52 protein-coding genes and 1 tRNA gene (1 of these 53 only partly in view) are annotated in these 55702 nt (G+C 68.5%); 24 read left to right on the top strand and 29 right to left on the bottom strand.

What is annotated here, in order from left to right; translation table 11 throughout:
- Positions 1-75: 75 nt before the first annotated feature.
- Positions 76-1590, bottom strand: a complete 1515-nt coding sequence (gene gatB / locus DDE23_RS06230) for an Asp-tRNA(Asn)/Glu-tRNA(Gln) amidotransferase subunit GatB (RefSeq protein WP_107750465.1) — start codon at positions 1588-1590, stop codon at positions 76-78.
- A gap of 188 nt (positions 1591-1778) precedes the next feature.
- On the opposite strand from gatB, the gene DDE23_RS06225 reads away from it, so the two are divergent.
- The gene (locus tag DDE23_RS06225) at positions 1779-2345 is read left to right on the top strand and encodes a transglycosylase SLT domain-containing protein (protein ID WP_107750466.1); all 567 of its coding nucleotides are present in this window, start codon (positions 1779-1781) and stop codon (positions 2343-2345) included.
- A 47-nt stretch (positions 2346-2392) separates the two neighbouring features.
- Here DDE23_RS06225 and DDE23_RS25015 read toward each other — a convergent pair whose 3' ends face one another.
- Entirely contained in the window at positions 2393-2950 is a 558-nt protein-coding gene (locus tag DDE23_RS25015; protein ID WP_157957980.1) for a YbjN domain-containing protein, read from the bottom strand.
- Positions 2951-3190: 240 nt separating this feature from the next.
- Here DDE23_RS25015 and DDE23_RS25010 point away from each other — a divergent pair, with 240 nt between their 5' ends.
- Together DDE23_RS25010 and DDE23_RS06215 are read left to right on the top strand one after the other, a co-directional pair.
- On the top strand, positions 3191-3667 hold the full coding sequence (locus DDE23_RS25010) for a hypothetical protein (protein WP_157957979.1): 477 nt from the start codon (positions 3191-3193) through the stop codon (positions 3665-3667).
- Positions 3668-3831: 164 nt separating this feature from the next.
- Positions 3832-4467, top strand: a complete 636-nt coding sequence (locus DDE23_RS06215; protein ID WP_107750468.1) for a DnaJ domain-containing protein — start codon at positions 3832-3834, stop codon at positions 4465-4467.
- 140 nt (positions 4468-4607) lie between these two features.
- Here DDE23_RS06215 and DDE23_RS06210 read toward each other — a convergent pair whose 3' ends face one another.
- From DDE23_RS06210 to DDE23_RS06200, 3 genes are all read right to left on the bottom strand, one after another.
- Positions 4608-5576, bottom strand: a complete 969-nt coding sequence (locus tag DDE23_RS06210; protein ID WP_107750469.1) for a DUF808 domain-containing protein — start codon at positions 5574-5576, stop codon at positions 4608-4610.
- Positions 5577-5654: 78 nt separating this feature from the next.
- Positions 5655-6578 carry an AEC family transporter gene (locus DDE23_RS06205; RefSeq protein WP_107750470.1) on the bottom strand — a complete coding sequence of 308 codons (924 nt, stop codon included), beginning with the start codon at positions 6576-6578 and terminating at the stop codon, positions 5655-5657.
- Between the two features lie 93 nt (positions 6579-6671).
- Positions 6672-7607: a M28 family metallopeptidase gene (locus DDE23_RS06200; RefSeq protein ID WP_107750471.1), complete on the bottom strand. Its 936-nt coding sequence runs from the start codon at positions 7605-7607 to the stop codon at positions 6672-6674.
- Between the two features lie 122 nt (positions 7608-7729).
- Here DDE23_RS06200 and DDE23_RS06195 point away from each other — a divergent pair, with 122 nt between their 5' ends.
- The 4 genes from DDE23_RS06195 (at position 7730) to DDE23_RS06180 (ending at position 10772) form a co-directional block, all read left to right on the top strand.
- Positions 7730-8467, top strand: a complete 738-nt coding sequence (locus DDE23_RS06195) for a sulfite exporter TauE/SafE family protein (protein ID WP_202863223.1) — start codon at positions 7730-7732, stop codon at positions 8465-8467.
- Between the two features lie 96 nt (positions 8468-8563).
- Positions 8564-9538, top strand: a complete 975-nt coding sequence (cobS, locus tag DDE23_RS06190) for a cobaltochelatase subunit CobS (protein WP_107750473.1) — start codon at positions 8564-8566, stop codon at positions 9536-9538.
- Between the two features lie 41 nt (positions 9539-9579).
- Complete coding sequence (locus tag DDE23_RS06185) at positions 9580-10110, top strand: REP-associated tyrosine transposase (RefSeq protein ID WP_107750474.1); 531 nt, start codon at positions 9580-9582, stop codon at positions 10108-10110.
- Positions 10083-10772 (top strand): aspartate/glutamate racemase family protein, encoded by a 690-nt coding sequence (locus DDE23_RS06180; protein WP_238149913.1) that lies wholly within the window; start codon positions 10083-10085, stop codon positions 10770-10772. Before DDE23_RS06185 ends, DDE23_RS06180 begins: the two co-directional genes overlap by 28 nt.
- A gap of 55 nt (positions 10773-10827) precedes the next feature.
- Here DDE23_RS06180 and DDE23_RS06175 read toward each other — a convergent pair whose 3' ends face one another.
- Positions 10828-11415, bottom strand: a complete 588-nt coding sequence (locus DDE23_RS06175) for an NADPH-dependent FMN reductase (RefSeq protein WP_107750475.1) — start codon at positions 11413-11415, stop codon at positions 10828-10830.
- A gap of 134 nt (positions 11416-11549) precedes the next feature.
- Between DDE23_RS06175 and DDE23_RS06170 the strand changes: the two genes are divergently transcribed.
- The 4 genes from DDE23_RS06170 (at position 11550) to DDE23_RS06155 (ending at position 16593) form a co-directional block, all read left to right on the top strand.
- Positions 11550-12155 carry a hypothetical protein gene (locus DDE23_RS06170; protein WP_107750476.1) on the top strand — a complete coding sequence of 202 codons (606 nt, stop codon included), beginning with the start codon at positions 11550-11552 and terminating at the stop codon, positions 12153-12155.
- Positions 12156-12294: 139 nt separating this feature from the next.
- Positions 12295-14169, top strand: a complete 1875-nt coding sequence (gene cobT, locus DDE23_RS06165; protein WP_107750477.1) for a cobaltochelatase subunit CobT — start codon at positions 12295-12297, stop codon at positions 14167-14169.
- The gene (locus DDE23_RS06160) at positions 14169-14789 is read left to right on the top strand and encodes a YdeI/OmpD-associated family protein (protein WP_107750478.1); all 621 of its coding nucleotides are present in this window, start codon (positions 14169-14171) and stop codon (positions 14787-14789) included. Before cobT ends, DDE23_RS06160 begins: the two co-directional genes overlap by 1 nt.
- A gap of 16 nt (positions 14790-14805) precedes the next feature.
- On the top strand, positions 14806-16593 hold the full coding sequence (locus DDE23_RS06155) for an aminopeptidase P family protein (RefSeq protein WP_107750479.1): 1788 nt from the start codon (positions 14806-14808) through the stop codon (positions 16591-16593).
- On the opposite strand, the gene DDE23_RS06150 is transcribed toward DDE23_RS06155, so the two are convergent.
- The 6 genes from DDE23_RS06150 to glpD form a co-directional block, all read right to left on the bottom strand.
- Positions 16580-16984, bottom strand: a complete 405-nt coding sequence (locus tag DDE23_RS06150) for a DUF2155 domain-containing protein (RefSeq protein WP_107750480.1) — start codon at positions 16982-16984, stop codon at positions 16580-16582. The two genes, DDE23_RS06155 and DDE23_RS06150, sit on opposite strands and share 14 nt — an antisense overlap.
- Positions 16981-17448: an outer membrane lipid asymmetry maintenance protein MlaD gene (mlaD, locus tag DDE23_RS06145; protein WP_107750481.1), complete on the bottom strand. Its 468-nt coding sequence runs from the start codon at positions 17446-17448 to the stop codon at positions 16981-16983. The genes DDE23_RS06150 and mlaD overlap by 4 nt, the downstream gene beginning before the upstream one ends.
- A complete protein-coding gene (locus tag DDE23_RS06140) occupies positions 17449-17823 on the bottom strand; it encodes an NADH:ubiquinone oxidoreductase subunit NDUFA12 (protein WP_107750482.1) in 375 nt (124 codons plus the stop codon).
- 115 nt (positions 17824-17938) lie between these two features.
- On the bottom strand, positions 17939-18517 hold the full coding sequence (locus DDE23_RS06135) for a peptidylprolyl isomerase (protein WP_192883710.1): 579 nt from the start codon (positions 18515-18517) through the stop codon (positions 17939-17941).
- The gene (locus DDE23_RS06130; RefSeq protein WP_107750483.1) at positions 18504-19019 is read right to left on the bottom strand and encodes a peptidylprolyl isomerase; all 516 of its coding nucleotides are present in this window, start codon (positions 19017-19019) and stop codon (positions 18504-18506) included. The genes DDE23_RS06135 and DDE23_RS06130 overlap by 14 nt, the downstream gene beginning before the upstream one ends.
- 93 nt (positions 19020-19112) lie before the next feature.
- Positions 19113-20663 carry a glycerol-3-phosphate dehydrogenase gene (glpD, locus tag DDE23_RS06125; RefSeq protein WP_107750484.1) on the bottom strand — a complete coding sequence of 517 codons (1551 nt, stop codon included), beginning with the start codon at positions 20661-20663 and terminating at the stop codon, positions 19113-19115.
- Positions 20664-20837: 174 nt separating this feature from the next.
- Here glpD and DDE23_RS06120 point away from each other — a divergent pair, with 174 nt between their 5' ends.
- On the top strand, positions 20838-21596 hold the full coding sequence (locus DDE23_RS06120; protein ID WP_107750485.1) for a DeoR/GlpR family DNA-binding transcription regulator: 759 nt from the start codon (positions 20838-20840) through the stop codon (positions 21594-21596).
- Between the two features lie 15 nt (positions 21597-21611).
- On the opposite strand, the gene DDE23_RS06115 is transcribed toward DDE23_RS06120, so the two are convergent.
- The 7 genes from DDE23_RS06115 to DDE23_RS06085 form a co-directional block, all read right to left on the bottom strand.
- Positions 21612-22133, bottom strand: a complete 522-nt coding sequence (locus DDE23_RS06115) for a sarcosine oxidase subunit gamma (protein ID WP_107750486.1) — start codon at positions 22131-22133, stop codon at positions 21612-21614.
- Positions 22126-25050, bottom strand: coding sequence for a sarcosine oxidase subunit alpha family protein (locus DDE23_RS06110; RefSeq protein WP_107750487.1), 2925 nt, complete (start codon positions 25048-25050; stop codon positions 22126-22128). The genes DDE23_RS06115 and DDE23_RS06110 overlap by 8 nt, the downstream gene beginning before the upstream one ends.
- Entirely contained in the window at positions 25047-25307 is a 261-nt protein-coding gene (locus tag DDE23_RS06105; protein WP_107750488.1) for a sarcosine oxidase subunit delta, read from the bottom strand. Before DDE23_RS06105 ends, DDE23_RS06110 begins: the two co-directional genes overlap by 4 nt.
- A 47-nt stretch (positions 25308-25354) precedes the next feature.
- Positions 25355-26263 carry a hypothetical protein gene (locus DDE23_RS06100; RefSeq protein ID WP_133239524.1) on the bottom strand — a complete coding sequence of 303 codons (909 nt, stop codon included), beginning with the start codon at positions 26261-26263 and terminating at the stop codon, positions 25355-25357.
- Positions 26264-26267: 4 nt separating this feature from the next.
- Positions 26268-26762: a hypothetical protein gene (locus tag DDE23_RS06095; RefSeq protein ID WP_107750490.1), complete on the bottom strand. Its 495-nt coding sequence runs from the start codon at positions 26760-26762 to the stop codon at positions 26268-26270.
- Positions 26725-27978, bottom strand: a complete 1254-nt coding sequence (locus DDE23_RS06090) for a sarcosine oxidase subunit beta family protein (protein WP_107750491.1) — start codon at positions 27976-27978, stop codon at positions 26725-26727. The genes DDE23_RS06095 and DDE23_RS06090 overlap by 38 nt, the downstream gene beginning before the upstream one ends.
- A gap of 79 nt (positions 27979-28057) precedes the next feature.
- Complete coding sequence (locus DDE23_RS06085; RefSeq protein ID WP_107750492.1) at positions 28058-28516, bottom strand: MerR family transcriptional regulator; 459 nt, start codon at positions 28514-28516, stop codon at positions 28058-28060.
- Between the two features lie 74 nt (positions 28517-28590).
- Between DDE23_RS06085 and DDE23_RS06080 the strand changes: the two genes are divergently transcribed.
- Positions 28591-29205, top strand: a complete 615-nt coding sequence (locus DDE23_RS06080) for a cation efflux transmembrane domain-containing protein (protein ID WP_107750493.1) — start codon at positions 28591-28593, stop codon at positions 29203-29205.
- Between the two features lie 99 nt (positions 29206-29304).
- On the opposite strand, the gene DDE23_RS06075 is transcribed toward DDE23_RS06080, so the two are convergent.
- The 5 genes from DDE23_RS06075 to DDE23_RS06055 all read right to left on the bottom strand — a co-directional run bounded on the left by DDE23_RS06075 (position 29305) and on the right by DDE23_RS06055 (position 36960).
- The gene (locus DDE23_RS06075) at positions 29305-31389 is read right to left on the bottom strand and encodes a dipeptide ABC transporter ATP-binding protein (protein ID WP_107750494.1); all 2085 of its coding nucleotides are present in this window, start codon (positions 31387-31389) and stop codon (positions 29305-29307) included.
- Positions 31390-31486: 97 nt separating this feature from the next.
- Complete coding sequence (locus DDE23_RS06070; RefSeq protein ID WP_107750495.1) at positions 31487-32647, bottom strand: ABC transporter permease; 1161 nt, start codon at positions 32645-32647, stop codon at positions 31487-31489.
- 14 nt (positions 32648-32661) lie between these two features.
- Entirely contained in the window at positions 32662-33747 is a 1086-nt protein-coding gene (locus tag DDE23_RS06065; protein WP_107750496.1) for an ABC transporter permease, read from the bottom strand.
- Positions 33748-33881: 134 nt separating this feature from the next.
- Entirely contained in the window at positions 33882-35525 is a 1644-nt protein-coding gene (locus DDE23_RS06060) for an ABC transporter substrate-binding protein (protein ID WP_107750497.1), read from the bottom strand.
- Between the two features lie 202 nt (positions 35526-35727).
- Positions 35728-36960: a mandelate racemase/muconate lactonizing enzyme family protein gene (locus DDE23_RS06055; RefSeq protein WP_107750498.1), complete on the bottom strand. Its 1233-nt coding sequence runs from the start codon at positions 36958-36960 to the stop codon at positions 35728-35730.
- Positions 36961-37082: 122 nt separating this feature from the next.
- Here DDE23_RS06055 and DDE23_RS06050 point away from each other — a divergent pair, with 122 nt between their 5' ends.
- Complete coding sequence (locus tag DDE23_RS06050) at positions 37083-37511, top strand: GNAT family N-acetyltransferase (protein WP_107750499.1); 429 nt, start codon at positions 37083-37085, stop codon at positions 37509-37511.
- Positions 37512-37513: 2 nt separating this feature from the next.
- Here the strand turns inward: DDE23_RS06050 and DDE23_RS06045 are convergent, their stop codons facing one another.
- On the bottom strand, positions 37514-38593 hold the full coding sequence (locus DDE23_RS06045; RefSeq protein WP_107750500.1) for a Zn-dependent alcohol dehydrogenase: 1080 nt from the start codon (positions 38591-38593) through the stop codon (positions 37514-37516).
- A gap of 387 nt (positions 38594-38980) precedes the next feature.
- On the opposite strand from DDE23_RS06045, the gene DDE23_RS06040 reads away from it, so the two are divergent.
- The 3 genes from DDE23_RS06040 to DDE23_RS06030 all read left to right on the top strand — a co-directional run bounded on the left by DDE23_RS06040 (position 38981) and on the right by DDE23_RS06030 (position 43070).
- The gene (locus tag DDE23_RS06040) at positions 38981-40357 is read left to right on the top strand and encodes an aspartate aminotransferase family protein (RefSeq protein ID WP_107750501.1); all 1377 of its coding nucleotides are present in this window, start codon (positions 38981-38983) and stop codon (positions 40355-40357) included.
- The gene (locus tag DDE23_RS06035) at positions 40354-41739 is read left to right on the top strand and encodes a glutamine synthetase family protein (protein ID WP_107750502.1); all 1386 of its coding nucleotides are present in this window, start codon (positions 40354-40356) and stop codon (positions 41737-41739) included. The genes DDE23_RS06040 and DDE23_RS06035 overlap by 4 nt, the downstream gene beginning before the upstream one ends.
- Positions 41740-41921: 182 nt before the next feature.
- Positions 41922-43070, top strand: coding sequence for a CapA family protein (locus tag DDE23_RS06030; RefSeq protein ID WP_107750503.1), 1149 nt, complete (start codon positions 41922-41924; stop codon positions 43068-43070).
- 5 nt (positions 43071-43075) lie between these two features.
- Here the strand turns inward: DDE23_RS06030 and DDE23_RS06025 are convergent, their stop codons facing one another.
- Entirely contained in the window at positions 43076-44257 is a 1182-nt protein-coding gene (locus DDE23_RS06025; protein ID WP_107750504.1) for a cytochrome P450, read from the bottom strand.
- A gap of 127 nt (positions 44258-44384) precedes the next feature.
- Between DDE23_RS06025 and DDE23_RS25700 the strand changes: the two genes are divergently transcribed.
- Positions 44385-44777, top strand: coding sequence for a hypothetical protein (locus tag DDE23_RS25700; protein ID WP_157957978.1), 393 nt, complete (start codon positions 44385-44387; stop codon positions 44775-44777).
- A gap of 18 nt (positions 44778-44795) precedes the next feature.
- Here the strand turns inward: DDE23_RS25700 and DDE23_RS06015 are convergent, their stop codons facing one another.
- Positions 44796-46193, bottom strand: a complete 1398-nt coding sequence (locus tag DDE23_RS06015) for a dipeptidase (protein WP_107750505.1) — start codon at positions 46191-46193, stop codon at positions 44796-44798.
- A gap of 187 nt (positions 46194-46380) precedes the next feature.
- On the opposite strand from DDE23_RS06015, the gene DDE23_RS06010 reads away from it, so the two are divergent.
- The 5 genes from DDE23_RS06010 (at position 46381) to DDE23_RS05990 (ending at position 52399) form a co-directional block, all read left to right on the top strand.
- Entirely contained in the window at positions 46381-46962 is a 582-nt protein-coding gene (locus tag DDE23_RS06010) for a 5-aminolevulic acid synthase (RefSeq protein WP_107750506.1), read from the top strand.
- A gap of 168 nt (positions 46963-47130) precedes the next feature.
- Positions 47131-48360, top strand: coding sequence for a 5-aminolevulinate synthase (gene hemA, locus DDE23_RS06005; RefSeq protein WP_107750507.1), 1230 nt, complete (start codon positions 47131-47133; stop codon positions 48358-48360).
- A gap of 151 nt (positions 48361-48511) precedes the next feature.
- Positions 48512-49759, top strand: coding sequence for a helix-turn-helix domain-containing protein (locus DDE23_RS06000; protein WP_107750508.1), 1248 nt, complete (start codon positions 48512-48514; stop codon positions 49757-49759).
- A gap of 118 nt (positions 49760-49877) precedes the next feature.
- Positions 49878-51011 (top strand): flavodoxin-dependent (E)-4-hydroxy-3-methylbut-2-enyl-diphosphate synthase, encoded by a 1134-nt coding sequence (gene ispG / locus DDE23_RS05995; RefSeq protein WP_107750509.1) that lies wholly within the window; start codon positions 49878-49880, stop codon positions 51009-51011.
- A gap of 287 nt (positions 51012-51298) precedes the next feature.
- On the top strand, positions 51299-52399 hold the full coding sequence (locus tag DDE23_RS05990) for a flagellar motor switch protein FliG (protein ID WP_107750510.1): 1101 nt from the start codon (positions 51299-51301) through the stop codon (positions 52397-52399).
- Positions 52400-52632: 233 nt separating this feature from the next.
- Here the strand turns inward: DDE23_RS05990 and DDE23_RS05985 are convergent, their stop codons facing one another.
- Complete coding sequence (locus tag DDE23_RS05985) at positions 52633-53796, bottom strand: BaiN/RdsA family NAD(P)/FAD-dependent oxidoreductase (RefSeq protein WP_107750511.1); 1164 nt, start codon at positions 53794-53796, stop codon at positions 52633-52635.
- A gap of 217 nt (positions 53797-54013) precedes the next feature.
- Between DDE23_RS05985 and DDE23_RS05980 the strand changes: the two genes are divergently transcribed.
- Positions 54014-54088: transfer RNA gene (locus DDE23_RS05980), tRNA-Gln, on the top strand.
- Between the two features lie 610 nt (positions 54089-54698).
- Here the strand turns inward: DDE23_RS05980 and DDE23_RS05975 are convergent.
- On the bottom strand, positions 54699-55702 hold the 3' portion of the coding sequence (locus DDE23_RS05975; RefSeq protein ID WP_107750512.1) for a methyl-accepting chemotaxis protein. The gene runs 781 nt beyond the window's last position; the window shows 1004 of its 1785 coding nt (coding positions 782-1785); the start codon falls outside the window, past its right edge; it ends in the stop codon at positions 54699-54701.

Raw genomic sequence — 55702 nt, 5'->3', positions numbered from 1 at the left:
CCGGGCGCGAGGCTGCCGCGGCCGGGGCACCCGGGGTGGGCGGGCGGGAGCGTGCCCCGGCCGCCCTGCCCCGTCTCAGAGGCCCAGCTTCGCCGTCACCAGATCGTTGACCGCGGCCGGGTTGGCCTTGCCGCCAGTGGCTTTCATCACCTGCCCCACGAACCAGCCGGCCAGCTTCGGATTGGCCTTGGCCTTTTCCACCTGCGCCGGGTTGGCGGCGATGATCTCGTCCACCGCCTTCTCGATGGCACCGGTATCCGTCACCTGCTTCATGCCGCGCGCCTCGACAATTCCAGCCGGATCGCCGCCCTCGGTCCACAGGATCTCGAACAGGTCCTTGGCGATCTTGCCCGAGATGTCGCCCGACTTGATGAGCCGGATCACCCCGCCCAGTTGCGCGGGCGAGACCGGGCTTTCGCCGATCTCCTGGCCTTCCTTCTTCAGGCGGCCGAACAGCTCGTTGATGACCCAGTTCGCGGCCAGCTTGCCGTCTTCGCCCACGGCCACCACCGATTCAAAGAAATCGGCGTTCTCGACATCGGCGGTCAGCACGGAGGCGTCGTAATCCGTCAGGCCGAAATCCCCCATGAAGCGGGCCTTCTTGGCGTCAGGCAGTTCCGGCATCGAGGCGGCGATGCCGTCGACCCAGGCCTGTTCGATCTCCAGGGGCAGCAGGTCGGGATCGGGGAAATAGCGGTAATCCTGCGCCTCTTCCTTCGAACGCATGGAGCGGGTCTCGCCCTTGTCCGGATCGTAGAGCCGGGTCTCCTGATCGACCTTGCCGCCATCCTCCAGAATGGCGATCTGGCGGCGGGCCTCATAGTCGATGGCCTGCTGGATGAAGCGCATCGAGTTCATGTTCTTGATCTCGCAGCGCGTGCCGAGATGGCTGAAATCCTGCGTCGCCTGATATTTCTCGTACTGGCCGGGCTTGCAGACGCTGACATTCACGTCGGCCCGCAGGTTGCCGTTCTGCATGTTGCCGTCGCAGGTGCCGAGATAGCGCAGGATCTGCCGCAGCTTGGCGACATAGGCCGCCGCTTCCTCGGGCCCGCGGATGTCGGGGCGGCTGACGATCTCCATCAGCGGCACGCCGGTCCGGTTGAAGTCGATGAAGGACATGGACGGGTCCATGTCGTGGATCGACTTGCCCGCGTCCTGCTCGACATGGATCCGCTCGATCCGCACCACGCGGGCGACGCCTGGGCCCATCTCGACGATGACCTCGCCCTCGCCGACGATGGGATGGTAAAGCTGGCTGATCTGATAGCCCTGCGGGTTGTCGGGGTAGAAATAGTTCTTCCGGTCGAAGGCCGACCACAGGTTGATCGCCGCCTTGAGGCCAAGGCCCGTGCGCACCGCCTGCTCGATGCAATACTCGTTCACCACCGGCAGCATGCCGGGCATCGCCGCATCGACGAAGGCCACGTTCGAATTCGGCTCGGCCCCGAAGGTTGTGCTGGCGCCCGAGAAGAGCTTGCCCTGGGTCGAGATCTGGGCGTGGATTTCCATGCCAATGACCAGTTCCCAATCGCCCTTGGCACCGGCGATGACCTTGGGTTTGGGGGCGTCAAAGCTGAGATCGAGCATGTCACAATCCTTATCCGGCGGGGCCGCGGTTCTTGGTCGCGGTTCTAGAACGCCCGCAGGATAAGGAAAAGCGCTTTTCCGCCCCGGCGCCTTTCCGCGCATGTCTGCCGAGGCCGCCAGACTCCGTCTTGCGCAAATTCCGGCACGGAGTCAGGAAAACGACATCGTCAACAACCCTGGCTCCCCCGATGCGCTCCGCCCTGTTTCTTCTGCCGCTGCTTGCAGCCTGCGCCGCCACCCCGCACGAGGACAATACCCCCGAGGTCGCTGCGCGCTGGAACTTCCGACCCGAGGCGGCGGAATGGAACACGGCGATGATCGAGGCGCTGCTGACCCATGGCACGGACATGGTCGAGGCGGTGCCCGCCGATGTGGAGACCTTCTGCCCCGATTACGCCGAGGCCTCGCCCAGCCAGCGCGCGGCCTTCTATGTCGCCTTCTTCTCGGGGCTCGCGCGGTTCGAAAGCACCTGGAACCCGCGGGCGGCGGGCGGCGGCGGCGCCTATCAGGGGCTGTTGCAGATCTCGCCCGCGACGGCGCGCCATCATGGCTGCGACCTGGGCGCGGACGGGCTCTACGACGGCGCCGACAATCTGACCTGCGCGGTGCGCATCGCCTCGGCCGCGGTGGCGCGGGACGGGGTGCTGGTGCAGGGCGCGGGCGGCGTGGCCGCCGACTGGCCACCGATGCGCAATGCCGACCACCGCCGCGAGATCGCGGAATTCACCGCCGCCCTGCCGCAATGCGCCAGCTGAGCGGCGCGGGGCTGAGGGCGGCGGCCTAGGGGCCCGTCAGGCCCGGATCACTTGCCGCGCGCGGCGGGCGGGGCCGAGGGCGTGCTGGGCGCCGTGGTCGACATGCCCGCGGCGGCAAAGCCCGGATCGACCACCTGCTCGCGGAACTGGCGCACCACGGCCTGCCACCACTGGATGGAATCGTCGAAATTGGTCGCCGTGACCCCACCCGCCAGGTTCACGTCCCATTCGATCGTGGCGTTGTTGTTGGAGTCGAGATAAGCGGCCGAGAAGCGGCGGTCGCGGTTCCACTGGTTCATGCGGTCCATGGAATGGGCGCCGTTCGATTCCCACCAGGCGCGGAACTGGACCGAGGTGCAGTCCTGATGCGCGTCGTTGCAGTTGAGGAACGAAATCGTGTAGACGATGCCGTCCATCTCGCCGCGCAGCCAGACGCCGTCCTCGTCCTCGCGCCGCTCGATCGTGCCATAGGCGCGGGCAAGTTCGGCGATGCGATCGACATCATTTCCGGTAATCGTCCCGTTCAGCGATTGCTGCGCCAGGACCGGGCCCGTCCCCAGAAGCGCGACCAGCGCAGGGACGGCGAAAAGGCGTACTGAAATCATGGTAATCCCTCCGAGAAAACGTCTCAGGACGCTATCACCGCGGCTTTTCACCTGACAATCAAAAGCCTGTTGATCGGGTGAAATATCCTGTGGTCCGGCTGGCTTCGGCCCGGGCGACCGGCAAGGCCCGGCCGATCCCGGGCGGGCGGCCGCCTCAGCCGCTTGCAATGCGGGGCCGATTGCCGCAAAAGGCGCGGAAGCCGGCCGGAGCGATCCGGCACGCAAAAGCCGGAAACCCCGATGCACGAATACAAGGTCGTCCCCGCCCCTCAGCGCGCGGCAAAATCCAAAGGTCTGAAGACCATTGCCGACCGCTTCGCCCATACGCTGGCCGAACGGATCAACGCCGAGGCGGCGGGCGGCTGGCACTTCGTCCGGACCGAAACCCTGCCCTGCGAGGAACGCTCGCGGTTGGGCTCGGTCCGGGTCTCGCAACAGGTGGTGATGATCTTCGCCCGTGAACTGGGTGCCACGCGGCCCGACGCGGGTGCGGCCCTGGCCGCAGCGCAGGGCCATGCGGCACCGGTCCCGGAGGCGCCCGAACCCGCCGCGCCCGCCGTCAGCGCGGCGCCGGTCGCCACCCCCCTCGCCACGCCGGTGCGCCGGCAGGAGCCGCTCTTCCGCTCGGGCGCCATGCTGCGGGCCGAGGGTTCGGCGCGCGCCGAACCCGTGCTGCGCCCCCGCGGCAGCGGGGCCGAGGACGACGCGCAGGGCTGATCCGCCGCCAGCCGCCGGGTTGCGCGCCGGTGCGCTGCGCAACCCTTTCCTTTCCCCCGCAAAAAACGATAGACTTGCGCCTCCGACTCGCGGCCCCGGATGTCCGGCAGCTCCGGGCCGGTCCGCCATGACCGAAGGCCGAGCAGCAGGCAGACAGCAGAGCCATGACCCGCGACCCGTTCAATTTCGATATCCGCGCCTCGACCGACAAGAAGAAGAAGGCGCGAGGGCGGCGCGGCATGTCCGGCGCCGTCGAGACATCGGCGCGCCAGTGCCAGCATCCCGGCTGCACCGAGGCCGGGCAATACCGTGCCCCGCGCTCGCCCGATGCGCTGGACGATTACCTGTGGTTCTGCAAGGAACACGCGCGCGAATATAACCTGAAGTGGAATTTCTTCTCGGGCCAGACCGAGGCCGAGATGCAGGATTCCATGGAGCGCGACCGCGTCTGGGGCCGGGCGACCAGCGCCTTCGGCAAGGGCGAGAACCGCGACTGGTCGCGCCACGGCATCGACGACCCCTATCAGGTGCTGGGCGAGAACGCGACGCGCCGGCGGCCGGAAACCGGCCATGCCCGCGCCCATCACACCCGCAAGCTGCCCGCCACCGAGCGCCGCGCGCTGGAGATCCTCGACGCGCGCGACACCTGGAGCCGGGCCGAGATCCGCAAGCAATACAAGAGCCTGGTCAAGGATCTGCACCCCGACCTCAACGGCGGCAACCGCGCCGACGAGGAGCGCCTGCAGGAGGTGGTCTGGGCCTGGGACCAGATCAAGGAAAGCCGCAGCTTCCGCGACTGAGAGGGGCCGGGTCATACCGGGCGTCCAGCCCCCCGGAGACGGAAAGGGCGGGGGGCCAGCCCCCCGCGCCCCCCGCCAAAGGGGACCCTCGGGCCCCCTTTGGAAACCCCCGAGGATATTTTCAGAACAAAGATGAAGGCTTAGTGGGCGGCTTTGGCGCCAGTCAGTTTGCCGAGCACCGGGTTGATGACCCAGGTGGCGACCGGGATCAGCGCCAGGCCATAGGCGAGCCCGGCGATGCCGTCAAAGAACGCCGTGACCGCCCAGGCGACGAAGCCCTGAGCCTGACCCACGAGATGCGCGGCCTCCTCGGCCCGGTGGTGGATCCAGTCATAGGGCACTGACCAGCCCAGTTCCGCCAGCCCGTGCAGCAGGATCGAGCCGCCGACCCAGATCATCGCCGCGGTGCCGACGATCATCAGCACCTTCATGAACCACGGCATGAAGCGCACGATGCCGCGCCCCAGCGCCCGGGTGCCCGACCAGCGGCCGACCCGCGCCAGCCACAGGCCCACGTCATCGGCCTTCACGATCAGCGCCACGCCGCCATAGACCGCGACGGTGATGCCGATCCCGGCGATGGCCAGCGCCGCGGCCTCGACCCAGATGCCCTGATCGGCGTCGAGGTTCGACAGGATGATGGTCATGATCTCGGCCGAGAGGATGAAATCGGTCTTGATCGCGCCCGCCACCTTCTGCTGTTCCAGATGCGTGGGATCGCCGTTCAGCACCTGCCCGTCGGCATGGGGCGTATGCGGGCGGAACAGGTGCCAGATCTTCTCGGCCCCCTCGAAACACAGATAGGAGCCGCCCAGCATCAGCAGCGGCGTGATCGCCCAGGGCGCGAAGGCCGAGAGGATCAGCGCCGCGGGGAGGAGGATCAGCAGCTTGTTGCGGATCGAGCCGAGGGCGATCTTGCCGACGATGGGCAATTCGCGGGCGGGGGCAAAGCCGTGCAGGTATTTCGGCGTGACCGCGGCATCGTCGATCACCGCGCCCGCGGCCTTGGCCCCGGCCTTGGCCGCCTGTCCGGCGATATCGTCGATCTGCGCCGCCGCCACCTTGGCGATCCCTGCGACGTCGTCGAGAAGCGCCAGAAGTCCGCTCATGAAAAACCTGCTGGAATGCCTTGAAAACCTTGGACCATAGGTAAAGGTGGCGGGGCCTGTGTCAAGCGAAAGGCGCCCTCAGAGCACCAGCGCGGCCAGAAGCGGCAAGAGCGGCAGGCACAGCAGCGTCTGCCAGGTCAGGATCGCGGCATAGAGTTCCGCGTCGCCGCCCATCTGCCGCGCGACGATATAGCCATTGGCCGCGGCCGGGACCAGGAACACCAGCGCGCCGGCCAGCATCGCAGCGGGCGCCAGCCCGAAGCCCCAGCCAATCGCCAGGAACAGCGAGGGCGCCAGCACCGGCCTGAGGAAGAGCCCGGCCCACATCGGCGCCGAGGCGCTGAAGAGCCTGCGCGGCATGAGCCCGGCGCCGACACAGAGGAGCCCGACGCTCAGCGCCGCGCGCCCGGCCAGATCCAGCGTCACCGCCAGGAAATCGGGCAGGCCCCACCCGGTGAGGTTCAGCACGAGGCCGATGACCGAGGCCTGCACCAGCGGGTTGGTCAGCACCACCCTGACCATGCCCGCAGCACCCCGCGGCGCGCCCTCGGGCGGGCGGCCCCACAGGCCCAGCACGGCGATATTGGCCAGGTTGATGACGACGATGGTCACCGCCATGGCCACCGCCAGCCAGGTCAGCGCCTCGGGCCCGGCGAATTGCTGGGCGGCGGTCAGGGCGATGAAGGCGTTCCAGCGCGTGCCGATCTGGAAGAGCGTGGTGAAGCTGGGGTCGGGCAGCCCGGGCCAGAGCGCCTTCAGCGCGAAGGCGGCGAGCGCCATCAGCGCCAGCACCAGCAGCAGCGCGGGCACGAAGGGACCGGCGGCGACCTCGGCCAGATTGGCCTCGGTGATGGCGCCGACCAGCATCGCCGGGATCAGCAGCCGGAAGGCCAGCGTGTCGATGCCCGCCCATTGCGCCTGCGGAATGGTGCCGGAGACGCGCAGCACATAGCCCGCGAGGACCAGAAGCAGCATCGGCAGGGTGGCAAGGATCAGGGACATCGGAAGGGCTTTCGGCCAGGCGGTTCGCCGCGGACCCTAGGGGGGGTCCCTGCCCTTGGCAATCCGGCCCGCTGCTGGAACCTTCAGGCTTTTTCAGCCCCCCAGCCCCGCCACCGCCGCGAGGGTCGCGACCAGGAGGCGCGTCGCCTGTTCCAGCCGGTCGAGGTCAACCGCCTCGGGCACGTCCGAGGTGGAATGGTATTCCGGCGCCTCGGCCCCGCCGTCGTAGAAGCCGATGCAGGGATAGCCCTGCGCCTCGAACGGCATGTAATCGCTGTCCCAGATATCGGTATGCTCGGTCCGCAGCGTGGTGAAAGCGGCGGCCAGACGCGCGGCCATCAGGCCATAGCGGCGGGCCGGGGCGTCATTGGCGGCGACCGCGTTGCCCTGGTCGTACTCGAGATAGAGGGGCGCGTCGGGCCGGGCGGGATGGTGGCCCAGCATGTCGAGGTTGATCATCAGCTCGATCGGCCAGCCCTGCCGCCGAGCGATCTGGGCGCAGGCGGTCGAGCCCTGGAGATCCTGCTCCTCGCCAGAAAAGGCCACGAAGACCAGCCCCTTGCGCAGCGGCACCCGGCTCAGGACCCGGCAGGCCTCGATCATCGCGGCGACGCCGGTGGCGTTGTCATTGGCGCCGGGCGCATAGGTCGCGGGCATTTCCGACATGCTGTCGACATGGGCGCCGACCAGCACCACGCCGCGCGGATCCATCGGGTCGCCGCTGACGATGTTGTGCCGCGCGCCGGCCTCGCGGTGGGCATAGCCCTGGGTGAAGATCCGCGCGCCGCCGCCCGAGCGGTTGAAGGCCTCATGCACCCAGGCCTCGACCGCGGGAAAATCCGGGCCGGGAGTCCAGCGGGTCGGAAAGGCGGCCAGCCCGGTGACGGTGTCGAACAGCCGCTGACGCTCGATCCGGGCCAGCAGCTCGGGGATCGGGGGCGGCTTGGGATCGGTCTGGGCCGCGGCCGGAAGCGCGAGGGCGGCGGCGGCACAGGTCAGCAGATGGCGGCGGGTCAGGGACGGGCGCATCGGGAACCTCCTGAGGGGCCGGATCACGCTAGAACCGCGCCGCACACCGCGCAATGCACGTCCTTGACAGCGGCCGCGGGCGGGCGCAGAGCCGCGGCCATCATGATCCCCGGATGCCTGTCATGATTACCCTGTCGCAGACGCTGCTGATTGCCGCCGTGGCCTTTCTGGCCTCGGTCCTGGGGGGTGTCACCGGCTATGGCACCGGGCTCCTGCTGCCGCCGGTGCTGATCCCGCTGATCGGCGCCGAGGCGGTGGTGCCGGTGATCGGCCTGTCGGCGCTGCTGACCAATGCCGGGCGGGTCGCCGCCTGGTGGCCCCGGCTCGACCGGCCGCTGGCGCTGCGGGTGGTGCTGGCCGCCGCGCCCGGCGTGGGGGTCGGCGCCGCGCTCTATTCCCTGCTGTCGGGCCCCAAGGTCATGGTGCTGATCGGCGCCACGCTGGTGGCGCTGGTGCCGCTCCGGCGCTGGCTGATGCGGCGGCATGGCGCCCTGGGTCCGGGCGGCGTGACGCTGGCGGCGGCGGGCTACGGGCTGCTGAACGGCGGAACCTCGGGCTCGGGCGTGCTGCTGCTGTCGATCCTGCTGGCCGCGGGGCTGGGCGGGCCGGGCGTGATCGCCACAGATGCCGCGGTGTCGTTCCTGCTGGGGCTGGCGAAAAGCGCGGTTTTCACCGGCACCGGGGCGCTGACATGGCCGCTGGCCGGGGTGGCGATGGTGATTGGCCTTGCCGCCCTGCCCGGCGCATTCCTGGCCAAGCGGCTGGCGTCGCGGCTGGGTCCGGCCTCGCATGTGGCATTTCTGGACGCGGTGGTGGTGCTGGGCGGCGCGCTGCTGATCGTGCAGGGGCTGCGCGCCTGAGGAACCGGCCCGCCCCCTTGCGCAGGCCGCCGGAATGATCCACAAACCCTGAAACGGGGCGGTTTTGGCCCCGCCAAGCACCAAAGGCGACCGTCCATGCTCGATACTGCTGTCAAACCGACCGAAGAAATCTCTGTCCGGGAGGTGTTCGGCGTCGAGACCGACATGAAGGTCAAGGCCTTCGCCGAGGCGACGGACCGGGTGCCGGAACTGGACCCGACCTACAAATTCGACCCCGATACGACGCTGGCGATCCTGGCGGGCTTTGCCTACAACCGCCGCGTCATGATCCAGGGCTATCACGGCACCGGCAAATCGACCCATATCGAACAGGTCGCGGCGCGGCTGAACTGGCCGACGGTGCGCGTCAACCTCGACAGCCACATCTCCCGGATCGACCTGATCGGCAAGGATGCGATCAAGCTGCGCGACGGCAAGCAGGTGACCGAGTTCCACGAGGGCATCCTGCCCTGGGCGCTGCGCAACCCCTGCGCCATCGTCTTCGACGAATACGACGCGGGCCGCGCCGACGTGATGTTCGTGATCCAGCGCGTGCTGGAGCATGACGGCAAGCTCACGCTGCTCGATCAGAACGAGATCATCACCCCCCACCCGGCCTTCCGTCTGTTTGCGACGGCGAACACCGTGGGTCTGGGGGATACCACCGGCCTTTACCATGGCACGCAGCAGATCAACCAGGCCCAGATGGACCGCTGGTCGCTGGTCGCGACGCTGAACTACCTGTCGCATGACGCCGAAAGCGCCATCGTGCTGGCCAAGAACCCCCATTACAACACCCAGAAGGGGCGGCAGGAAATCAGCCAGATGGTGACGGTCGCGGATCTGACCCGCACCGCCTTCATGAAGGGGCAGCTGTCGACGGTGATGTCGCCCCGGACGGTCATCAACTGGGCCGAGAATGCGCGGATCTTCCGCAACATCGGCTATGCCTTCCGGCTGACCTTCCTGAACAAATGCGACGAGCTGGAACGGCAGACGGTGGCCGAGTTCTATCAGCGCTGCTTTGGCGAGGAACTGCCCGAAAGCGCCGCCTCGGCGGCGATGGCCTGAGGCACACGTTTTCTTAACCGGACGGGGGCGAGACTGGCGGCATGACCGCCTATCGCCGCCTGCGCCTGAACGGCGCCACCTATCAATTCACGCTCTGTCTGGAGGAGCCCGCGCGCGGGCTGCTGATCGCCGAGGTCGCGCTCTTGCGGCAGGCCTGGGCGCGGACGCTGGCGGAATTGCCGGTGCGGCGACAGGCTGTGGTGGTGCTGCCCGACCGGCTGCACGCGATCTGGACCGAACCCGAGGATGCGGCGCTGTTCCCCGAGCGCTGGCGGCGGATCAAGGCCCGGTTTTCCCGCGCGGTGAGCGGTGATTTCGCCCCGCGCGACAGCCTGCGGCGCAAGCGCGAACGGGGCATCTGGCAGCGGCGCTACTGGGAACATTGCCTGCGCGATGCCGCGGCGCTCGACCGCGCGCTGGAGGATTGCCGCAGGGCGCCGGTGCTGGCCGGTCTGGTGACCCGGCCCGAGGATTGGCCCTATGGCAGTTTCGCCGCGCCGCGCGGTAGGATGGGCAATATTGCCCATCCTACGGAGCCCGCCTCATGCCCCGCCCCCTGCACATCGGCCTGATCGGCGGCATCGGCCCCGCCGCCACCATCGTCTATTACCAGCGCCTTTGCGCCGCCGTTGCCCGGGCTGGCCAGCCCCTGTCCCTGACCATCGTCCAGGCCGACATCCAGACCCTCATCCGCACCAACACCAGCGATCTGCGCCAGGAACAGGCCGAAGCCTATGCACCACTCCTGCACCGGCTCAAGGCCGCGGGCTGCGATTGCGCGGCGATCACCTCGCTTGGCGGGCATTTCTGCTTTGAGGAAACCGTCGCGCTCAGCCCCCTGCCCCTCGTCTCGGCTGTCGCCCCGCTCGATGATTACTTCGCGGCCGAGGGGCTGCAATCCGTAGGCCTCCTCGGCACAAGGGTGGTGATGCGCACCGGGCTCTACGGCCAGCTCCGAAAGACCCGGGCGCTGGCGCTCGACGACCGCATCGACGAGATCGGCCAGCTCTATCAGGATCTTGCCGTCGCAGGCGCCTGCTCGGCCGAGGCCCGCGCCACCTTTCTGGAGGCCGGGCAGCAGCTCATCGACCGGGGGGCCGAGGCGGTGGTGCTGGCCGGGACCGACCTCAACCTCGCCTTCGACGGCCAGACGCCCGGCTACCGGGTGATCGACGCGCTCGACGTGCATGTCGCGCGGCTCGCGGATCTGGCGACCGGCCGCGCCGCGCTCTGAACTGAAACGGCCCCCGCGAAGGGGGCCGCATCACGCGTCACCAACCGAAAAGGCGTCAGCCGCGCGCGGCCATCGTGGCGCGGGTCCACCAGTCCAGATCGTCCAGCATCGCCTTGGCCGAGGGGCCGACCGAACCTTCGATCGCCGACATCGGCTGCGGGTTGCCGCCCAGCGGGTGGACCGAGAAGAAATCGCCGCCGCCGATATGCACGCCAGCGCGGACCGCGGCCATCTGCAGTTCGATGCCGATGGTGCGCAGGTGTTCCGCCGCGCGGGTGCCGCCGACCGAGCCATAGCTGACGATGCCGAAAGCCTTGTGGTTCCAGTCGACATAGCTCTGGTCCAGCGCGTTTTTCAGCGACGCCGGGATCGAGCGGTTGTATTCGGCGGTGACGAAGATGTAGCCGTCGAACGAGGCCACTTTCTTCTGCCAGGCGACCGCGCGCTGATCCGACGAGGGCATCCAGGCGTTGGAGGCCATCTCGTTGAAGAGCGGCAGGTCGAAATCCTTGAGGTCGACCAGCTCGACGTCCCAGTCGCCGCGCTCCTGCGCCTTGTCGAAGATCCATTGCGCCGGGACATGGCCGAAGCGGCTGTCGCGGGTCGTGCCGATGATGACGGCGATACGGGGTTTCTGGGTCATGGGGGGTCTCCATTGTTGTCTGCTGGGTGCAACATGGCCCTTGTGTCCGCCCGCGTCACGGGCACATCGCCGCACAGGCTTTGTGCGCAAAGCTGTGATTTGCCAGCGGGCTGGCGGGATGCTTCTGTCGGCCGATGATCCAGCGCACCGCCCTGCTGCTCGCCCTCGCCCTGCCGCTTCCCGCGCAGGCCGATCCCCTGACCCCGGCCGACGGCGCCCGCCAGCCGATCGCCGCGATCTCGGGCGACTGGAACCGGGACGAGGCGCTCGATGCCGCGCTGCTCTATCCCGGCCCGGACGGTCTGGCCGATCTGGTAGTGATGCTCAACGATCAGGTGACGGGCCTGCAACCGGTGCTCACCCTGCCGGGCGTGGTCTTTGCCGGGCCGATGGCCGGTCAGGCCCCGGCTTTTGAGCCCCGCAGCGACACGTCCTTCGCCATCCGCTCGGAGCAGACCGGCGTCGGCCGCACCCCCTGGCACCAATGGCTGACGCTGGCCTGGCGCGACGGCGGTTTCGTCGTGGCGGGCTATGATTACAGCTTCTACGACCGGCTGGACCTGTCGCATTACGGCGAATGCTCGGTCAACCTGCTGACCGGGGCCTATACCCTGACCCTCGGCCCCGGCGAGGAGGCGGCCGAGGTCCGGCGCCAGGGAAGGACCGAGGAACGCGGCTTTCCCCTGGCCGATCTGCGCGAGGGCTGGCAGGCGCGGGTCTGCGACGACCTCTTCCGCTGAGCCGCCCCCCCTTGCCCCTCGCCTGCTTGGGTGATTTACCTGTGCCATGAACCGCATTCCCGCCCCTGCCCTGCTTTCGGCGGCGCCGCGCCCCGGCGTCGGCGGCGGTGGCGATATCCTGAACGGTGGGCGCTGAGCCATGCAGAAGACTTCCGACAATCCCGCCGATCCCTTCAAGAAGGCCCTGACCGAAGCCACGCGCACGCTGGCCGATGATGCCGAGCTGGCGGTCAGTTTCACCGTCGACCCGCCCGGCATGTCCAAGGACACGATGCGCCTGCCGCAGGTGACCCGCCGCATGACCCGCGACGAGGTGCTGCTGGCGCGCGGCACCGCCGATGGCTTCGCCCTGAAACGCCGCTTCCACGACGAGGGTGTGCACGGCCGCTACATGCCGCAGGGCCAGATGGCGCGCGACCTCTACGAGGCGATGGAGACCGCCCGCTGCGAGGCGGTGGGCGCGCGGCACATGCCCGGCACCGCCTCGAACATCGACGCCCGCATCGCGCACGAGGCCGACCGCAAGGGCTATGCCCAGATCCGCAGCCAGGCCGAGGCGCCCCTGTCCGTTGCCGCGGGCTATCTGATCCGCGAATTGGCCTCGGGCCGGGCCCTGCCCAAGGGCGCGAATACCGTCGCCGACATGTGGCGCCCCTTCTTCGAGGAACAGGCGAGCGGCACGCTGGAGGGGCTCGATTCGGCGCTGGCCGATCAGGCGAGCTTCGCGAAACTGGCGCGGCAGGTCATCAAGGATCTGGGCTACGGCGACCAGCTGGGCGACGATCCCGACGACATGGGCGACGATCAGGAGGGGACCGAGGACAATTCCGAGGAAGCCCCCGAGAACGCCGATTCCCAGGGTGACGACGACCAGCAGCAGGACGAGACCGAGCAATCGGACGACGGCCCGCGCGAGGAATCGGCCGAGACCGAGATGGTCATGGACGATCAGGCCGAGGACGAGATGTCCGAGGAAACCGAGATGCCGCAGGCCGAGGCTCCGCCCGAGCCGCCCGCGCCGCAGCCCTTCTCGGATGCCGACCCGAATTACACCGTCTTCACCACCCAGTTCGATGAAGAAATCGGCGCCGAGGATCTGGCCGAAGCCGCCGAACTGGAACGGCTGCGCGCCTATCTGGACCAGCAGCTTGAACCCCTGAAAGGCGCGGTCAGCCGTCTGGCCAACAAGCTGCAACGCCGCTTGCAGGCGCAGCAGAACCGCAGCTGGGAATTCGACAAGGAAGAGGGCATCCTCGACGCCGGCCGCCTTGCCCGCGTGGTGGCGAACCCGACGACGCCCCTGTCCTTCAAATGGGAGAAGGACACCGAATTCCGCGACACCGTGGTGACGCTGCTTCTGGACAATTCGGGCTCGATGCGCGGCCGGCCGATCTCGATCGCCGCGATCTGCGCCGATGTTCTGGCCCGCACGCTGGAACGTTGCCAGGTCAAGGTCGAGATCCTCGGCTTCACCACCCGCGCCTGGAAGGGCGGCCAGAGCCGCGAGAAATGGCTGGCCGAGGGCCGCAAGCAATCGCCCGGCCGCCTGAACGACCTGCGCCACATCGTCTACAAGGGCGCCGACGCCCCCTGGCGGCGGGTGCGCGACAATCTGGGCCTGATGATGAAAGAGGGCCTGCTCAAGGAAAACATCGACGGCGAGGCGCTGGAATGGGCCCACCGCCGGATGCTGGCCCGGCGCGAGCAGCGCAAGATCCTGATGGTGATCTCGGACGGGGCGCCGGTCGACGATTCGACACTGTCGGTCAACGCCGCGAATTTCCTGGAAAAACACCTGCGCGACGTGATCTCGATGATCGAAAAGCGCAAGGCGGTGGAACTTTTGGCCATCGGCATCGGCCATGACGTGACGCGGTACTACGAACGCGCCGTGACCATCACCGATGTGGAGCAGCTGGCCGGGGCGATGACCGAACAGCTCGCCGCGCTCTTTGACGCCGATCCCCGCGCCCGGGCCCGGGTCATGGGCATGGCCTCGATGATCCGGCGCTGATGATTACCGAGGCGGCCGCCTTCTTCGAGGACGGTTGCGGGCGCTGCGACCGGTTTGCGACGCCCGATTGCTCGGCCCGGCTGTGGCGCGACGGGGTGCTGGCGCTGCGCCGGCTCTGCCTCGACGCGGGACTGGAGGAGGCGGTGCGCTGGGGTCATCCCTGCTATCGCCACGCGGGCCGCAATCTGGCGCTGATCGGCGCCTTCCGCGAGGATTTCCGCCTGAGCTTCCCCGATGCCGCGCTCTTGGGCGACCCGGAGGGGCTGCTGGAAAAGCCCGGTCCGAACAGCCAGACCCCCTCGATGCTCCGTTTCACCGATGCCGCGCAGGTCGCGGCCATGGCCCCCGCCATCGCCGCGCTGCTGGCCGAGGCGAAGGCCAAGGCCGAGGCCGGGTTGAAGCCCGCGCGCGCGCCCACCGAGGTGGAGCTGCCCGAGGTTCTGGTCCGCGCGCTGGACGAGGATGCCGAGCTGGCCGAGGGCTTCGCCGCGCTCACGCCCGGGCGCCAACGCTCCTATGTCATCGCGCTCGCCTCGGCCAAGACCGAGGCCACGCAGAGCAAACGGATCGCCAAATACCGCGACAAGATCCTCGCGGGCAAGGGCGCCAACGACTACTGACCCCAGGAAAATCGTCATGTTCCAGTCCTTTACCGCCTCCACCCGCCCCTCGGACGGCCCGCCCCGCCTGGCGGCGCTGCGGGCGGAACTGGCGGTCCGGGGGCTCACCGGCTTCCTCGTGCCGCGCTCGGACGCGCATCAGGGCGAATACGTCAGCCCGCATGACGAGCGGCTGAGCTGGCTGACCGGCTTCACCGGCTCGGCCGGGTTCTGCATCGTCCTGCCGCAGATCGCCGGGGTCTTCATCGACGGCCGCTACACGTTGCAGGTCCGCGATCAGGTGGCCCTGGACGTCTTCACCCCGGTCGACTGGCCCGCCACCCTGCCCGGCGACTGGCTGCGGACCCACGCCCCGACGGGCGCGGTGATCGGCTTCGATCCCTGGCTGCATACCCCCGACGAGATCACCCGGATCGAGACCGGGCTCAGCGGCAGCGGCATCACCCTCAGCCCGGTGACCCCGAACCCGCTGGACGCGGTCTGGACCGACCAGCCGGCGCCTGCGCAGGGCAAGGTCCGCCTGCACCCGCTTGATCTGGCCGGGAAAACCGGCGCCGAGAAGCGCGCGGATCTGGCGGAGGAGCTGAAACGCGCGGGCAGCGGCGCGGCGGTCATCACGCTGGCCGACAGCCTGGCCTGGCTGATGAACTGGCGCGGATCCGACATCATCCGCAACCCGGTCGTACAGGGTTTCGCGATCCTGCATGACGACGCGCGGCTCGACCTCTTCATCGACCCGGCCAAGGTTTCGCAGATTCCCGAAGAAGCGGGCGTTACCCGGCACCCCGTTTCGGCTTTCCCCGAAGCCCTGCGCAGCCTCAACGGCGCCACCCGCTTCGACCCGGCGACCGCGCCGGTGGCGGTCAAGGCGGCGCTGGCCGAGGGCGTGGCGGGCGCCGATCCCTGCCTGATGGCCAAGGCCAGGAAGAACCCGGCCGAGCTGGAGGGCATGCGCGCCGCCCATCGCCGCGACGGGGCGGCGATGATCGAATTCCTCGCCTGGTTCGACGCCCATGCGCTGGACGGGCTGACCGAGATCGACATGGCGGTGAAGCTGGAGGAATGCCGCGCCGCGACGGGCGCGCTGCGCGATCTCAGCTTCGATACCATCTCCTCGACCGGGCCCAATGCCGCGGTGATCCATTACCGGGTGACCGAGGGCACCAACCGCAAACTGGCGCCCGGGGACCTGTTCCTGATCGATTCGGGCGGGCAATACCCGGACGGCACCACCGACATCACCCGCACCCTGCCCGTGGGCGCGGTCGAGGCCGAGCGGCGCGATGCCTATACCCGGGTGCTGAAAGGCATGATCGCCGTCAGCCGCGCGCGCTTCCCCAAGGGCGTTGCGGGCGGGCATCTGGATGCGCTGGCGCGCTATCCGTTGTGGCTGGCGGGGCAGGATTACGACCATGGCACCGGCCATGGCGTCGGTGCCGCGCTCAGCGTGCACGAGGGTCCGGCGCGGATCAGCCGCATTTCGACCCTGCCGCTGGAGCCGGGGATGATCCTGTCGAACGAGCCCGGCTATTACCGCCCGGGCGGCTGGGGGATCCGTATCGAGAACCTGATCGTGGTGCAGGAGGCGGGCGCGCTTGGCGACAATCGCGCGATGCTCGATTTCGAGACGATCACGCTCTGCCCCATCGACAAGCGGCTGATCGTGGCGGCGATGCTGTCGGACGAGGAAATCGCCTGGCTCGACGCCTATCACGCCCGGGTCGAGGCCGAGCTTTCCGGCGCCGTCTCGGCCGAGGCGCGGCGCTGGCTGGCCGGGGCCTGCGCGCCGCTCACTCGCAGCTGAGCGCCCAGACGTCGTAACGGGGGTGGTCGAGCGCGTTCAGAGCCGGGCTCGACGCCACCATCCAGCCCTGGAACACCCGCTCGCGGTCGCGGCTGTCGTCGATGGTCAGGAAGGTGAAAGCATCCGAGGCCGGGTTGTCCTGCGGATAGCGGCAGGCGCTGAGTTCGATGGTCAGCCGTCCATAGGTGATGGTCTCACCCACCGCGAGCGGCAGATCCTCGACCTCGCCCGAGACCTTGTCGAGCGCCCGCAGCACGGCTTGCGTGCCGCTCGCCATCTCGGGGCCTTGCGGGCGCTGGTCGTGCAGCGCCTCGCCCAGCGTGCGCCAATCGACCTGCTGCGCGCCTGCGGGCCATGCCATCAAGGCCGCGATCAGCGCCAGGCGCTTCATGGCGCCGGTTCCTCGGTGCTGTCCGATCCGGTGAAGGCCCTGAGCAGCAGCGTAATCAGGCTGACCGCGCTTTGCGTGTCCTGGAACGTGTCGCCCGGCTGCAGATTCTCCAGTTCGCCGCCCGGCAGGATCTCGACGAAAGTGCCGCCCAGGATCCCCTCCGAGGCGACCTGAATCGTCGAATCCGACGGCAGCTCGATGCCGCGGTTGACGGCGATGGTCAGCTGGGCGCGGAAATCCTGCGGGTTCAGCGACAGCTCGGTCACCGTGCCGATCTTGACGCCCGCCAGCCGCACCTCGGTCCCCGGGCGCACGCCCTCGGCCGAGCGGAAGCTGGCGTGCAGCGGGTAGCCCTGCGCATCGCTCAGCACGGTGCCGGTGGCCCGCAGCGCGAAGACGACAAAGACCACCGCGGCCGCCATGACCACGGCGCCGAGGGCCACTTCCCAGGCGCGATAGGCCATTTACTCGGGCTGCCAGGCTTCGTAGTCGCGCCGCTCGACCGGGGCGGGACGGCGCAGCGAACCGGCGGGCGCATAGGCCGCGGCGGTGCCGGTCAGGTTGGCCAGATGCGGCTTTTCCCAGGATTTATGGACCAGCGGGCGTTCCGAGGGGGTCTCGTCCCAGGTGCCATGCAGCCAGCCATGCCATTCCGGATCGACGCGGCTGGCCTCGGTCTCGCCGTTGTAGATCACCCAGCGGCGCTTGCCGTCGCGGGTCTTGTAAAAGAGGTTGCCCTGGCTGTCCTCGCCGACCTTGACGCCCTTGCGCCAGGTAAAAAGCTGCGTGCCCAGCGTCTGGCTGTTCCACCAGGTGAGGATGCGAAGCAGGAATTTCATGGCCAGGTCCCCGGACTTGCGATTGCCCCGACATATGACGCAACTCGCCGGGGAAATAAAGCCCCGCCGCGCCGCGGCAGAGGGCGAAGGGGCGGGTTTCCCCGCCCCCGTTGGATCATTCTTCGATGGTCACATCGGCCATGAAGTCGGGCGCGCCGATGATCGCGCCATTGGGGCCGCGGCCGCGCTTGATCGCATCCAGCACCTCGAGCCCTTCGATCACCTGACCGACCACCGTGTACTGGCCGTTCAGATGCGGTGCCGGGGCGAACATGATGAAGAACTGGCTATTGGCCGAATGCGGGCTTTGCGAGCGCGCCATGCCGACCACGCCGCGCTCGAACGGCTCGTCCGAGAATTCGGCGCGCAGGTCGGGCAGCGCCGAGCCGCCCATGCCGGCGCGGGCCATGTCGCCCGACTGACGGCCGAATTCCACATCGCCGGTCTGGGCCATGAAGCCGTCAATGACGCGGTGGAAGACCACGCCGTCATAGGCACCGTCGCGCACCAGGCTCAGGATCTGCGCCACGTGGTTCGGCGCCAGATCCGGGCGCAGGGCGATGCGGATCGTGCCCTGCGTCTCGCCCGCGACCGCGATGTCGATCACCGGCGCATCCGCCGGAGGCTCGGACGCGAAGGCGCCGAAGGGCAGCAGCGCCAGCGCGGCGGCGGCGAGGAGGTTACGACGCAGCATCGGCCGCCACCTTCACCGAGATCATCGTGTCGGGCTGCGCCGGGGGCTCGCCGCGGACGATGGCATCCACGTGTTCCATGCCCGAGATCACGCGGCCATAGACCGTGTATTGCCGGTTCAGGAAGTGGTTGTCCTTGAAATTGATGAAGAACTGGCTGTTGGCCGAATGCGGGTTCTGCGAGCGCGCGGCGCCCAGCGTGCCACGGTCATGCGGGATGCCCGAGAATTCGGCCTTCAGGTCCGGCAGGTCCGAGCCGCCGGTGCCCGCGCGGCGGATGTTGAAGGCGGGGTTCGCGGAATTGCCGTGCTCCACATCGCCGGTCTGGGCCATGAAGCCGTCGATCACCCGGTGGAAGACCACGCCGTCATAGGCGCCCGAGCGCGCGAGTTCTTTCATCCGCGCGGCGTGCAGCGGCGCCACATCGGGCAGCAGCTCGATGATGACGGTGCCGTTCTTCAGCTCCATCAGGATGGTGTTTTCGGGGTCCTTGATCTCGGCCATGCCGGTCTCCTTTGCGATTTGACCGGCACCCTAGCGCGGCTTGCCGCCGAGGAAAACGGGGGATCGGCCGAAAATCGGGTCACGCTGCCGGGATCAGGCGGCGCCGAGATAGGCCTCGACCCGCGCCACCTGCTCGGGCGCCATGTGCAGCCCCAGCTTGGTGCGCCGCCAGAGCGCGTCCTCGGCGCTGCGGACATATTCATGGCGGACCAGCCAGTCGAGTTCCCGCTGGCTGAGCGTCGCGCCGAAATCCTCGCCCAGATCCTCGGCCATGCGGGCGCCTTCCAGCATCACCGCCGCCTCGGTGCCATAGGCCCGCACCAACCGCCGGGCCCAGCCGTCGGTCAGGAACAGATGCCGCGCCCTGAGATCGGCCACCAGATCGGGCACGCCATCGACCGGGAAATCGCCCCCCGGCAGCGCCACGCCCGCGGTCCAGTCCGGCCCCATGGCCAGATGCGCCGAGAGCTTGGCCAGCGCCGATTCCGCCAGCCGCCGGTAGGTCGTGATCTTGCCGCCGAAGACGTCGAGCACCGGCGCCCCGCCGCCCGCATCCAGTACCAGCACATAATCCCGCGTCGCCGCCGTCGCGCTGCGCGCCCCGTCGTCATAAAGCGGGCGGACGCCGGAATAGGTCCAGACCACATCCTCGGGCCGCACCGGCCGTTTGAAATAGCCCGAGGCAAAGGCGCAGAGGTAATCGCGCTCGGCCTCCGAGCAGCGGGGTTTCTGGTCGGGGTCGGTGTGTTCGGCGTCGGTGGTGCCGATCAGGGTGAAATCCTGCTCATAGGGAATGGCGAAGATGATCCGCCCATCCGTCCCTTGGAAAAAATACGCCTTGTCATGGTCATAGAGCTTGGGCGTCACGATATGCGATCCCCGCACCAGCCGCACATGGTCCCGCGTCTCGCGGTGTAGGACGCCCTTTTGCACCGCACTCGCCCAGGGACCGGCGGCATTGACAATGGCCTTGGCGCGGACCTCGCGCCCGCCCAGACTCACCACCCAGCGGCCCTCTTCCACCCAGGCCGCCGTCACCTCGGTCCGGGTCAGGATCGTGGCGCCGCGCTTTTCGGCATCGCGGGCGTTCAGCACCACCAGCCGCGAATCCTGCACCCAGCAATCGGAATATTCATAGGCCGTGCGGAAATGCTCCTGCAACGGCCCGCCCTCGGGCGCATGGGCGAGGTCCAGCTTCTCGGTCCCCGGCAGAATCTTGCGCCCGCCCAGATGGTCGTACAGGAACAGCCCCAGCCGGATCAGCCAGGCCGGCCGCCGCCCCTTCATCCAGGGCATGAACACCGACAACAGGCGCGAGGTCGGCGTCTCGGCTTCGAACCGCATGTCCTTGTGATAGGGCAGCACGAAGCGCATCGGCCAGGCGATATGCGGCATGGCCCGCAGCAGCACCTCGCGCTCGATCAGCGCCTCGCGCACCAGCCGGAATTCGAAATATTCCAGATAGCGCAGCCCGCCGTGGAACAGCTTGGTCGAGGCCGACGAGGTCGCGCCCGCCAGATCCCCCTTCTCGGCCAGCAGGACCTTCAGCCCCCGGCCCGCGGCGTCGCGGGCGATGCCGCAACCGTTGATCCCCCCGCCGATGATGACGAGGTCGTAGACCGGGAAAGCAGCGCTGTCTGACATGGGGGCCTGCGGGGAATCGGGGGGATGATTTTCGTTTTCACGCGATAATACGCGCTTTTGTAACAGTTTCTCAAGCAGGCCGCGCGTCAATCCCCCGCGATCTTGCGCATTTCCCTCGCCTTGGCTTGCCAGCGCCGTGGCGAAGACCGACAATCGGCGAAAAGGAGGCGATTCATGGCCCAGGGTTTCCGTCTGCCCGAGATCCTCGAAATCGCCCGGACCGAGGGGCGGGTGACCGTCGACGGCCTCGCCGCGCGCTTCGGCGTCACCGCCCAGACCATCCGCCGCGATCTGGCCGAGCTGGATGAGGCCGGTCAGCTGGAGCGGGTGCATGGCGGGGCGATCCTGCGCTCGGGCACTGTGAACATCGGCTATCAGGAGCGCGCCGCGCTCAATGCCGAAGAGAAACGCGCCATCGCCCGCGCCTGCGCCGCCGAGATCCCCGAGGGTGCCTCGATCTTCCTGGCCATCGGCACCACGACCGAGGCGGTTGCGCGGGAACTGCGCCGCCACGCCGGGCTGATGGTGGTGACCAACAACATGAATGTGGCCAATATCCTGGCCGAGAACCCGCATTGCCAGGTGATCGTCACCGGCGGCACGCTTCGGCGCTCGGATGGCGGGCTGACCGGCCCGCTGACCGAGGCCGCAATCCGTCAGTTCAAGGTCGATATCGCCGTGATCGGCTGCTCGGCGCTGGATGCCGAGGGCGATATGCTGGATTACGACATTCAGGAGGTCGGCGTCAGCCAGTCGCTGATCGCCCAGGCCCGCCGCGCCTGGCTGGTGACCGACAATTCGAAACTCGCGCGGACGGCGCCGGCGCGAATCGGTTCGCTTTCGATCCTCGACACGGTCTTCACCGACCGGCCCCTGCCCGCGCCGCTCATGGCGCGCTGCGCGCAATGGCAGACGCGGGTGGTCGCGGGCTGAAAGGCCAGGGTCCAGTCAAAGCGCCGCGCGCGCCGCGACCGCCTGCATCGCCGCGCTCAGATCATGCACCAGCGTGCCCGCCATGGAGCGGTAGGCGGCGATCTGAAAGGCGTCCTCGGCCGTGCGAACCAGCAGCACTGACAGATGTTGCAGCACCGATTTGGCCGACGTCCCGAGCGGGAAAGCCGATGCCCGCAGGTCCAGCGGGCAGAGACGGGCCAGCACCGCCGTGGCGTCCCGCCCCGCGAGCGTCACCCAGACCCAGCCGTCGCTCTGATCGGTCACCGCCGCCAGCCCGGTCAGGTCGGGCGCCGGGCCACCGGTCAGGAAGGCCATCTCGCGCCCGGCCCAGATCAGACGGCGCGCGCCCTCCTCGATGACCTCGCCCGGCGCCGGAAAGCGCAGGACCGCCGACAGATCGCGGCCGGGATAGGGGGCGATGGCGGTGACGGGCCCGGGATCGAAAGCGGTCAGCGTCACGCGGCCGATGGCCAGCGGCAGGCCGGTCACGGCCGGGGTTGCGATGAGATCAGCCACGCATCCGCCCTCCCTCAGGGTCGAAGAACACCGGGTCGCAGACTTCGACTAGAACTTTGCGGCCGCGGAGGCCATCGTCCAGCCGGATCACCTGCCCGTGCCGCGCCCGTCCGTCCTTGAGGAACCCCAGCCCCAGCCAGCAGCCCAGCGTCGGCGAGGGCGCGACCGAGGTGACATAGCCCTGGTTATGCTCGCGCACCGCCGGATCCCGTTCGTTGTAAAGATGGGCCCCGGCCGACAGGACCTCGCCCTGATTGACCGGCATCAACCCGACCAATTGCTCGCGCCCGGCCTCGGTCAGCCCGGGACGCTGGCTCGCCGCCTTGCCGATGCAATCCTTCTTGCCCGAGACCATCTTGCCCAGCCCCACATCGTCGGCCGTCACCCGCCCGTGGATCTCGGCATGGGTGATGAAGCCCTTCTCGACCCGGAGCACGTTCAGCGCCTCCATGCCATAGGCGCAGCCGTCCAGCGCATGCGCCGCTTCCACCAGCCGGTCGAAGAGCGCGGCGCCGTAGCGGGTCGGCACGGCGATCTCGTAGCCCTGCTCGCCCGAGAAGGAGATGCGGAAGAGCCGCCCGGCGACGCCGCCGAGCGTCACCGGCGCGCAGCCCATGAAGGGCAGATCGGCGGTGATCCCCAGCGCCGCCAGCACCGCGCCAGCCTTCGGCCCGGCGATGCAGAACTGCGCCCAACTCTCGGTGACCGAGGCCATCCGCACGTCCCAGCCGCCGCAAAAGGCCTGATGCACGAAATCCATGTGCCGCATGACCAGCCCGGCGGCGGCGGTGGTGGTGGTCACCAGGAAATGCTCAGGCCCCAGCCGCGCGCAGGTGCCGTCGTCCAGCACGAAGCCGTCCTCGCGCAGCATCAGGCCATAGCGGACCTTTCCGGGGGCCAGCGTCGACATGGTATTCGTATAGACGAAATCGAGAAAGCGCGCCGCATCAGCGCCTTGCACGTCGATCTTGCCCAGAGTCGAGACATCGGCGACCCCGACAGCCTCGCGCACCTGCCTCACCTCGCGGTCGCAGGCCGTTCGCCAATCCGTCTCGCCGTCCCGAGGAAAATAGCTCGGCCGAGACCAGAGCCCGGCCTCGATCATCGGCGCGCCCATGGCCCGGCTGCGGGCGTCCGAGGTCAGCAGACGTCGGGGCGCGAACCCCTCGGCCCGGCCGCCCGCACCCATGGCGGCGATGGAAACGGGGATGAAGGGCGGCCGGTAAGTGGTTGTTCCAGTAACAGGAATCTCCTGCCCGGTCGCATCGGCCAGCACCGCCAGCGCCGCCACGTTCGAGGTCTTGCCCTGATCCGGCGCCATGCCCTGCGTCGTGTAGCGCTTCATGTGCTCGACGCTGCGGAAGCCTTCCTGCGCTGCAAGTTTCACGTCCTTGGTCGTGACATCATTGGCAAAATCGAGCCAGGCCCGCCCGCCCGCATCCACCGCCCAGAGGGGGGCGATGCCATAGGGCCGGTCCTCGGCCCCCGGCACCGGCACGTCAGGCGCGCGAAGGCCCAGATCGGCCAGAACCTCACCCGCGACTTGCGCACCATCGGCAAGGCAGGCCGCGGTGGAGAAGCGGCCGCGCGCGGCGCCCGCCACCTCCAGCCCCGGAACCGCACCGGGCTTCGGGACAAAAGCAGCAATCTTTTCATCCCATTGCGGGCGGGTGTTCAGATGGCACGTCAAGTGCAGCGTCGGATTCCAGCCCCCGGCCAGCGCCAGCGTCCGCGCCTCGATCATCGAGATGCCGCCCTTGTGGCGCACCGCCACATCCCTGAGCCCCAGCCGTCCGCGGGTGCCCACGACCTCGGCCCCGGCATAGACCGGGAAATCCTCGGTCACCGGGATCGGGCGCGGATCGACATAGGCCGCGATTTCAATGCCTTGCGCGGTGAGGCTGCGCGCCGTTGCCAGCCCCGAATCGTTGTTCGAGAAGATCACCACCCGGCCCGGGTTCACGCCGAACCTGGTCATCTGCCCGGTCAGGCCCGAGGCCAGCATGACCCCCGGCCGGTCGTTGTCGGGATGCGCGATCGGCCGCTCCAGCGCGCCCGCCGCCAGAATCGCCCGCCGCGCCACGATCCGCCAGAAGCATTCGCGCGGCGCATCCCCGGGCGCGCGGTGCAGGCTCACCCGCTCCAATGCGCCGAAGGTGCCGTCGTCATAGGCGCCGGTTACCGTGGTGCGCGTCATCAGCCGCACATTGGGCAGCGACGCCAGCTCGGCCACCACCGAGGCCGCCCAGTCCGGTCCCGCCTGCCCGTCGACCTCGGCCCCATCGGCGAGCAGCCGCCCGCCCATCCGCACCTCCTCGTCGGCGAGGATCACATCCGCCCCGGCCCGCGCCGCCACCAGCGCCGCCATCAGCCCCGCAGGCCCCGCGCCGATCACCAACAGGTCACAATGGGCGAAGGCCTTCTCATAGACCGCCTCGTCATGCCGCCCGGACAGCGACCCCAGCCCGGCGGCGCGGCGGATCGCCGGTTCATAGAGCTTTTCCCAGAAGGCGCGCGGCCACATGAAGGTCTTGTAATAGAAACCCGCGCTGAGGAACGGAGCCATCCAGTCGTTCACCGCCAGCAGGTCGAAGGACAAGGGCCCCAGATGGTTCTGGCTGCGGGCCTCCAGCCCCTCGTAGATCTCCTGCACCGTCGCCCGCACATTGGGGGTCTGTTGCGCGCCCTCGTGGATCTGCATCAGGGCCGAGGGTTCCTCGGACCCGGCGGTCATCACGCCGCGCGGGCGGTGGTACTTGAACGACCGGCCCATCAGCCGCGTGCCATTGGCCAAGAGCGCCGAGGCCAGCGTGTCGCCGGCAAAGCCCTCATGGGCCCGGCCGTCGAACGTGAACCGGACCGGGCGGGCGCGGTCGATCAGCAGGCCCTTGCCCGGGATGCGGTGGCTCTGACTCATGCGCGGGCCTCCACCACCGGGCGCGTGGACAGGACCTCGTGCGTGACGGTGTTGCGCTCGACCTCCAGCCAGCTCTGACAGGGGTCGTGATACCACAGGTCGCGCGTCACCCCGGCGGGGTTGTCGCGCAGATGCAGGTATTCGTCCCAGGCCTCGAGCCCGGCATCGGGCGCCGGACGGTCCAGAAAGACCGAGGCCCCGTAATAGGTGAATTCACGCCGGTCACGCAGGCCGCAGCAGGGACAGGGGATGCGCATTCTCTACTCCACCGGGCCTTGCCCGTCATTTCCACGCCCGCGCCGGGTCATTCCATGCCTCGGCAGGCATCGGCCGGCATGCGCTGCAACTGGTGCCGGGTCGGCGCGGGCCCCGGCACGGCGATGTCGAGATTGGCGGCCTCAGGCCCGTAGACCAGAAAGCGCGTGGTCTCCAGCGCCAGCGCATCCTCGCCCATCGGCACCACCCGCAAGCCGCCCTCGTCGATGCCCGAGCGGCAGAATCCGTCGCGCGACGAGCACCAGATCGGCACCGCGATCCGCGCCGCACCCATCCCCGCCTCGCGCGCGCGGCCACCATCGGGCAGCGTCACGCGGAAGGTGCCCTCGGCCTGCGGGAAGGCGAAGCCGCTGTCGGGCGCGCGCAGGTAAAGCCGCATGCCCAGCAGGCCCTGACCATGGCCCATGTCAGAATAGGTCACGCCATAGCAGCCGGGCGCGGGCAAGGGATGCGTTCGCCAGAGGCTTTCGCAGGCCTCGGACGGGGCGGGGTCGAGCAGATAGGCGGTGGTCCGGCCCTCGGCTTCGGCCAGATCGCTGGCGCCGCCACAGGAATCGCCCTCGCCCACCCGGAAGCGCTGGGTGCTGAGCCGGAGCCCGCCCCCGGCCGTGGCCTCGGTGGTGAACAGCCCGCCGTCGCATTCGACATAGCAGGCGCCCTGCGCGTCGCAGACCGCCAGTTGGGTCAGCACCGCCCCGCCCACCCCGTCGCGGGCCGCCCGGCCCTCGCCCGACATCCGCGCCTCGACCAGCGCGGCCGGGGTCTCGCCCGCGTCATCCTCGGTGAAATACCACAGCCGCAGCCCGGCGACGCCCTGCTCGGGATGGGCGGCCAGATGCGCCGCATCGTAATCGCGCGCATAGCAGCCGGGCGGCGGCAGCTCGGCCATGAGCGGCGTCGGCAGCAACAGAGCGGTGAGGGCAAGCCGGGCGCGCATCCGGTCACCGCCCACAGAGCACGTCGCGGCTGCGGAACAGCCGGTAGGTGGTGGATCGGCCCGGCCCCTCGGACAGGTCGGAGACTTCGGAGGTGCCGTCGCAGGCGTCGCCCCGGGCGATGCGCATATACGCGGTGGTGATGTCGACGGATTCGTCGGTCGCATTGGTCAGGGTGAAGCCGCCACCGTCGCAATCGACATAGCAGGGCTGGCCGTCCAGGCATTCGCCCTGTTCCGACATCACCATGCCGCCGAAACCCGCGGCCCCGGCATGGCCCTGTCCGGCCAGCCGCGCGATCAGGCGAAAGCGCGTGGCCCCGCCGTCGCGTTGCAGCCGCAGCGAGACACGCTCCACCACCTGCCCCGGTTGCCCGGCCAGATGCGCGGCCTCGTACTGCCGCGTGAAACAACCTTCGGGCCAGGTCTGGGCGGTCGCGGCGGGCGCGGCCAGCAGGGCGAGGCTAGTGAAGATTGTGCTGGGAACCCGTGCCTTCCTCATCCATCAACCCCCTGCCGGTGCGGAACCGGTCCAGCCGGAAGCGCGCCGCCACCGGATGCGGCGCCCCCGTTGCCATCAGATGCGCAAGGCACCAGCCCGAGGCCGGCACCGCCTTGAACCCCCCGTAATTCCAGCCGCAATTGACGAAGAGCCCTTCGGTATCCGTCTTGTCGATGATCGGCGAGCCATCGGGCGACATGTCCATGATCCCGCCCCAGGTCCGCAGGACCTTGGCCCGGCCGATCATCGGCATCAGCGTCATGCCCGCTTCCATCACATGCTCGACCATCGGCAGATTGCCGCGCGCCGCGTAGGAGGCATAGAAATCCAGATCGCCGCCGAACACCAGCCCGCCCTTGTCCGACTGGCTGATGTAGAAATGCCCCATGCCGAAGCTGACCACATGGTCGATGACCGGCTTCAGCCCCTCGGTGACGAAGGCCTGCAGGATGTGGCTTTCAATGGGCAGCCGCATGCCCGCCATCGCCGCCACCTGACCCGAGCGTCCGGCGGCAACCATGGCGACCTGCTTGGCCCGGATCGGCCCGCGCGAGGTCTGCACCCCTGTGACCCGGCCATTTTCGATGTCGATGCCGGTCACTTCGCAATTCTGGATCAGATCGACGCCGCGCTGATCGGCCCCCCGTGCATAGCCCCAGGCCACGGCATCGTGGCGCGCGCTGCCGCCGCGGGGATGGTAGAGCCCGCCGTAGATCGGAAAGCGCGTCTGCTCGAAATCGAGATAGGGCAGATGCTTGCGCACCCCCTCGCGGTCCAGAAGGATCGCGTCGTCGCCCTGCGCCAGCATGGCATTGCCGCGCCGGGCGAAGGCGTCGCGCTGCCCGTCGGAATGGAAGAGGTTGATGAGCCCCCGCTGCGAATGCATGACGTTGTAGTTGAGCTCGGATTCGAGGCCCTCCCACAGTTTCAGCGAATGCGAGTAGAATTCGGAATTGCCTGGCAGGAAGTAATTGGCCCGCACGATGGTGGTGTTGCGCCCGATATTGCCGCTGCCGAGATACCCCTTTTCAAGGACAGCGATATTCTTCAGCCCGTGGTTCTTGGCCAGGTAATAGGCGGTCGACAGCCCGTGCCCGCCGCCGCCGATGATGATGATGTCATAGGCCGGTTTCGGCGCCGGGTCGCGCCACGCCGGGCGCCAGCCCCGGTTGCCCGACAGCCCCTGCGTGAAGACGCGAAACCCCGAATAGCGCATGCCCCGTCTCGTCCCCGGCCCTGTCCGGGCCCCCTGCCCGGGCCTCCAGACAATCCTGTCCGGGAGAGGATGACAAGCCTCAATCCGACACGCCCGGCACGGCAGCGACCTCGGCGAGGCGCGCGTGATCGCCCGCGCAGAGCGCGTGATCGGCCAGGCTCTCGATGACGCGGCAATGGGCCGTGTCGCTGCCATCGCAGGCGATCATCCGGGTCAGTTCGCCCTTGAGCGCGGTCAGCGCGGCGATCCGCGCCTCGACCGAGGCGAGGTGCCGCCGGGCCAGCGAATCCGCCGGGGCGCAGGAGGTTCCCGGCTGGCCCTGAAGCGCCAGCAGGTCGGCGATATCCTCCAGCGGGAAACCCAGATCGCGGGCGTGGCGGATGAAGGCGAGCCGCCCGACCGCCGCCCCGTCATAAAGCCTGCGCCCGCTGTCGGTGCGCGGCGCCTCGGGCAACAGGCCCCGGCCCTCGTAGAAACGGATCGTGTTGACCTTGACGCCGCTCCGGCGCGCCGCCTCGCCGATGGTCAGATCGCGCATGGCAAAACCCTCTTGCTTCTCCAGTCGCTGTAGGAAGTAAAGCCTGAGTCGGACCAAGACAAGGAGGGCCAGGAATGCCCCATGATCACGACCACGACCACGAATTCGACGGCGCCTCGCCCGCCTATCGCCGGGCATTGATCGCGGTGATCGTGCTGAACGCCGGCCTCTTCGGGGTCGAGATGACCGCCGGGGCCATGGCCGGCAGCCGGGCGCTGCAGGCCGACGCGCTGGATTTCGCCGCCGATGCGCTGACCTACGGGATTTCGCTCTGGGCCATCGGGCGGCCCCTGGCGCTGAGGGCGCGGGTCGCGCAGCTGAAGGGCCTGTCGCTGGCGCTGATGGCGCTGGCGATCCTGGGCCTGGCGATCCGCGACATGATGGCGCCGGGGGTGCCGGAGGCGGGTGTTATGGGCGCGGTGGGCTTTGCGGCGCTGGCGGCCAACGTGGCTTCGGTCCTGATCCTGATGCGCTGGAAGGACGGGGATTCCAACGTGCGCTCGGTCTGGCTGTGTTCGAGAAACGACGCCATCGGCAATGTCGCGGTGATGGGCGCGGCGGTGATGGTCGCCTGGCTGGGATCGGGCTGGCCGGACCTGGTGGTCGCGGTGGCGATGGCGGGGCTGTTCCTGTCGTCCTCGGTGCAGATCCTGCGGCGCGCGGCGCAGGAGCGGGCGCATGCGCATTGACGCAAGAAGCGGGGGGCTGCTCGCCCCCCGCACCCCCTCGCCAAAGGGGGGCACGCCCCCCTTTGGAAACCCCGTGGATATTTGGGGAACAAAGATGCGCTAGTCGGCGGCGACCGTGAAGACGGGTTCCATGCCGGCCAGGATCTCGGCCGAGAGGTGGCATTTCACCTGGTGGCCACCGCCCACGTCGCGCAGGGGCGGCATCTCGGTCTCGCAGATCCCGCCCGGAACCTGCGATTTCCAGCGGCAGCGGGTCTGGAACGGACAGCCGGGCGGCGGGTTCATCGCCGAGGGGATGTCGCCTTCCAGCACGATGCGTTTCTTCTCGATCCTTGTGTCGGCGATGGGGACCGCGGACAGCAGCGCCTCGGTATAGGGGTGATAGGGCGGCGCGAAGACCTGATCGGTGGTCCCCAGTTCCACCACATGGCCCAGATACATGACCAGCACGCGGTCGCTGAGATAGCGCACGATGGACAGGTCGTGGCTGATGAACAGCAGCGTGGTGCGGTTCTTGCGCTGGATGTCCATCAGCAATTCGGTAACGGCCGCCTGCACCGAGACGTCGAGGGCCGAAACGGGTTCATCCGCGATCACCACCTTGGCGTTGCCGGCAAAGGCCCGGGCGATGCCGACCCGCTGCTTCTGCCCGCCCGACAGCTGGCGTGGCATGCGGGTGGCGAATTCGCGCGGCAATTTCACCAGATCCAGAAGTTCCAGCATCCGCTGCTGACGCTCGGCATCCGAGGCGCCGACGCAGAAGATCTCCAGCGCCCGGACGATCTGACGGCCGACGGTCATTGACGGGTTCAGCGTGTCGAACGGGTTCTGGAACACCATCTGCAGGGACGAGACGGTATCGGTGTTGCGGTGCTGGATCGGCGTCGATTGCACGTTCTCGTCGAAAAGCATGATCTGCCCGGAGGTCGCGGTTTCCAGCCCCATCAGCACCTTGGCGAAAGTCGATTTGCCGCAGCCCGATTCGCCGACGATGGCCAGCGTCTCGCCCTCGCGCGCGTCGAAACTCAGCGTCTCGTTGGCCTTGACCACCTTGGCGTCGCCCCCCTTGAACAGCGAGGAGGCGGCGACCTCGTAGTATTTGCGCACATTCTCCATCGACAGCACCACCTCGCCGATATGCGAGCTGTCGTGCTGGACGCCCGCGGCGAGGGGCGCGTGCCAGTCGATCTCGTCAAAGCGCAGGCAGCGGCTGTCATGGCGGGTGTCGCCCTCGACCGCGACCATCGGGATCTCGGCCGCGTCGCAGCGGCCCTTCTGGAAATATTCGCAGCGCGGGCCGAAATTGCAGCCCCGGGGGCGTTCATGCGGCAGCGGGAAATTGCCCGGGATCGCCTTCAGCGGCCGCGAGCTCTTGTCGGCGCTGGGCAGCGGGATCGAGCGGAACAGCGCCTGCGTATAGGGGTGGCGCATCTTGTCGAAGACATCGGCGATGTTGCCGGTCTCGACCGCCTCGCCCGAATACATGACAGTGATGCGGTCGCAAACCTCCATCACCAGCCCGAGGTTGTGCGAGATGAACAGCATCGAGGTGCCGTATTTCGCGGCGAGATCATTGACCAGATCGACGATCCCGGCCTCGACCGTCACGTCGAGCGCGGTGGTCGGCTCGTCGAGGATCAGGAGCGCGGGTTTCGACATCAGCGCCATGGCGATGACGATGCGCTGCTGCTGGCCGCCCGACAGCTGGTGCGGATAGGCGTCGAGGATACGGTCGGGATCGGGCAGGCGCACATCGGCCACCAGCTGCCGGGCCAGGGCACGGGCCTGCGATTTCGGCATCTTCTGATGGATCATCGGCACTTCGGCCAGCTGGTCGCCGATCTTCATCGCCGGATTGAGCGAGGCCATCGGCTCCTGATAGATCATGGCGATTTCCGAGCCGCGGATCTGGCGCAGCTCCTCCTGGCTCATCGCCGTGAGGTCGCGGCCCTTGAACTTGATCGTGCCGCCGACGATCCGGCCGTTGACGCCCAGATCGCGCATCACCGCCAGCGCCACGGTCGACTTGCCGCAGCCGGATTCGCCGACGAGGCCCATCGCCTCGCCCTTCATCACCCGGCAGGAGAAATCCATCACCGCCGGGATCTCGCGCAGGCGGGTGAAGAAGCTGATCGACAGATTCTCGATCTCGAGGATCGGTTGGGTTTCGTCCCAGGTGGTCATGCGGTCGCTCCCATGGCGGGCCGGGGAACCGGGGGTTTCACACCCCCGGACCCCCGTGGCGTATTGGCGGCAGAATGAAAGGCGGCGGGGCGGCCCATCAATCCCTCAGGCTTTCTTCGCGCAGGCCGTCGGCCAAGAGGTTCAGGCCCAGAACGAGGCTCATCAGCGAGAGCGCGGGCACCAGCGCCGGATGCGGATAGACCGTGAGCAGGCGGCGGCCGGCGTTGATGGTCGAGCCCCAGTCGGGGCTTTCCGGCGAGACGCCGAGGCCGAAAAAGCCCAGCGTGCCGAGGAGGATGGTGGTGTAGCCGATCCGCAGGCAGAAATCGACGATCAGCGGCCCGCGGGCGTTGGGCAGGATCTCCCACAGCATGATGTACCAGGGCCCCTCGCCCCGGGTCTGGGCGGCGGCGACATAGTCGCGAGTCTTGATGTCGAGCGTGATGCCGCGGACGATGCGGAAGACAGTCGGCGCGTTGACGAAGACCACCGCGACGAAGACGTTCAGCAGGTTGGGCGACATCGACCACAGCCCCACCGGATCGGCGTTGAACACGAGGCCGAGATAGGCCCAGGCGCCGACCGCCAGCACGATGCCGACATAGAGGTTGCGCTTGGCGGGCTGGGTGAAGAAGCGCGCGTTGAGCAGCACGGTGACGAAGAGGATCGGCACCAGGAACAGGATCCCGGCCATGACGCGGGGGATCGGCGTCTCCTGGATCTCGGGCGCGACCAGCAGGAAGAACAGCAAGATCACCGGGAAGGCCAGCACCAGATTGGCGAGGAAGGTGAGCCCGGTATCGAGCTTGCCGGCGAAATAGCCCGCGGGCAGGCCCAGCGTGATGCCGATCATGAACGAGATCATGGCGGCGAAGGGGGCGATCCTGAGCACCTCGCGGGCGCCCATCACCATGCGCGAGAAGACATCGCGCGCCAGGCTGTCGCCGCCCAGCAGGTAATAGGGGTAAAGATCGCGCGGGTCGCGCAGCGCCGAGCCGGGCACGGCATTGCGCATGCCGCTGACCTGCGAGAGCGAGTCATGGGTGACGACGAAATTGGCGAACAGCGCCACGAACAGCCAGAACATGACGATGCCGAAGCCGATCATGCCGACCGTCGAGTCGAAGAGCTTGCCGTAAAGGCCAAGCCGGCGCTTGAAGCGGATGGAGAGCGCATAGGTCAGGACCAGCGCCACCCAGACCGGCAGCAATTGCTGGGCGATGCGGGCGAGGATTTCGAACCAGCTCAGGGGCTCCATGGGCGGGTCTCTCCTTACGAAATCCGGATGCGGGGATTGAGATAGACATAGCCCACGTCGGAGATGAGCTGGGTGACCAGCACCACGACCACGGCCACGACCGACGAGGCGAGCAGGAGTTCGATGTCGTTGTTGACGGCGGCCTCGTAGAGGGTCCAGCCGAAGCCCGGGTAGGAGAAAAGCACCTCGGAGATGACGACGCCGTTCAAAAGCCAGGGGATCTGCAGCATGATCACCGTGAAGGGGGCGATCAGCGCGTTCCTCAGCGCGTGCTTGACGACGATCTTGCCGAAGCTCACGCCCTTCAGCCGCGCGGTGCGGATGTATTGCTGGGTCATCACCTCGGTCATCGAGGCGCGGGTGATGCGGGCGACATAGCCCATGCCGTAAAGCGCGATGGTCAGCACCGGCAGGGTGAAGTTCGACAGCGTGATGTCTTCCAGCGCCGAGCGGGCGTTGCCCTGGAACAGCACCGGCCCGTCGATCCAGCCCCAGCTGACCAGCAAGGGCGACAGCCCGACGGTCGAGGAGGCCAGAAGCGCGATCAGCAAGACACCCGAGACATATTCCGGCGTCGCGGTCGAGGCGATGGCGACGGTCGACAGCGCCCGGTCGGTGCGCGAGCCCTCGCGCATCCCGGCCAGGATGCCGACGATCAGCGCCATGGGCACCATGACGATCAGCACCCACATCATCAGCAGGCCCGTGGCGCCCAGCCGCGCGCTCAGCACCTCGGCCACGCCGGCCCGGAAGCGGGTGGAAAAGCCCCAGTCGCCCTGCAGGATGCCGCAACGCTCGCCCGCGGCCTCGGGCGTGTCGCGCAGCGCCACGCAGCGCCCGGTGACGGTGCCGCCGTCATCGGTGCGCACCCAGCCGGGCAGCACGCCCAGCCATTCGCCATAGCGCACCAGCATGGGCGAGGCGTAGCCGTTCCTCTCCAGCCATCGGTCGACCTCGGCATCGGTCATCCGGCTGCCGGCCTGGGTCTTGGCCAGCGTCTCGAGCTTGGCCGGCATGTTGGTCAGCGCGAAGACGATGAAGGTCAGGCACAGCGCCGTGACCAGCATCAGCCCGATGCGCCGGAAGAGGAAGAGCAACATGGCGTCTCCTGTGGCGGGTCGCAGCGTATGGGCTCACGCCCCTCGGCCGCGGCGGCGAAGGATGACCGGAAAACCCGGGAACGGACCGATGAAGGCGAGCGGGGCGCGCCTTTCGGCACGCCCCGCATTCCGGCTCACGAGAGCCAGTACTTCACGTAATCGACAACGAAGGTCGGGTGCATCTCGGCGCCATGGACGTTGGGCCGGGCGTTGCGGAAGATCGAGCGCCAGTAGGGCTGGATCAGCACGCCCTCCTCCTGCATGATCTCCTCGAGACGGTGCATCACCTCGCGGCGGGCATCGGCATCGGCGATGCCATTGGCCTGGTCGAGCAGCGTGTCGAATTCCTCGTTCGAGAAGGCCGCCTCGTTCCACGGCACGCCGGTGCGGTAGGCGAGGTTCAGGATCTGCACGCCGAGCGGGCGCATGTTCCATTCGGTGGCCGAGAACGGGTATTTCGTCCAGTCGTTCCAGAAGGTGGCGCCGGGCAGGATGGTGCGCTTGATGTTGATCCCTGCGTCGCGGATCTGCGCCGCCACCGCGTCGCAGGTCTCGGCCTGCCAGGGCTCGTCGATCGAGATCAGCTCGAACTCGTAATCGCCCAGCCCCGCCGCCTCGATCGCCGCCCGGGCCGCCGCACCGTCCACCGTCAGCGGCGCCAGTTCGGCATATTCGGGATGGATCGGGCAGACATGGTGGTTCTCGGCCACGGTGCCCAGATCGTTGTAGCCCAGTTCAAGGACGATGGCGTTCGACACGGCCAGTTGCAGGGCCTTGCGCACGTCCTTGTTGTCGTAGGGCTCGTTCTCCTGGTTGAAGCGCACGGCGATGGTCGCCGCGGTCACCGCCTCGGTCCGGGGCATGCCGATGGCATCGAAGATGTCGATGATATCGCCCTGCGCCTGGTAGTTGAGGTCGATCTCGCCCGATTCCGCCGAGGCCACCCAGGCGGCCGGGTCGGTGCCGAGGTCGATGAACTCGATCCGGTCCAGATAGGCGCCGTTGCCCTCGTTCCACCAGGTGTGGTCGGCGTTGCGCTCGACCACGGCGCCGATGCCGGGCTCGTAGCTGACCGGCAGATAGGGGCCGGTGCCGATGGGATTGGCCACCGGGTCGTCGCCGGTGAACGAGGGATGCATCACCGCCGCCGGGTAATCGGCGACCGAGACCATCAGCGCGATATCGGGCTGCGACAGGTTGATGCGGACGGTCAGGTCGTCGACGATCTCGATCCCGCCCTCGCGGACCATGTTGTTTTCCACCAGCGAGCCCATGCGGGTGGCCATCGAGTTGCCCTCGACCGAGCCATCGCACCAGCGCTCGAAGTTATGCGCCACATCGGCGGCGGTGAAATCGTCGCCGTTGTTCCATTTCACGCCCGGACGGACCCGCAGCGTATAGGTCTTGGCGTCGTCCGAGGCTTCCCAGCCCTCCAGCAGCACCGGCAGCAGGGTGCCGTCGCGCTGGTAATCGACCAGGTATTCCAGCCAGCCGCGGCAGGCATTGGCCAGTTCCGACCAGTCCCAGGTGCGCGGATCGCGCTGGGCCTTGATCGCCATCTGCATCTTCAGCGTGCCGCCCATGGTGGGGGTCTGCGCCTGCGCCACGCTCGGTGCGGCCAGGCCGATCAGGCCATAGGCGGCCGGTGCGGCCAGACCCAGCGCGGTGGCGCGGGTCAGGAATTCGCGGCGGCTGAGCTTACCCGCGCGGTAATCGCGCGCATAGACGTCTGCGGCCGGGTGAACGCGGTCGACGGCTTCCTGCGAAAAGTCTTTCATGAGAGTCTCCCTGTTGGCGCGGTTGATCGGCGGCGACGTTACGCAGCACCCCGGCTGGTGCTTATGCGGCACCAAGGACCCTGCATGCGCCGTCCTGTTTGCGACCCGTCCCCATCCAAACGCGACCCTCTCCGAATTACAACCCGAAAACGGGCGCTTCCGGTCCGGGGCGCAACGGGGCCGTGACCGCAGAGGGCCGGGATCACTCGCGCGGGGCACCACCCTGGAAGGCATTCGCCACGCCATAATCGCAGGGCGCTTCCTGCATCTGCAGGTGGAGTGCGTCGCCCGAATAGGGATGCGCCCGGGCGAGTGCCTCGTCGAAATCAATGCCCAGGCCGGGGCGGCGCGGCACCGGGATATAGCCCTCCTCGACCGCCAGGCTGTGGCGGATCAGGGGCAGATGAAAGATGCCGCCGGTCTGGATCGTCTCGACCAGCAAGAGGTTCGGCAGCGTGGCGCCAAGCTGGATATTCGCCGCCCATTCGACCGGCCCGGCATAGAGATGCGGCGCGACCTGGGCGCCGAAGGCTTCGGCCAGCGCCGCGATCTTCTTCGTCTCAAGGATCCCGCCCGACCGCCCCAGCGCCGGTTGAAGGATCGAGGCCCCGCCGGACCTGAGCAGCGTGCCGAACTCGGCCTTGGTCGTCATCCGCTCGCCCGTGGCCAGCGGGATGCGCACCGCCTGCGCCACCTGCGCGAAATCGAGGAGGTTGTCAGGCGGAATGGGCTCTTCGTACCAGAGCGGGCTGTAGGGCTCCAAAGCCTGCCCCAGCCGGATCGCGCCCGAGGGCGTGAACTGGCCATGGGTGCCGAAGAGGAGATCGGCGCGCTGGCCGACGGCCTTGCGGATCGCCGCGCACATGCGGACCGACAGGTCGATGTCCCAGAGCGCCGGCTGATGCCCGCCATGGATGGTGTAGGGCCCGGCCGGGTCGAACTTGATCGCGGTGAAGCCCTGGTTCACGGCGTCGAGCGCCGCCTCGGCCTGCATCTCGGGCGAGGTCCAGAAACTGGCCGCGTCCATACCCGGCAGCGGATAGAGGTAAGTATAGGCCCGCAGCCGCTGGTTCATCAGCCCGCCCAGCAGCGCATGCACCGGCTGTTCCAGCGCCTTGCCCCAGAGGTCCCAGCAGGCGATCTCCAGCCCCGAGAAGGCACCCATGACCGTCAGGTCCGGCCGCTGGGTGAAGCCCGAGGAATAGGCCCGGCGGAACATTGTCTCGATGTTGGACGGCGCCTCGCCCCGCATGTGCCGCTCGAAGACATCCTCGATGACGGCGACCATGGCCCGGGGGCCGACCGAGGCCGCATAGACCTCGCCATAGCCCGAGATGCCGTTGTCGGCGGTCAGCTTGACGATCAGCCAATAGCGCCCGCCCCAGCCGGGCGGCGGCGTGCCGATGACGAAGACCTCCAGATCGACCAGTTTCATATCCCGCTCCTCCGATGCACCGTAGGATGGGCAATATTGCCCATCCTACCGGACCAGCGCCCCCTGACAGGCGCAGGACCAGCGGCTAGGATCGCGGCCTTCGCCTCGCCAGGGAACCCGACATGCCCGCCCGTATCCTCGCCCCCGACGACCTCGCCCTGCTCCTCGGCACCGCGCCCGGCCTCTTCGACAGACCGGTCGATCCGGCGCAGGCGCGGGCCTTCCTGACCGACCCGCTGCACCGCATGGCCGTGGTGACGCAGGGCGCCGAGATCCTCGCCTTCGCCTCGGGCACGATCCTGCTGCATCCCGACCAGCCGCCGTCCTTCTTCGTCAACGAGGTCGGCACGCGCGAGGCGCATCAGCGCCGCGGCCATGCGAAGGCCGCGCTCACCGCCCTGATGGACGAGGCCCGGACGATGGGCTGCCAGGGCATCTGGCTGGGAACCGAGGCCGAGAACACCGCCGCCCGCGCCCTCTACCGCCGCCTCGGGGGCGAAGAGGTGCCGTTCATCGGCTATGGCTGGGACGGCGCCTTCGACCTCGACTGACATCAACGCTCCATCACGATGACATTGCGCCGGACATGGCCCTGACGGGCGTCGGCGATGGCCTGGTTGATCTCGTCGAAGCGGTAGCGGCGGGTGATCAGCTCCTCCAGCTTCAGCCGCCCCTGCCGCCACATCTCGACCAGATAGGGGATGTCGCGCTGCACCACGGTCGCCCCCATGAAACTGCCGGTCAGACGCTGGGCGGTGGCGGCGACGATCACCGGCTCCACCTCCATCCGCGCGCCCGAGGGCGGCATGCCGACCATCACCACCTGCCCGCCCTTGCAGGCGAGCGAGGGCGCCTGATTGTAGGCGGCGATGGCGCCCACGGCGACGAAGACATGGTCCGCGCCGCCCTCGGTCAGCCCCATCACCGCCCGGCGCAGGCCCTTCATGTCGGCCTTCAAGACATCGGTGGCGCCGAATTCGGTGGCGGCCGCCAGCTTTTCCTCGGCCAGGTCGATGGCGATGATCCGCCCTGCCCCGGCCAGCCGCGCGCCCTGGATGGCATTGAGCCCGACGCCGCCCGCGCCGATCACCACCACCGACTCGCCCGCCCGGACCCCGGCGGTGTTGATCACCGCGCCGGTCCCGGTGATCACCCCGCAGGCCAGAAGCGCGCCAAGCTCCATCGGCAGATCGTCCGGCACCTTCGCCACCTGGCTGGCATGCACCACGCAAGCCTCGGCAAAGCCGCCCGTGGCGAGCCCGTGCTCGACGACCGTCCCGTCGGGCAGCTGCAGCACGCCGTTGCCCCGGTCATAGGCCGCGGCGCAGAGGAAGGGCTTGCCGGTCCGGCAGGCCCGGCATTGGCCGCAGGAACGGATCATCGAGACGACGACCGCGTCGCCCGGCGCGAGGCCCCGAACCCCCTCCCCCAGCGCGGTGATCCGCCCCGCCGCCTCGTGACCATAGACCGCCGGCAGCTGGCTGGCCCAGATCCCGTCGATATAGCCCAGATCGGAATGGCAGATGGCGACCGCCTCGATGGCGACCTGCACCTCGCCCGGCCCGGGCGCCCGCAGCACCACCTCCTCGATCGTCAGGGGTTCGCCAAAGGCGCGGCACAGGGCAGCTTTCATCGTCGGATCTCCTTCTCCTGACCTGCCAGAGACCACGCTCCCTGCCGCCGGGCAACCCCTCCGTCGCGTCGCAAAGGGTGGAGCGGCGGCAAGGGGGGCCTTCTGCCCCCCTCTTGGCCTGACGGCCAATTCACCCCCCGAGGATATTTGCAGAACGAAGATGGGGCTTAACCCCTTCTTAACCGTCTTCTTTGCGCTGAAAATATCCTCGGGGGTCCGGGGGCAGAAGGCCCCCGGGGCATCCCCATGCACAAACCTCTCCGCGGCGGGAGGCGCGCGGGGTGGGCGGGCGGGAGCGTGCCTCCCGCCGCAGGGCGGTGCGGATGAAACCCACCTTGGCAATCCCTTGCCGGCGCAATATGATCAAATTATCCAACCGGAGTTCCCATGTCCCCCCTGCCGCCCTCCCCGCACGCCGGTCTCGATCCCGAGCGCCTTGCCGCCTTCCGGGCGCGCGAGGAGCAGCGTTTCGCCCGGGCGCGACCCGTGACGCGGGCCCGCCTCGACGAGGGCGCCGAGCCCTGGCTTGCGGGGGTGCCGATGCATTGGATGCGGGACTGGCCCTCGCCCTTTCCCCTGGTGGTCCACCGGGCCGAGAAGGCGCGGATCGAGGATGTCGACGGCATCGAGATCGACGATTTCTGCCTGGGCGATACCGGTTCGATGTTCGGCCATTCGCCGCCGCCGGTGGCCCGCGCGATCCGCCGCCAGGCCCGGCGCGGGCTGACCTATATGCTGCCCTCGGACGCGACGCTGCGGGTGGGCGCGCTGATCCGGCAGGTCTTCGGGCCGATGCTCTGGCAGATGACGCTCAGCGCCACCGATGCCAACCGCCACGCCCTGCGGGTGGCCCGGGCGGTGACCGGACGGCGCAAGGTGCTGGTGTTCAACGGCTGCTATCACGGTACGCTGGAGGACACGATGGTCACCTGCCACCAGGGCCGCACGGTGGCGCGGCCGGGGCTGGTGGGCCAGGTCCTCGACATCGCCGCCGAGGCGATCTGCGTCGAGTTCAACGATCTGGCGGCGGTCGAGGCGGCGCTGGCCACGGGCGAGGTCGCCGCGGTGCTGACCGAGCCGGTGATGACCAATTCCTGCATGGTCCTGCCCGAGGCCGGGTTCCACGACGGGCTGCGCCAGCTGACCCGCCACCATGGCACGCTGCTCATTCTGGACGAGACGCATACGCAAAGCTCGGGCCTTGGCGGCTACCGGCGCGTGCATTCGCTGTCGCCCGACCTCTATGTGATCGGCAAATGCGTGGCGGGGGGCATCCCGACCGGGCTCTGGGGCATGACGCCCGAGGTGGCGGAGCGTTTCGCCGCCTATGACCTCGACCGGCCCGAGGGGCATTCGGGCATGGGCACCACCCTGTCCGGCAACCCGCTGCAGGTCGCGGCGCTGGAGGCCACGCTGTCCGAGGTGATGACCGCCAAGGCCCATGACCGCATGGAACGCGGGGCCCTGCGGCTCGCCGCCGGGCTGGAGGGGGTCATCGCCCGCCGCGCCCTGCCCTGGCACGTGGTCCGTGTCGGCGCCCGGGTCGAGTTCATCTGCGCCCCGGGCCCGCTGCGGAACGGCGCCGAGGCCGCGCTGGCCCATGCGCCGGAGGTCGAGGCGGCGCTGCATCTGGGCCTCCTGAACCGCGGCTGCCTGATCGCGCCCTTTCACAACATGATGCTGGTCTCGCCGGTGACGAAAACCCGCCAGATCGACCGGCTGATCGCCGCTTTCGACGAAATCCTGTCCGAGTTGACCCCATGACCACGACCTGCCCCTCCGGCGCCACGCCGATCGAGGCCGAAGCCTTCCTCGCCGCCCATCCCCAGATCCAGGCGATCGACATTCTTCTCCACGATTCCAACGGTATCGGCCGCGGCAAGATCATCCGCCGGCACGAGCTGATGTCGGTGTTCGAGGGCGGGCGGCATCTGCCGATCTCGATCCTGGGCCTCGATATCGTCGGCGAGGACGTGCACGAGACCGGGCTGATCTGGGACGCGGGCGACGGCGACCTGCGGGCCTGGCCGGTGCCGGGCACGCTGGTGCCGCTGCACGGGACCGATCCCGCCCGGGCCGAGATGTTCCTTGGCCAATATCACCTCGATGGCACGCCGATGCTGTCCGACCCGCGCCACGCGCTGGCCCTTCAGGTCGAGGCGCTGGCGAAAATGGGCCTGCACCCCTCGGCCGCCTTCGAGCTGGAATTCTTCCTGCTCGACCCCGAGCGGGACGCCATGGGCCGGGTGCAACCGGCGCGGGACGTGCTGGACGGGCGGTTCTCGGCCAAGACCGAGGTCTATTCGGTCGACCAATTGATCGGCATGCAGCCCCTTTTCACCGACATCTACGCCGGGGCCGCCGCCGCCGGGATCACCGCCGAGACGCTGATTTCCGAATACGCGCCAGGGCAGTACGAGCTGACCTTGAAGTACCGTGACAACGCGCTGACCGCCGCCGACGATCTGGTGCGGCTGAAGCGCATCGTCCGGGCGCAGGCCCGGCGGCACGGGGTGGTGGCCTGTTTCATGGCCAAGCCCATCGCCGATTACGCGGGGTCGGGGATGCATCTGCACGTCTCGCTGAGGGACGACGAGGGCCGCAACATCTTTGCCGAGGCGCCGGGCGCGGGCTGGACGGAGGCGATCCGCCACGCGCTGGGCGGGCTGAAGCAGACCATGGGCGAATCCATGCTGGTCTTCGCGCCGCATGCCAATTCCTGGCGCCGCTTCGCCAACCAGAGCTATGCGCCGGTCTCGCCCAGCTGGGGGGTCAACAACCGCTCGGTGGCGCTGCGGATCCCGGCAGGCGACGTCCGGGCGCGGCGGATCGAGCACCGGCCCTCGGGCGTCGACGCCAATCCCTATCTGGTGGCGGCGACGGTGCTGGCGGGGATCCGCATGGGGCTGGAAGAGCGCATCGACCCCGGCCCCGAGACCACCGGCAACGCCTATGAGGCGGAAGCGGGCGGCATCCCGCGGGACTGGCGCGCGGCCATCGAGGCGGCGACGGGCTCGGCCTTTCTGAAAGAGGCGCTGGGCGCCGAGATGCACCGCACCTTCACCGCGGTGAAGGCAGCGGAATACGCGCGGGTGGCGCGGACCATCGCCGATGTGGATTACGACCTTTATCTGCACCGGGTCTAGGTGCGGGGAAAGGCGGGGGGTTGCCGCCCCCAGGGGCCGCGGAAGGCGGGGGGCTGCCGCCCCCCGCACCCCCTGCTTCAAGGAGGGTTTTCCACCCTCCTTGAAAATCCTCCCGAGGATATTTGCAGAACAAAGATGAGGGGCGGTTGACGGGTGCGGGGGCGGCGTGCTCCGCTCGGCGCATGCGTCTTGTGCTTGCTTTGATCCTGCTGCTGGCGGCCCCGGCCGGCGCGCAGACCTGTCTGCCAGAGGATCTGCCGCCGGTGGCGGCCTGCACCGGGGCGCGGCTGCGGCTGGCGTTCGTCGGCGATGTTCTGGTGCATGAGGCGTTGGCTGTGCGGGGCTATGCCAGGGGTTTCGGCACGATCTGGGGCGCGGCCGAACCCTGGCTGAGGCGCGCGGATCTGGCGATCGCCAATCTGGAGGGGCCGGTGGCGCCGGGGCTGACGGCAGGCGGCAGGCACTTGCCCGATCCGGGGCCGGTCTTCGACGGGCGGGTCTATAGCGAGTATCCGCGCTTCAACTATCACCCCTCGCTGCTGGCCGATCTGGCGCGGGCGGGGATCGACGTGGTGACGACGGCCAACAACCATGCGCAGGACCGGGGCGGCGCGGGGGTCGGTGCGACGCAGGCGGCGCTGGAGGCGGCGGGGATCGCGGCGGTGGGCGGCGTGGTCCCGGGCGGGCCGCGCTGGCAGCCCTTCAGGCTGCGGACCCGGCTGGGGCCTTTGTCGCTGATCGCCTGCAGCTTTTCCACCAACGGGATCGCCGATCCCGGGCGCCAGATCCCGCGCTGCTACGATGACCGGGCCGGATTGCTGGCCGCGGTCCGGGCCGAGGTCGGCGCGGGCGCGGGCGTCATCGTGCTGCCGCATTGGGGACAGGAATACCAGACCCGGCCGGACGGCGCGCAGCGGGCACTGGCCCGGGATCTGGCCGCGGCCGGGGCGCTGGCGGTGATCGGCACGCATCCGCATGTGCCGCAGCCCTGGGAGGTGCTGGACAGCCCCCTTGGCCCGACGCTGATCGTCTATTCCACCGGCAATTTCATCGCCGCCCAGCCGCCGCTGGAAAGGGCCACCGCGCCGATGGTCTGGCTGGACCTCTGCCGGGGCGCCTCGGGGATGCGGGTCGGGGGCGCGGCCTATCTGCCGATGCAGATGAGCTTTGAACGGGGTCCGGTCCTGACCCTGCCCCGCCCCGGTGACGGGGCACGGGCCGAGGCGGGTCTGGCGCTGCTGGCACGGCTGGTCCCCGGGCGGGCCTTGTCGGCCGACTGCCGTAGCCTCGCCCGCCCGTCAGCGCCGCCGATCCCGCAGGACCGGCCCTGAGCCCTTCAGCGGCGAACCATCAGCGCCGAAAGCCCGTGGAAATGGTAGGTCCCGGCGTAACCGGGCCGACCTTCCAGCCTGAGACCCGGGCAAAGCTCGAACAGCACCGGCAGCGCGCGCAGCATCTCCAGCCGGGCGAGCGGCGCGCCGACGCAGAAATGCAGCCCCGCGCCGAAGGAGAGATGCGTCTTGACCGGGCGGCCCGGGTCGAACCGCCCGGGCGCCTCGATCAGCGCCGGGTCGCGGGCGGCGGCGGCCAGCATCACGCCGACCTGATCGCCCGGCTCGAATACATGGCCCATGACCTCGATCCGCTCATAGGCCCAGCGGGTGAACATGTGCAACGGCGGGTCCCAGCGCAGGATCTCCTCGACCGTGCCCTCGCGCCTGTCGGGCGAGAGCCAGTCCTTCGGCCCACCCTGCGACAGGATCGCCGCCACACCGTTGCCGATGGCATGCACCGTCGCCTCATGCCCCGCGTTCAGCAGCAGGACGCAGGTCGAGATCAGCTCGTCGGTCGAGAGCTTCTCGCCCGCCTCCTCGGCCGCGATGAGCGAGGTGATGAGGTCGTCGCCCGGCGCCCGCCGCCGCTCGTCGATATAGGCGCGCAGGAAGGCGGCGAACTCGGCGCTGGCGCTGGCGGCGGCGTCTTCCATCGCCCGGGTACGGCCCGCCTGATACATGCCGACCATGGCGTGCGACCAGTTCAGAAGCTGGTCCTTCATCCCCTCGGGCACGCCCAGAAGCCGGGCGATGACCACCACCGGGATGACCTCGGCGAAGGCCGGGAGCAGGTCGAAGGGGCCGTCGGGGAAAGCGGCGATCAGGTCGCGGGCCAGCACCTCGATCTCGGGGCCCATGCCCTCGATCCGCCGGGCGGTGAAGGCGCGCAGCACCAGCGAGCGCAGGCGGGTGTGGCGGGGCGGCTCCAACTCCAGCATGGAATGCGCCTCGATGGCGTAGAAGGGTGCGGTATGCGGGGCGATGGGGCGCTGTTTTTCCAAAGGAATCTCGCGGCCGAAGCGGCGGTCGCGCAGGATCTGGTTGGCCGCGGCATGGCCGAATACGCAAGGCAGGCCGTAATCCTCCCACCAGACCACCCGCCCGGCGGCTCGGGCGCGGTCGTAGAACGGATAGGGGTTCTGGACGAAGGCGGGATCGGTGGGCGATTGGCTGAGGCGCTGCATGGGTCTTCCGGGAGGCTGAGGGCCGGACGGTGCCCGGCCCCGCCGCCGAGGTCAAGCAACCGCCCGGTGTGGCGGGAAAAAGCGTCGCCCGGTTGAACCCTTCCGCTACGTCATCCGTCTTACCCGCATGAGCATCCCCCGTCGCCATCCGGCCCCGCCCCCGCCCCGGTCGCAATCCGGTTCGCTGCCCCTTGCCCTGCCCGCCCTGTCCGTGAGGGGCGCCATCGTGCTGCTGGCACTGGCGCTGCTGGCCGGGCTTTCGGTCATGGTGCCGGTCCGGGGCGAGGTGCTGGGGCTGACCAGCGGCATCGCCGGAGTGCTGGCGGTGGCGCTGATCGTGCCCGAGCCCGAGCGCCGCCCGCTGCTGGCGCTGGGCTGGGGCGCGCTGGCCTTCGCGCTGCCGGTGGCGCTGGTGCTGGCGCGGCCCGGGCTGCCGCTGGGGCTGGGGCTGGCCTGCGGGGCGGCGGGGCTGTGGACGCTCTTCTGCCTCACGGCAGACCGCACCCTGCCCCGCCTCTGAACGTCAGACTTTCGCGAGTCAGACCTTCGACAGGGCGTCGAGCACCCGCACCCAGCTGCGGATCCCCTTGTGATAGGCCGAAAGGTTGTACTTCTCGTTCGGCGAATGGATCTGGTCATCATCCAGACCGAAGCCGATCAGCATGGCGTCCATGTCCAGAAGGTTCTGGAAATACCCGGCAATCGGGATCGAACCGCCGCTGCCGATGAAGGCGGCGGGCTTCGGCCATTCGTCGGAAAGCGCCTTGCGCGCCGCCTCGAAGGCCGGGTTTTCGATCGGCATCGTGGTAGCCGGGCTGCCTTCGGGGTCGTGGATCGCATAGCTGCAATCGGCGGGCAGACGGGCCGCGACATGCGCCTCCAGCGCTTTCAGGATCGCCTGCGGGTCCTGCGTGCCGACCAGACGGAAGCTGATCTTGGCCATGGCCTTGGACGGCAGCACGGTCTTGAACCCGGCGCCGGTATAGCCCGAACTCATGCCGTTGACCTCGCAGGTCGGGCGCGACCAGACCATTTCCAGCACCGAACGGCCTTTTTCACCGGCCGGAACCGAGAGGCCCACGCCGCCGAGGAACCCTTCGGCGTCGAAGCCGAGGTTCTCCCATTGCGCCTTTTGCGAATTGGAAAGCTCGGGCACGCCGTCGTAGAAGCCCTCCAGCGTGCAGGCGCCGTCCTCGTCATGCAGATCGGCCAGGATCTTCGCCAGCACATGCGCGGGGTTGCGCGCGGCCCCCCCGAACATGCCCGAATGCAGGTCCTTGTTCGGGCCGGTGATGGTCAGTTCCAGCTTGGCGAGGCCGCGCAATGCCGTGGTGATGGCGGGCGTCTCGGGGTCGAACATGCCGGTGTCGCAGATCAGCGCGAGGTCGGCCTTCAGATCCTCGGCATGGGCCTTCATGTAGGGCACGAGCGAGGGCGAACCCGATTCCTCCTCGCCTTCGAAGAACATCGACACCTTGACCGGCAGGTTGCCATGCACCGCCTTCCACGCGCGGCAGGCCTCGACAAAGGTCATCAGCTGGCCCTTGTCATCGGCCGCGCCCCGGCCGCGGATCACCTTGCCGGCGGGCGTGTCCTCGACTTGCGGGTCAAAGGGGTCACGGTCCCAAAGGTTCAGCGGATCAACGGGTTGGACGTCGTAGTGACCATAGAAGAGGACATGCATCGCCTCGTCGGCGTCATTGTCGTCGTCATGGGCCACGACCATCGGATGGCCCGGCGTCACATGCTTGGCCGCGTCGAAGCCAAGCTCCGCCAGCTCATCGACCAGCCAGTCGGCGGTGCGGTCGCATTCCGCCTTGAAGGCCGGGTCGGTCGAGATGGATTGCAGGCGCAACAGGCCCATCAGCCGCTGAAGCGACTCGTCCAGATGGGCATCGACATGCGAAAGAACGGGGGTAACGGCGTCGGAAGTCATGGGAAATCCCTGCTGGTTGCGCGGCCACCCTAGTCCCGGGGCCGCGCCGAAGTCCAGCCGGGCGACACCGGCGCCCGCCAGAGCCCCGCCATCAACCGAATGTGTGCGCCAAGGACGCCGCGCAAGGGGCTGCACGCCTTCGGCAAAGCCGGTATAGGGGGCTATCCCGCCTTTCCGAGGAATCGCCATGCTGCACCGCTCCGCTCTCGTCCTTGCCAGTGCCCTCGCCACCCTCGCGCTGCCCGCCGCGGCCGATCCCGTGGACGCCCGCGCCGCCGCGTCGCAGCTTTATGCCGCCGATGCGGTCGAGGTCGCGCGCTACGACATGCCCGGCCTTTCGGAGCAGGAGACGGCCGCGCTGATGAGTGTGGCGCAGACCCAGCGCTATTATGCCGCGGTCGCCTTCGCCCCCGATGCCGGGATCATGGCCGAGCCCACCGTGCTGGCCGCGAACTATCATTCGCCCGAGGCCGCGCGCGCCGCAGCGCTCGACGGCTGCAACGGCCGCCGCCAGGGCGGCCGCGCCTGCGCGCTGGCGCTCGAGGTGCGGCCGCAGGGCTGGCAGGCCCGCGCCCTGATGCTGTCGGCCGATGCGACACAGGGCTTCGTCGACCAGTACCGCGCCGCCACCGGCAGCCGCGCTTTCGCCGCTTCGGGCAGCTCGGGGCAATGGGGAATCGGCCAGGGCCGCAACGCCGCGACCGAGGCGATTGCCGCCTGCCGGGGGGACAGCGCTGTTTCCGATTGTGCCGTGGTGATCGCGGATTGACGGAAAAACATGCGAATGCGACGGGGTGCGACACTTTTTTGAATTGATCCAGGTCATGGTTCTATCGCATTCAAACATGCATAGAACGCCCAGCTTTCGATTTGGGCCCGACAATCGCCGCCTCGACTTCGCATCGACCGGGACCCAGCAGGACGCCAGGAGAGACACTTGACCTACGATTCCGCCCTCGACACCGCCCTGCAACGCCTCCACGACGAAGGCCGCTACCGCACCTTCATCGACATCGAGCGCAAGAACGGCCAGTTCCCGCATGCGGTGTGGAGCAAGGAAGACGGCTCGGAAAAGGACATCACCGTCTGGTGCGGCAACGATTATCTCGGCATGGGCCAGCATCCGGTGGTCCTGGCCGCCATGCACGAGGCGCTGGACGCGACCGGCGCGGGTTCCGGCGGCACGCGCAACATCTCGGGCACCACGGTCTACCACAAGCGGCTCGAGGCCGAGCTGGCCGACCTGCACCAGAAAGAGGCCGCGCTGGTCTTCACCTCGGCCTATATCGCCAATGACGCGACGCTGTCGACGCTGCGCGCCATCTTCCCGGGCCTGATCATCTATTCGGATGTGCTGAACCACAATTCGATGATCGAGGGGATCCGCAAGAACGGCGGCGAAAAGCGCATCTTCCGCCACAACGACGTCGCGCATCTGCGTGAAATGCTTGAGGCCGACGATCCGGCGGCGCCGAAACTCATTGCCTTCGAATCGATCTATTCGATGGATGGCGATTTCGGCCCGATCGAGGCCTTCTGCGACCTGGCCGATGAATTCAACGCCCTGACCTACATCGACGAGGTGCACGCGGTCGGCATGTACGGCCCCCGCGGTGGTGGCGTGGCCGAGCGTGACGGGCTGATGGACCGTATCGACATCATCAACGGCACCATGGCCAAGGCCATTGGCGTGTTCGGCGGCTATATCGCCGCAAGCGCGAAAATGGTTGATGCCATAAGGTCTTACGCGCCGGGCTTCATCTTCACCACCTCGCTGCCGCCGACCGTGGCCGCGGGCTGCGCCGCCTCCATCGCCTTCCTCAAGACGGCCGAAGGTCAGGCCCTGCGCGACAAGCAGCAGCTTCATGCGCAGATCCTGAAGATGCGCCTCAAGGGGCTGGGCCTGCCGATCATCGACCACGGCAGCCACATCGTTCCCGTGCATGTCGGCCATCCGGTCCATTGCAAGCTGATTTCCGACATGCTGCTCGACCGGTACGGCGTCTACGTGCAGCCGATCAACTTCCCCACCGTGCCCCGCGGGACCGAGCGCCTGCGCTTCACCCCCTCGCCGGTGCACGATCCCAGGGAAATTGACCGCGTCGTCACCGCGATGGATCAACTCTGGGCACATTGTGCGCTGAATCGCGCCGAGCTCTCCGCCTGACAACGCCTTACGCTTCAATTGCTTTTCAGGATCTGCTAAACCTGAGATCAAGAGGTCGTTACGAAGCGACTCGGACCCCGTTCATCCCGACGCGGTCCGGGACTTCGGTAAAAGCGACCCGAGAAGAGCAGGCGGTTAAGGGACGGGGCAGATGATCTGGCGCAAGGAACAGCCTCCGGCGCAGCACGATGAAAGTCCACGCGGGTTCGATGATTTCGAACTCCGCCTGGGGGACGTCCTGCGCGGTGAGAGGGCAACACTCGGCAAGTCGCTTCTGGACGTGCAGCGCGAGCTGCATATCCGGGCGACCTATATTGCCGCCATCGAGAATGGCGATCTTCAGGCCTTCGAAACGCCGAGCTTCATTGCCGGGTTCGTGCGCTCCTATGCGCGCTATCTCGGCATGGAACCCGAATGGGTTTACGAGCGCTTCTGCCTCGAACATGGCTTTCAGGTCTCGCACGGGATGTCGGGTTTCGCGAATTCCGCGCCCCGCCAGCCGCGCCCCAAACTGGTCGAACAGCGCGGCGGCGCCCTGAGGGGCGTCGGCATCCTGCCCGATCCCGAGCCCTTCTGGCGCCGGATCGAACCCGGTGCGCTGGGGTCGGTGACCGTGCTGCTGGCGCTGATCCTGGGCCTTGGCTACGCTGGCTGGACCGTCCTGAAGGAAGTGCAGCGCGTGCAGGTCGCCCCGGCCGATGTGGTCCCCCATGTCGCCAGCGACATCAACCCGCTCGCGCCCGAGATGCGCCACAGCTCCGGCGCGCTGGCCGCGAACGAGACCGACCCGCTGTCGGGCGCAGGCGCCGCGCCGCTGCCCACCGTGACCGGCACCCAGACCGCGAATGACGAGGCCCCCTCGACCGGGGCCGAAGGCCGCGTGCGGATCGCCCGGGCACCGGCGCTTGACGTGCCGGTTCTGGTGCCGCGTGACGGGCCGATCGCCGCGATCGTGCCCAACACCGCGATGCCGGTCGTGACCCAGGCCAGCGCCGGGGCCTCGACCGATGCCGCGGTGATGGAGGCTCTGGCCGCCTCGACCGAGGCGACTGCCCCGCAGGTGGTCGGCGCCGGTCCCGATACGGTGGAACTGCTGGCCGTGCGCCCCTCGTGGCTGCGCGTCCGGGCCGCCGACGGCACGGTGATCTTCGAGCGGATCCTCGACGCGGGCGAGCGCTATACGATCCCGCAGACCGACCAGCCGCCGACCCTGCACGCAGGCAACTCGGGCTCGGTCTATTTCCTGATCAACGGTCAGGCGTATGGACCGGCCGCGCCGGGGGCGCAGGTGGTGCGCAACGTGGCGCTCGACGCGCAGGCGCTGCGCACGGATTTCCAGGTCGCCGATCTGGGCCGCGATCAGGACCTCGCCGTCTTCGTCGCCCAGCTGCAGCAGTAACGATCCCGACTTCCCTCCAAGGCCCGCGCCCCCCGCGCGGGCCTTGTGCGTTTGCCACATTGCCCTGCCCCGCCCGCTTGCTTATCTCAGGGGCAGCTCCGAACGAGGATCCCGTCCCATGTCGCTGAACCCGATCCGCCCCTGGCGCAACATCGAGCGCCGCAAGTCGCGCCAGATCATGGTGGGCCGCGTCCCCGTGGGGGGCGACGCGCCGATCTCGGTGCAGACCATGACCAATACCGACAGCTCGGACGTCAAGGCGACGCTGGCCCAGGTGATCGCCGCCGCCGAGGCCGGCGCCGATATCGTCCGCGTCTCGACCCCCGACGAATCCTCGACCCGGGCCCTGCGCGAGATTGTCCGCGAAAGCCCGGTGCCGATCGTCGCCGACATCCATTTCCACTACAAACGCGCCATCGAGGCCGCCGAAGCGGGCGCCGCCTGCCTGCGCATCAACCCCGGCAACATCGGCTCGGCCAACCGGGTGCGCGAGGTCATCAAGGCCGCCCGCGACCATGGCTGTTCCATCCGCATCGGTGTCAACGCGGGCTCGCTGGAAAAGCACCTCCTGGACAAATACGGCGAGCCCTGCCCCGATGCGATGGTGGAATCCGGCCTCGACCATATCCGCATCCTGCAGGACAACGATTTCCACGAGTTCAAGATCTCGGTCAAAGCCTCGGACGTGTTCCTCGCCGCCGCCGCCTATCAGCAATTGGCCGAGGCGACGGACGCCCCCATCCATCTGGGCATCACCGAGGCCGGCGGCTTCGTCTCGGGGACGGTGAAATCTGCGGTCGGGCTGGGCAACCTGCTCTGGGCCGGGATCGGCGACACGATCCGCGTCTCGCTGTCGGCGGATCCGGTGCAGGAGGTGAAGGTCGGCTACGAGATCCTGAAATCCCTGGGCCTCAGGACCCGCGGTGTGCAGATCATCTCCTGCCCCAGCTGCGCGCGTCAGGGCTTCGACGTCATCAAGACCGTCGAGATCCTGGAAGAACGCCTGTCCCACATCAAGACGCCGATGTCGCTGTCGATCATCGGCTGCGTGGTCAACGGCCCGGGCGAGGCGCTGATGACCGACATCGGCTTCACCGGCGGCGGTGCGGGCTCGGGCATGGTCTATATGGCCGGCAAGCAGGACCACAAACTCTCGAACGAGCGGATGGTCGACCATATCGTCGAGCTGGTCGAGAAGCGCGCGGCCGAGATCGACGCCGCCGCCAAGGCCAGCGAGCCCGCCGCCGGCTGACCCCGGCGCGGGCGCCGCAATACCGCCGCTGTTTCCCGTCAGGTCGCCAAAAAGAACGCCGCGAGAGGGAGGTCTCGCGGCGGGATCAGTGCCAGACGCAGGGAGGTGCGCCCGGAAACGGGAGTTGAAGATCAGGCATCGGCCCGGCCCTTCGATGACCGTGATACTCGTTGCACGCGCATCGAACCTTGATCTGGATCAAGTAAGCCGCGCTGAATTCTTTTCTCCTGTTATCCGGCGATTAACCGCGTTCCTTCAGGCTGTGCGCCAAGCAGAATGGAAACGCCATGACCCAGGAACTCGCGCCTTTTTCCTTCGATTCCTTCGCCGCCGCCGCGGCCGATCACCCCCCGGCGCATGCGCATGCCCCCTCGGGCCGCAAGATCCCGGCCCTGACCGGCAAGCAGAAGGCGGCGATCCTGGTCCGGCTGCTGATCGCCGAAGGGGCGGATGTCAAACTCTCCTCCCTCCCGGAAGAAATGCAGACCACCCTGACCGAAACCATCGCCCAGATGCGGCTGGTCGACCGCGACACGCTCAGCGCCGTGGTCGGCGAATTCGTGGAGACGCTGGAACAGGTCGGGCTCAGCTTCGCCGGTGGCCTCGGCGGCGCGCTGAAGGCGCTGGACGGCAAGCTCAGCCCCGGCGCCAGTTCCCGGCTGCGGCAGAAGGCGCGCGACGGCATCGACCCCTGGGAACGCATCGCCCAGACCGACTCGGCTACGCTGCTGACGGTGCTGGAACCCGAAAGCGCCGAGGTGGCGGCAGTGGTCCTGTCCAAGCTCTCGGTCACCAAGGCGGCGGAATTGCTGGGCAAGATGCCGGGCGAAAGGGCGCGGCGCGTGGCCTATGGCGTCTCGCTGACCGAAGGGATCGCCCCCGACATGGTGTCGCGCATCGGCACCTCCATCGCGCGGGAGATCGACGGCAGGCCGTCGCGCGCCTTTCCCGCCGCCCCCGCCGCGCGGGTCGGCGCCATGCTCAATTCGACCTCCGCCATGGTCCGCGACACGCTGCTCACCGGGCTGGAGGAGGACGACCGCGATTTCGCCGAAGGGGTGCGCAAGGCGATCTTCACCTTCGCCAATATCCCCGACCGGGTGAACCCGCGCGACGTGCCGAAGATCCTGCGCGAGGTGTCGCAGGCCGATCTGATCGTCGCCCTCGCCGCCACCCTGCCCGCGCCGGACAGCACCGACGGGCAGGCCGCGACCTTCCTTCTGTCCAACATGTCCCAGCGCATGGCCGCGACGCTCCGGGACGAGGCCGAATCGCGCGGCCGCATCAAGCCGAAAGAGGCCGAAGTCGCGCTTTCCGCCGTCGTCACCGCCGTCCGCAACCTGGTCGAGGCCGGCGAAATCACCCTGCGCAGCGACGAGGACGAATGAGGCAGGCGGCCTGCCCGGCCAGCGTTCACTGAGGATCTGCGCGACCAGCGTTTGTCAGGGGTGGTGCGTTCCCCGGCGGCCCCGGTGATACGCGGCCCCTTGCAGCCCCCGGGCGCCTGCTGTCGTCAGCGGAATGCTTCGGCCGGACGTTCCAAGGCGGTGCAGCCGTCCGCGGCCCGGTCGGGGAACAGCGCCTCAACCAGCCTCGCCCCGGCCGTCACCGCAACCCGGCCTCACGCCACCTGCCCCGCCGCCCAGCCCGACGACCAGGCCCATTGGAAATTGTACCCGCCCAGCCAGCCGGTCACATCGACCACCTCGCCCACGAAATAGAGCCCCGGCACCGCCCGCGCCCCCATCGTCCGCGACTCAAGCGCCGCCGTATCCACCCCGCCCAGCGTCACCTCGGCGGTCCGCCAGCCCTCGGTCCCCGCGGGCGTCAGCTGCCAGCGGTGCAGCGCCTCGCCCAGCGAGGCCAGCGCCGCCTTGGATTGCACCGCCAGCTTGCCGGACAGACCGGCCCGCGCCACGACCGACCGCGCCAGCCCCTCGGGCAGATCCAGCGCATTGGCCAGCTCCCGCGCGCCCCGCTCGGCCCGCGCCGCGGCGGCCTCGGCCGCGATGTCGCGCCCTGCCGCCAGATCGACGGTGATCGCCTGACCCTCGCGCCAATAGCTCGAAATCTGCAGGATCGACGGCCCCGAAAGCCCCCGATGGGTAAAGAGCAATCCCTCGTCAAAGCTGACTCGGCTGCCCGCCAGCCCGACCCGCGCCTGCACCGCCAGTCCGGCCAGCGCCTTCATCCCGTCAAGCTGCGCATCGGTGAAGGTCAGCGGCACCAGCCCCGGCCGCGGTTCGATCACCGGCAGGCCGAAGCTGCGGGCGATGTCGTAGCCCAGCCCCGTCGCGCCCATCTTGGGGATCGACTTGCCGCCCGTCGCCACCACCAGCGCGGCCGATCTCAGCGGCCCCTCGGCGGTCGTCACCACGTATCCTGGCGCCACCCCCTGGACCGAGACACCCAGGCGCAGTTCCCCCCCGGCCTCGGTCAGGTCGCGCACCAGCAGATCAACGATCTGCCGGGCCGAGCCGTCGCAGAAGAGTTGCCCCAACGTCTTTTCATGCCAGGCGATTCCCGCCTTGTCGACGCGGGCGATGAAATCATGCTGGGTGAAGCGCCTGAGCGCTGACAGGGCGAATCGGGGATTGGCCGACAGGAATCGCTCGGGCGCGATCTGCAGGTTGGTGAAATTGCACCGCCCCCCGCCCGAGATGCGGATCTTCTCGCCCGGCGCCTTGGCATGGTCCAGCACCAGCACCCGGCGGCCCCGCCGCGCGGCCTCGATCCCCGCCATCAGCCCGGCCGCCCCGGCGCCCAGTACGATCACATCCCACATCGCCGACCCTCCGCTGTCCGGCCCCTCTATCGCGCCCGCCGCGCCGCGCAAAGCGCCGATCGTCACGAACCGCCTGCCGGGGCTCGGAGGGGGGCGGTGAGGAATCGCCGGAATCCCGTGTTGCCAAGGACTTGCATGACAATCTGTCGGGACGTGAAGGTTTTTTTCGATCCCCCCCTTGCGGGTCGAAAACCCATTGGATAAACACCGCCGCAGTTGGGGCGTGGCCAAGTGGTAAGGCAACGGTTTTTGGTACCGTGTACCGTAGGTTCGAATCCTACCGCCCCAGCCATCTCAGTATTTTCTCCCGATGCTCCGCGATGCGCGGAAGTGGACCGAACTGCTGTGGTTTGAAGACCGATGCAGAACCCGACTCCGGTTGTCCATTCCTGCGCCGGGATCCGCTGGTTCGCTCAATTCACGCGGGAATGGCCAATTCGGCGGCGCACTCCAAGGCCTGTTCCCGATTATGATGGGGTGTGTCGGTCGGGCCAAATGGAGTTCGACCTGGCTGCAGACGGACCAGTGACGCATCATCGAAAGTGTCAGGCACCCCGGCGACTCGTTGCCCTTTCGCTTCTGGGCGGGGATCAAAGGCGACATGATCGTGGCTTGAAAGCCTGCGACGCCCAGCCTGACATTCGCGCGGCCAGAGTTCGCGGCAGGATCCGCGCGGCGTCGCACGAGGACCTGATGCACGAGACAGGGCCCATGGCCCCGTCCCTGCCAGCCGCGCGTGCGTCGGCTGCGTCGCACGGAAACCCCCATTTCCCACCCCAGGGATTGCAGGGACCCGCCTGTTCCCGAGGGACGGGGCGACGGCCCTTCCTGCCGCTCTCAGCGCCTGTGGGAGGATACCCGGCATAGCCGGCAGGCGATGGTCAAGTGCGCCCCGCCCGAGATCAGGCCGCAGCGCGACGGCCGGCACGTGATGGCGCGCCGGACCTGGTCGGGACCTCGGCCGCAATGCTGGCGCGCAGCGCGGTCCCGTCCAGCCGGAAGTCGCGCAAGAGATCTGCGAGCGCGCTCGAGCGCTGGCGCAATTCGTGGATGGCAACCGTCGTCTGCTGCACCATCGCGGCATTCTGCTGGGTCACGGTGTCGAGCTGGCTGACGCCGACGTTGATCTCGGTCACGCTATGCGCCTGATCGTCGGCGGCCTGTGCGACCTCGGTCATCAGCACGGCGATATCATCCACCTGCCCCGAGAATTGCGACAAGGCCTCGCCCGAGCGGCGCACCAGTTCGACCCCGTGGTCAACCTGCTGCGTGCTGCCGCTGACCAGTTCCTTGATCTCGCGCGCGGCATCCGACGAGCGTTGCGCCAGCGCCCGCACCTCGGTGGCGACGACAGCAAAGCCCCTTCCCGATTCGCCGGCGCGGGCGGCCTCGACCCCGGCGTTCAGCGCCAGAAGATTGGTCTGGAAGGAGATATCGTCGATCAGGGTGATGATCTGGGCGATCTGCGACGAACGGTTCTGGATCGCCGCCATCGCCTCGATCGCCTCGCGGACGATGGGTTCGCTGATCTGCGCCTGTTCCTGGGCGCCACGGGCGATCCGTTCGGCCTTGCGGGCATTGCTTGCCGTCTCGGTCACCCGGGCGCTGATCTGTTGCAGCGCCGCGGCGGTTTCCTCCAGCGTGGCGGCCTGGGTTTCGGTCCGCTGCGACAGGTTGTCGGCCGAGCCCGCCATTTCGTCGCTGCCCTCGCGGATCTGACCGGCCGAAAGAATCACCGAGCTGAGCGTCTGCTGGAGCGCCGCCACGGTGTCGTTGTAATCAGCGCGCAGCGGCTCGTAGCGGTCATCGAAGGCGGTGTCGATGACGGTCGTCAGGTCGCGCCGGGACAGGGCGTTCAGACCGTCGCGCAGCGCGGCCACCACGCGGATCTGCATCTCGCGGTCGC

This window comes from Pararhodobacter aggregans (assembly GCF_003075525.1).
Taxonomy (GTDB): Bacteria; Pseudomonadota; Alphaproteobacteria; order Rhodobacterales; family Rhodobacteraceae; genus Pararhodobacter; species Pararhodobacter aggregans.
The sequence above is the reverse complement of the archived record's forward strand: the minus strand, read 5'-3'. Positions and strand labels throughout refer to the sequence as shown.

Bases quoted from the DNA above. Each gene is read 5' to 3' on its own strand.
- DDE23_RS06070 (WP_107750495.1), bottom strand. From the start codon at position 32,647: ATGGAGCCCCTGAGCTGGTTCGAAATCCTCGCCCGCATCGCCCAGCAA.
- DDE23_RS06205 (WP_107750470.1), bottom strand. From the start codon at position 6,578: ATGTCCCTGATCCTTGCCACCCTGCCGATGCTGCTTCTGGTCCTCGCG.
- DDE23_RS06095 (WP_107750490.1), bottom strand. From the start codon at position 26,762: ATGAGGAAGGCACGGGTTCCCAGCACAATCTTCACTAGCCTCGCCCTG.
- DDE23_RS06185 (WP_107750474.1), top strand. From the start codon at position 9,580: ATGACCGCCTATCGCCGCCTGCGCCTGAACGGCGCCACCTATCAATTC.
- DDE23_RS06060 (WP_107750497.1), bottom strand. From the start codon at position 35,525: ATGAAAGACTTTTCGCAGGAAGCCGTCGACCGCGTTCACCCGGCCGCA.
- DDE23_RS06180 (WP_238149913.1), top strand. From the start codon at position 10,083: ATGCCCCGCCCCCTGCACATCGGCCTGATCGGCGGCATCGGCCCCGCC.
- DDE23_RS06170 (WP_107750476.1), top strand. From the start codon at position 11,550: ATGATCCAGCGCACCGCCCTGCTGCTCGCCCTCGCCCTGCCGCTTCCC.
- DDE23_RS06075 (WP_107750494.1), bottom strand. From the start codon at position 31,389: ATGACCACCTGGGACGAAACCCAACCGATCCTCGAGATCGAGAATCTG.
- DDE23_RS06015 (WP_107750505.1), bottom strand. From the start codon at position 46,193: ATGACTTCCGACGCCGTTACCCCCGTTCTTTCGCATGTCGATGCCCAT.
- DDE23_RS06090 (WP_107750491.1), bottom strand. From the start codon at position 27,978: ATGCGCTATTCGGGGTTTCGCGTCTTCACGCAGGGGCTGTCGGGCAAC.
- DDE23_RS06055 (WP_107750498.1), bottom strand. From the start codon at position 36,960: ATGAAACTGGTCGATCTGGAGGTCTTCGTCATCGGCACGCCGCCGCCC.
- DDE23_RS25700 (WP_157957978.1), top strand. From the start codon at position 44,385: ATGAGCATCCCCCGTCGCCATCCGGCCCCGCCCCCGCCCCGGTCGCAA.
- gatB (WP_107750465.1), bottom strand. From the start codon at position 1,590: ATGCTCGATCTCAGCTTTGACGCCCCCAAACCCAAGGTCATCGCCGGT.
- DDE23_RS06120 (WP_107750485.1), top strand. From the start codon at position 20,838: ATGGCCCAGGGTTTCCGTCTGCCCGAGATCCTCGAAATCGCCCGGACC.
- ispG (WP_107750509.1), top strand. From the start codon at position 49,878: ATGTCGCTGAACCCGATCCGCCCCTGGCGCAACATCGAGCGCCGCAAG.
- DDE23_RS06110 (WP_107750487.1), bottom strand. From the start codon at position 25,050: ATGAGTCAGAGCCACCGCATCCCGGGCAAGGGCCTGCTGATCGACCGC.
- DDE23_RS06225 (WP_107750466.1), top strand. From the start codon at position 1,779: ATGCGCTCCGCCCTGTTTCTTCTGCCGCTGCTTGCAGCCTGCGCCGCC.
- DDE23_RS06175 (WP_107750475.1), bottom strand. From the start codon at position 11,415: ATGACCCAGAAACCCCGTATCGCCGTCATCATCGGCACGACCCGCGAC.
- DDE23_RS06155 (WP_107750479.1), top strand. From the start codon at position 14,806: ATGTTCCAGTCCTTTACCGCCTCCACCCGCCCCTCGGACGGCCCGCCC.
- DDE23_RS06140 (WP_107750482.1), bottom strand. From the start codon at position 17,823: ATGAAATTCCTGCTTCGCATCCTCACCTGGTGGAACAGCCAGACGCTG.
- DDE23_RS05990 (WP_107750510.1), top strand. From the start codon at position 51,299: ATGACCCAGGAACTCGCGCCTTTTTCCTTCGATTCCTTCGCCGCCGCC.
- DDE23_RS06065 (WP_107750496.1), bottom strand. From the start codon at position 33,747: ATGTTGCTCTTCCTCTTCCGGCGCATCGGGCTGATGCTGGTCACGGCG.
- DDE23_RS06030 (WP_107750503.1), top strand. From the start codon at position 41,922: ATGCGTCTTGTGCTTGCTTTGATCCTGCTGCTGGCGGCCCCGGCCGGC.
- DDE23_RS06000 (WP_107750508.1), top strand. From the start codon at position 48,512: ATGATCTGGCGCAAGGAACAGCCTCCGGCGCAGCACGATGAAAGTCCA.
- DDE23_RS05985 (WP_107750511.1), bottom strand. From the start codon at position 53,796: ATGTGGGATGTGATCGTACTGGGCGCCGGGGCGGCCGGGCTGATGGCG.
- DDE23_RS06105 (WP_107750488.1), bottom strand. From the start codon at position 25,307: ATGCGCATCCCCTGTCCCTGCTGCGGCCTGCGTGACCGGCGTGAATTC.
- cobT (WP_107750477.1), top strand. From the start codon at position 12,295: ATGCAGAAGACTTCCGACAATCCCGCCGATCCCTTCAAGAAGGCCCTG.
- DDE23_RS06130 (WP_107750483.1), bottom strand. From the start codon at position 19,019: ATGGCCGAGATCAAGGACCCCGAAAACACCATCCTGATGGAGCTGAAG.
- DDE23_RS06210 (WP_107750469.1), bottom strand. From the start codon at position 5,576: ATGAGCGGACTTCTGGCGCTTCTCGACGACGTCGCAGGGATCGCCAAG.
- DDE23_RS06045 (WP_107750500.1), bottom strand. From the start codon at position 38,593: ATGAAAGCTGCCCTGTGCCGCGCCTTTGGCGAACCCCTGACGATCGAG.
- DDE23_RS06195 (WP_202863223.1), top strand. From the start codon at position 7,730: ATGATTACCCTGTCGCAGACGCTGCTGATTGCCGCCGTGGCCTTTCTG.
- DDE23_RS06160 (WP_107750478.1), top strand. From the start codon at position 14,169: ATGATTACCGAGGCGGCCGCCTTCTTCGAGGACGGTTGCGGGCGCTGC.
- DDE23_RS06135 (WP_192883710.1), bottom strand. From the start codon at position 18,517: ATGCTGCGTCGTAACCTCCTCGCCGCCGCCGCGCTGGCGCTGCTGCCC.
- DDE23_RS06150 (WP_107750480.1), bottom strand. From the start codon at position 16,984: ATGAAGCGCCTGGCGCTGATCGCGGCCTTGATGGCATGGCCCGCAGGC.
- cobS (WP_107750473.1), top strand. From the start codon at position 8,564: ATGCTCGATACTGCTGTCAAACCGACCGAAGAAATCTCTGTCCGGGAG.
- DDE23_RS06200 (WP_107750471.1), bottom strand. From the start codon at position 7,607: ATGCGCCCGTCCCTGACCCGCCGCCATCTGCTGACCTGTGCCGCCGCC.
- DDE23_RS06085 (WP_107750492.1), bottom strand. From the start codon at position 28,516: ATGCGCGATCTGACCATCGGCGAGGCGGCGCGCCGGAGCGGCGTCAAG.
- DDE23_RS06025 (WP_107750504.1), bottom strand. From the start codon at position 44,257: ATGCAGCGCCTCAGCCAATCGCCCACCGATCCCGCCTTCGTCCAGAAC.
- DDE23_RS06100 (WP_133239524.1), bottom strand. From the start codon at position 26,263: ATGCGCGCCCGGCTTGCCCTCACCGCTCTGTTGCTGCCGACGCCGCTC.
- DDE23_RS25015 (WP_157957980.1), bottom strand. From the start codon at position 2,950: ATGATTTCAGTACGCCTTTTCGCCGTCCCTGCGCTGGTCGCGCTTCTG.
- DDE23_RS06080 (WP_107750493.1), top strand. From the start codon at position 28,591: ATGCCCCATGATCACGACCACGACCACGAATTCGACGGCGCCTCGCCC.
- DDE23_RS06040 (WP_107750501.1), top strand. From the start codon at position 38,981: ATGTCCCCCCTGCCGCCCTCCCCGCACGCCGGTCTCGATCCCGAGCGC.
- DDE23_RS06215 (WP_107750468.1), top strand. From the start codon at position 3,832: ATGACCCGCGACCCGTTCAATTTCGATATCCGCGCCTCGACCGACAAG.
- mlaD (WP_107750481.1), bottom strand. From the start codon at position 17,448: ATGGCCTATCGCGCCTGGGAAGTGGCCCTCGGCGCCGTGGTCATGGCG.
- DDE23_RS06010 (WP_107750506.1), top strand. From the start codon at position 46,381: ATGCTGCACCGCTCCGCTCTCGTCCTTGCCAGTGCCCTCGCCACCCTC.
- DDE23_RS06050 (WP_107750499.1), top strand. From the start codon at position 37,083: ATGCCCGCCCGTATCCTCGCCCCCGACGACCTCGCCCTGCTCCTCGGC.
- DDE23_RS06035 (WP_107750502.1), top strand. From the start codon at position 40,354: ATGACCACGACCTGCCCCTCCGGCGCCACGCCGATCGAGGCCGAAGCC.
- glpD (WP_107750484.1), bottom strand. From the start codon at position 20,663: ATGTCAGACAGCGCTGCTTTCCCGGTCTACGACCTCGTCATCATCGGC.
- DDE23_RS25010 (WP_157957979.1), top strand. From the start codon at position 3,191: ATGCACGAATACAAGGTCGTCCCCGCCCCTCAGCGCGCGGCAAAATCC.